59 protein-coding genes and 3 riboswitches (2 of these 62 only partly in view) are annotated in these 55,891 nt (G+C 48.5%); of the genes, 40 read left to right on the forward strand and 19 right to left on the reverse strand.

The features are described 5' to 3' along the window. Nucleotides 1–1,086 carry the 5' portion of an MFS transporter gene (locus tag E8L90_RS28175; RefSeq protein WP_137032702.1) on the reverse strand. It extends 216 nt beyond the left edge of the window, so the window shows 1,086 of its 1,302 coding nt (coding positions 1–1,086); it begins with the start codon at nucleotides 1,084–1,086; its stop codon lies off the left edge, out of view. 225 nt (nucleotides 1,087–1,311) lie between these two features. On the opposite strand from E8L90_RS28175, the gene E8L90_RS28180 reads away from it, so the two are divergent. From E8L90_RS28180 to E8L90_RS30395, 9 genes are all read left to right on the forward strand, one after another. Beyond that, a complete protein-coding gene (locus tag E8L90_RS28180) occupies nucleotides 1,312–1,881 on the forward strand; it encodes a helix-turn-helix domain-containing protein (protein ID WP_137032704.1) in 570 nt (189 codons plus the stop codon). An 81-nt stretch (nucleotides 1,882–1,962) separates the two neighbouring features. Then, the gene (locus E8L90_RS28185; protein ID WP_137032706.1) at nucleotides 1,963–3,201 is read left to right on the forward strand and encodes a PucR family transcriptional regulator; all 1,239 of its coding nucleotides are present in this window, start codon (nucleotides 1,963–1,965) and stop codon (nucleotides 3,199–3,201) included. Nucleotides 3,202–3,332: 131 nt separating this feature from the next. Beyond that, nucleotides 3,333–4,457, forward strand: coding sequence for an alanine dehydrogenase (gene ald, locus E8L90_RS28190; RefSeq protein ID WP_137032707.1), 1,125 nt, complete (start codon nucleotides 3,333–3,335; stop codon nucleotides 4,455–4,457). Nucleotides 4,458–4,766: 309 nt separating this feature from the next. Next, nucleotides 4,767–5,858, forward strand: coding sequence for a quinone-dependent dihydroorotate dehydrogenase (locus tag E8L90_RS28195; protein WP_137032709.1), 1,092 nt, complete (start codon nucleotides 4,767–4,769; stop codon nucleotides 5,856–5,858). 133 nt (nucleotides 5,859–5,991) lie between these two features. Continuing rightward, nucleotides 5,992–6,185: riboswitch (cobalamin riboswitch) on the forward strand. Between the two features lie 140 nt (nucleotides 6,186–6,325). Next, nucleotides 6,326–7,090: an energy-coupling factor ABC transporter permease gene (locus E8L90_RS28200; RefSeq protein WP_137032711.1), complete on the forward strand. Its 765-nt coding sequence runs from the start codon at nucleotides 6,326–6,328 to the stop codon at nucleotides 7,088–7,090. Next, the gene (locus E8L90_RS28205) at nucleotides 7,087–7,371 is read left to right on the forward strand and encodes an energy-coupling factor ABC transporter substrate-binding protein (protein WP_007718520.1); all 285 of its coding nucleotides are present in this window, start codon (nucleotides 7,087–7,089) and stop codon (nucleotides 7,369–7,371) included. Before E8L90_RS28200 ends, E8L90_RS28205 begins: the two co-directional genes overlap by 4 nt. Continuing rightward, nucleotides 7,368–8,165, forward strand: a complete 798-nt coding sequence (gene cbiQ, locus E8L90_RS28210) for a cobalt ECF transporter T component CbiQ (RefSeq protein WP_137032713.1) — start codon at nucleotides 7,368–7,370, stop codon at nucleotides 8,163–8,165. The genes E8L90_RS28205 and cbiQ overlap by 4 nt, the downstream gene beginning before the upstream one ends. Next, nucleotides 8,162–9,010, forward strand: a complete 849-nt coding sequence (locus E8L90_RS28215) for an energy-coupling factor ABC transporter ATP-binding protein (protein WP_137032715.1) — start codon at nucleotides 8,162–8,164, stop codon at nucleotides 9,008–9,010. The genes cbiQ and E8L90_RS28215 overlap by 4 nt, the downstream gene beginning before the upstream one ends. Nucleotides 9,011–9,066: 56 nt before the next feature. Then, on the forward strand, nucleotides 9,067–9,231 hold the full coding sequence (locus E8L90_RS30395; protein WP_167497627.1) for a hypothetical protein: 165 nt from the start codon (nucleotides 9,067–9,069) through the stop codon (nucleotides 9,229–9,231). A gap of 283 nt (nucleotides 9,232–9,514) precedes the next feature. Here E8L90_RS30395 and E8L90_RS31030 read toward each other — a convergent pair whose 3' ends face one another. Beyond that, nucleotides 9,515–9,691 carry a DIP1984 family protein gene (locus E8L90_RS31030; RefSeq protein ID WP_341870829.1) on the reverse strand — a complete coding sequence of 59 codons (177 nt, stop codon included), beginning with the start codon at nucleotides 9,689–9,691 and terminating at the stop codon, nucleotides 9,515–9,517. 293 nt (nucleotides 9,692–9,984) lie between these two features. On the opposite strand from E8L90_RS31030, the gene E8L90_RS28225 reads away from it, so the two are divergent. The 7 genes from E8L90_RS28225 (at nucleotide 9,985) to E8L90_RS28250 (ending at nucleotide 12,954) form a co-directional block, all read left to right on the forward strand. Further along, nucleotides 9,985–10,479, forward strand: a complete 495-nt coding sequence (locus tag E8L90_RS28225; RefSeq protein WP_137032717.1) for a hypothetical protein — start codon at nucleotides 9,985–9,987, stop codon at nucleotides 10,477–10,479. 29 nt (nucleotides 10,480–10,508) lie between these two features. Further along, complete coding sequence (locus E8L90_RS28230) at nucleotides 10,509–11,054, forward strand: hypothetical protein (RefSeq protein ID WP_137032719.1); 546 nt, start codon at nucleotides 10,509–10,511, stop codon at nucleotides 11,052–11,054. A gap of 213 nt (nucleotides 11,055–11,267) precedes the next feature. Next, on the forward strand, nucleotides 11,268–11,822 hold the full coding sequence (locus tag E8L90_RS28235; protein WP_137032721.1) for a delta-aminolevulinic acid dehydratase: 555 nt from the start codon (nucleotides 11,268–11,270) through the stop codon (nucleotides 11,820–11,822). A 95-nt stretch (nucleotides 11,823–11,917) separates the two neighbouring features. Continuing rightward, the gene (locus E8L90_RS31160; RefSeq protein ID WP_279633698.1) at nucleotides 11,918–12,202 is read left to right on the forward strand and encodes an ABC transporter substrate-binding protein; all 285 of its coding nucleotides are present in this window, start codon (nucleotides 11,918–11,920) and stop codon (nucleotides 12,200–12,202) included. Continuing rightward, nucleotides 12,199–12,387, forward strand: a complete 189-nt coding sequence (locus E8L90_RS31165; protein ID WP_279633699.1) for an ABC transporter substrate-binding protein — start codon at nucleotides 12,199–12,201, stop codon at nucleotides 12,385–12,387. Before E8L90_RS31160 ends, E8L90_RS31165 begins: the two co-directional genes overlap by 4 nt. Before the next feature lie 123 nt (nucleotides 12,388–12,510). Then, complete coding sequence (locus tag E8L90_RS28245; RefSeq protein ID WP_016742908.1) at nucleotides 12,511–12,597, forward strand: YjcZ family sporulation protein; 87 nt, start codon at nucleotides 12,511–12,513, stop codon at nucleotides 12,595–12,597. Between the two features lie 72 nt (nucleotides 12,598–12,669). Next, nucleotides 12,670–12,954 (forward strand): hypothetical protein, encoded by a 285-nt coding sequence (locus E8L90_RS28250; protein WP_244297433.1) that lies wholly within the window; start codon nucleotides 12,670–12,672, stop codon nucleotides 12,952–12,954. A 24-nt stretch (nucleotides 12,955–12,978) separates the two neighbouring features. On the opposite strand, the gene E8L90_RS28255 is transcribed toward E8L90_RS28250, so the two are convergent. Together E8L90_RS28255 and glnA are read right to left on the reverse strand one after the other, a co-directional pair. After that, a complete protein-coding gene (locus E8L90_RS28255) occupies nucleotides 12,979–13,692 on the reverse strand; it encodes a L,D-transpeptidase family protein (protein WP_137032723.1) in 714 nt (237 codons plus the stop codon). A 121-nt stretch (nucleotides 13,693–13,813) separates the two neighbouring features. Next, entirely contained in the window at nucleotides 13,814–15,232 is a 1,419-nt protein-coding gene (gene glnA, locus E8L90_RS28260; protein ID WP_137033651.1) for a type I glutamate--ammonia ligase, read from the reverse strand. Nucleotides 15,233–15,404: 172 nt separating this feature from the next. Here glnA and E8L90_RS28265 point away from each other — a divergent pair, with 172 nt between their 5' ends. The 3 genes from E8L90_RS28265 (at nucleotide 15,405) to E8L90_RS28275 (ending at nucleotide 18,618) form a co-directional block, all read left to right on the forward strand. Beyond that, the gene (locus E8L90_RS28265; protein ID WP_137032725.1) at nucleotides 15,405–16,334 is read left to right on the forward strand and encodes a ketopantoate reductase family protein; all 930 of its coding nucleotides are present in this window, start codon (nucleotides 15,405–15,407) and stop codon (nucleotides 16,332–16,334) included. 60 nt (nucleotides 16,335–16,394) lie between these two features. After that, complete coding sequence (locus E8L90_RS28270) at nucleotides 16,395–17,330, forward strand: 4-hydroxy-3-methylbut-2-enyl diphosphate reductase (RefSeq protein ID WP_137032726.1); 936 nt, start codon at nucleotides 16,395–16,397, stop codon at nucleotides 17,328–17,330. A gap of 67 nt (nucleotides 17,331–17,397) precedes the next feature. Then, nucleotides 17,398–18,618, forward strand: coding sequence for an MFS transporter (locus E8L90_RS28275; RefSeq protein WP_137032728.1), 1,221 nt, complete (start codon nucleotides 17,398–17,400; stop codon nucleotides 18,616–18,618). Here E8L90_RS28275 and E8L90_RS28280 read toward each other — a convergent pair. Continuing rightward, complete coding sequence (locus E8L90_RS28280; RefSeq protein ID WP_137032730.1) at nucleotides 18,608–18,997, reverse strand: cupredoxin domain-containing protein; 390 nt, start codon at nucleotides 18,995–18,997, stop codon at nucleotides 18,608–18,610. The genes E8L90_RS28275 and E8L90_RS28280 overlap by 11 nt on opposite strands. A 303-nt stretch (nucleotides 18,998–19,300) precedes the next feature. Here E8L90_RS28280 and E8L90_RS28285 point away from each other — a divergent pair, with 303 nt between their 5' ends. The 6 genes from E8L90_RS28285 to E8L90_RS28310 all read left to right on the forward strand — a co-directional run bounded on the left by E8L90_RS28285 (nucleotide 19,301) and on the right by E8L90_RS28310 (nucleotide 24,631). Continuing rightward, nucleotides 19,301–20,926 carry a YcdB/YcdC domain-containing protein gene (locus E8L90_RS28285; protein ID WP_244297436.1) on the forward strand — a complete coding sequence of 542 codons (1,626 nt, stop codon included), beginning with the start codon at nucleotides 19,301–19,303 and terminating at the stop codon, nucleotides 20,924–20,926. Between the two features lie 16 nt (nucleotides 20,927–20,942). Further along, nucleotides 20,943–21,485, forward strand: coding sequence for an RNA polymerase sigma factor (locus E8L90_RS28290; protein WP_137032734.1), 543 nt, complete (start codon nucleotides 20,943–20,945; stop codon nucleotides 21,483–21,485). Further along, nucleotides 21,466–22,914 (forward strand): hypothetical protein, encoded by a 1,449-nt coding sequence (locus E8L90_RS28295; RefSeq protein WP_137032736.1) that lies wholly within the window; start codon nucleotides 21,466–21,468, stop codon nucleotides 22,912–22,914. Before E8L90_RS28290 ends, E8L90_RS28295 begins: the two co-directional genes overlap by 20 nt. Nucleotides 22,915–23,056: 142 nt before the next feature. Continuing rightward, nucleotides 23,057–23,404: a PadR family transcriptional regulator gene (locus E8L90_RS28300; protein WP_137032738.1), complete on the forward strand. Its 348-nt coding sequence runs from the start codon at nucleotides 23,057–23,059 to the stop codon at nucleotides 23,402–23,404. Then, nucleotides 23,404–24,093 carry a permease prefix domain 1-containing protein gene (locus tag E8L90_RS28305; protein ID WP_137032740.1) on the forward strand — a complete coding sequence of 230 codons (690 nt, stop codon included), beginning with the start codon at nucleotides 23,404–23,406 and terminating at the stop codon, nucleotides 24,091–24,093. The genes E8L90_RS28300 and E8L90_RS28305 overlap by 1 nt, the downstream gene beginning before the upstream one ends. Further along, a complete protein-coding gene (locus E8L90_RS28310) occupies nucleotides 24,077–24,631 on the forward strand; it encodes a DUF4825 domain-containing protein (RefSeq protein ID WP_244297438.1) in 555 nt (184 codons plus the stop codon). Before E8L90_RS28305 ends, E8L90_RS28310 begins: the two co-directional genes overlap by 17 nt. Before the next feature lie 159 nt (nucleotides 24,632–24,790). Here E8L90_RS28310 and E8L90_RS28315 read toward each other — a convergent pair whose 3' ends face one another. The 3 genes from E8L90_RS28315 to E8L90_RS28325 form a co-directional block, all read right to left on the reverse strand. Next, nucleotides 24,791–25,798, reverse strand: a complete 1,008-nt coding sequence (locus E8L90_RS28315) for an inorganic phosphate transporter (protein WP_137032744.1) — start codon at nucleotides 25,796–25,798, stop codon at nucleotides 24,791–24,793. An 18-nt stretch (nucleotides 25,799–25,816) separates the two neighbouring features. Continuing rightward, nucleotides 25,817–26,434: a DUF47 domain-containing protein gene (locus E8L90_RS28320; RefSeq protein WP_137032746.1), complete on the reverse strand. Its 618-nt coding sequence runs from the start codon at nucleotides 26,432–26,434 to the stop codon at nucleotides 25,817–25,819. 82 nt (nucleotides 26,435–26,516) lie between these two features. Then, the gene (locus E8L90_RS28325; RefSeq protein ID WP_137032748.1) at nucleotides 26,517–27,131 is read right to left on the reverse strand and encodes a LysE/ArgO family amino acid transporter; all 615 of its coding nucleotides are present in this window, start codon (nucleotides 27,129–27,131) and stop codon (nucleotides 26,517–26,519) included. Nucleotides 27,132–27,278: 147 nt separating this feature from the next. Between E8L90_RS28325 and E8L90_RS28330 the strand changes: the two genes are divergently transcribed. After that, nucleotides 27,279–28,727 (forward strand): aminotransferase-like domain-containing protein, encoded by a 1,449-nt coding sequence (locus tag E8L90_RS28330; RefSeq protein ID WP_137032750.1) that lies wholly within the window; start codon nucleotides 27,279–27,281, stop codon nucleotides 28,725–28,727. 41 nt (nucleotides 28,728–28,768) lie between these two features. On the opposite strand, the gene E8L90_RS28335 is transcribed toward E8L90_RS28330, so the two are convergent. From E8L90_RS28335 to E8L90_RS28365, 7 genes are all read right to left on the reverse strand, one after another. Next, nucleotides 28,769–29,101: a spore coat protein gene (locus tag E8L90_RS28335; RefSeq protein ID WP_137032752.1), complete on the reverse strand. Its 333-nt coding sequence runs from the start codon at nucleotides 29,099–29,101 to the stop codon at nucleotides 28,769–28,771. Between the two features lie 13 nt (nucleotides 29,102–29,114). Next, a complete protein-coding gene (locus E8L90_RS28340) occupies nucleotides 29,115–29,435 on the reverse strand; it encodes a ferritin-like domain-containing protein (protein WP_137032753.1) in 321 nt (106 codons plus the stop codon). Between the two features lie 103 nt (nucleotides 29,436–29,538). After that, a complete protein-coding gene (locus E8L90_RS28345) occupies nucleotides 29,539–30,345 on the reverse strand; it encodes a hypothetical protein (RefSeq protein WP_137032755.1) in 807 nt (268 codons plus the stop codon). 78 nt (nucleotides 30,346–30,423) lie between these two features. Beyond that, the gene (gene proC, locus E8L90_RS28350) at nucleotides 30,424–31,266 is read right to left on the reverse strand and encodes a pyrroline-5-carboxylate reductase (protein ID WP_137032757.1); all 843 of its coding nucleotides are present in this window, start codon (nucleotides 31,264–31,266) and stop codon (nucleotides 30,424–30,426) included. A 20-nt stretch (nucleotides 31,267–31,286) separates the two neighbouring features. Then, the gene (locus tag E8L90_RS28355; protein ID WP_137032758.1) at nucleotides 31,287–32,555 is read right to left on the reverse strand and encodes a glutamate-5-semialdehyde dehydrogenase; all 1,269 of its coding nucleotides are present in this window, start codon (nucleotides 32,553–32,555) and stop codon (nucleotides 31,287–31,289) included. A gap of 39 nt (nucleotides 32,556–32,594) precedes the next feature. Then, complete coding sequence (proB, locus tag E8L90_RS28360; protein ID WP_137032760.1) at nucleotides 32,595–33,695, reverse strand: glutamate 5-kinase; 1,101 nt, start codon at nucleotides 33,693–33,695, stop codon at nucleotides 32,595–32,597. A gap of 427 nt (nucleotides 33,696–34,122) precedes the next feature. Continuing rightward, nucleotides 34,123–34,740 (reverse strand): hypothetical protein, encoded by a 618-nt coding sequence (locus E8L90_RS28365; RefSeq protein ID WP_137032762.1) that lies wholly within the window; start codon nucleotides 34,738–34,740, stop codon nucleotides 34,123–34,125. 157 nt (nucleotides 34,741–34,897) lie between these two features. On the opposite strand from E8L90_RS28365, the gene E8L90_RS28370 reads away from it, so the two are divergent. From E8L90_RS28370 to E8L90_RS28415, 10 genes are all read left to right on the forward strand, one after another. After that, nucleotides 34,898–35,314, forward strand: a complete 417-nt coding sequence (locus E8L90_RS28370; protein ID WP_137032764.1) for a hypothetical protein — start codon at nucleotides 34,898–34,900, stop codon at nucleotides 35,312–35,314. Nucleotides 35,315–35,447: 133 nt separating this feature from the next. After that, entirely contained in the window at nucleotides 35,448–36,173 is a 726-nt protein-coding gene (locus tag E8L90_RS28375; protein WP_137032766.1) for an ABC transporter ATP-binding protein, read from the forward strand. Beyond that, nucleotides 36,166–37,833 carry a putative ABC transporter permease subunit gene (locus tag E8L90_RS28380; RefSeq protein WP_137032768.1) on the forward strand — a complete coding sequence of 556 codons (1,668 nt, stop codon included), beginning with the start codon at nucleotides 36,166–36,168 and terminating at the stop codon, nucleotides 37,831–37,833. Before E8L90_RS28375 ends, E8L90_RS28380 begins: the two co-directional genes overlap by 8 nt. Before the next feature lie 229 nt (nucleotides 37,834–38,062). Further along, on the forward strand, nucleotides 38,063–39,181 hold the full coding sequence (locus E8L90_RS28385) for an S-layer homology domain-containing protein (protein WP_137032770.1): 1,119 nt from the start codon (nucleotides 38,063–38,065) through the stop codon (nucleotides 39,179–39,181). 371 nt (nucleotides 39,182–39,552) lie between these two features. Further along, a complete protein-coding gene (locus tag E8L90_RS28390) occupies nucleotides 39,553–41,961 on the forward strand; it encodes a 3-hydroxyacyl-CoA dehydrogenase/enoyl-CoA hydratase family protein (RefSeq protein ID WP_137032772.1) in 2,409 nt (802 codons plus the stop codon). An 18-nt stretch (nucleotides 41,962–41,979) separates the two neighbouring features. Beyond that, nucleotides 41,980–43,158: an acetyl-CoA C-acetyltransferase gene (locus tag E8L90_RS28395; RefSeq protein ID WP_137032774.1), complete on the forward strand. Its 1,179-nt coding sequence runs from the start codon at nucleotides 41,980–41,982 to the stop codon at nucleotides 43,156–43,158. Nucleotides 43,159–43,183: 25 nt separating this feature from the next. Further along, complete coding sequence (locus tag E8L90_RS28400) at nucleotides 43,184–44,962, forward strand: acyl-CoA dehydrogenase family protein (protein ID WP_137032776.1); 1,779 nt, start codon at nucleotides 43,184–43,186, stop codon at nucleotides 44,960–44,962. 213 nt (nucleotides 44,963–45,175) lie between these two features. After that, a complete protein-coding gene (locus tag E8L90_RS28405; protein ID WP_137032778.1) occupies nucleotides 45,176–46,720 on the forward strand; it encodes a spore germination protein in 1,545 nt (514 codons plus the stop codon). Continuing rightward, nucleotides 46,720–47,820, forward strand: a complete 1,101-nt coding sequence (locus E8L90_RS28410) for a GerAB/ArcD/ProY family transporter (protein WP_137032780.1) — start codon at nucleotides 46,720–46,722, stop codon at nucleotides 47,818–47,820. The genes E8L90_RS28405 and E8L90_RS28410 overlap by 1 nt, the downstream gene beginning before the upstream one ends. After that, nucleotides 47,817–48,935 carry a Ger(x)C family spore germination protein gene (locus tag E8L90_RS28415; RefSeq protein ID WP_137032782.1) on the forward strand — a complete coding sequence of 373 codons (1,119 nt, stop codon included), beginning with the start codon at nucleotides 47,817–47,819 and terminating at the stop codon, nucleotides 48,933–48,935. Before E8L90_RS28410 ends, E8L90_RS28415 begins: the two co-directional genes overlap by 4 nt. 52 nt (nucleotides 48,936–48,987) lie before the next feature. Here E8L90_RS28415 and E8L90_RS28420 read toward each other — a convergent pair whose 3' ends face one another. From E8L90_RS28420 to E8L90_RS28435, 4 genes are read right to left on the reverse strand one after another with little or no spacing between them, the layout of a single operon-like run. Continuing rightward, nucleotides 48,988–49,500 (reverse strand): cupin domain-containing protein, encoded by a 513-nt coding sequence (locus tag E8L90_RS28420; protein ID WP_137032784.1) that lies wholly within the window; start codon nucleotides 49,498–49,500, stop codon nucleotides 48,988–48,990. Nucleotides 49,501–49,513: 13 nt separating this feature from the next. Next, complete coding sequence (locus E8L90_RS28425) at nucleotides 49,514–50,170, reverse strand: methylthioribulose 1-phosphate dehydratase (RefSeq protein WP_137032786.1); 657 nt, start codon at nucleotides 50,168–50,170, stop codon at nucleotides 49,514–49,516. Between the two features lie 3 nt (nucleotides 50,171–50,173). Beyond that, nucleotides 50,174–50,842 carry a 2-hydroxy-3-keto-5-methylthiopentenyl-1-phosphate phosphatase gene (locus E8L90_RS28430; RefSeq protein ID WP_137032787.1) on the reverse strand — a complete coding sequence of 223 codons (669 nt, stop codon included), beginning with the start codon at nucleotides 50,840–50,842 and terminating at the stop codon, nucleotides 50,174–50,176. Continuing rightward, a complete protein-coding gene (locus E8L90_RS28435) occupies nucleotides 50,839–52,053 on the reverse strand; it encodes a 2,3-diketo-5-methylthiopentyl-1-phosphate enolase (protein ID WP_137032789.1) in 1,215 nt (404 codons plus the stop codon). Before E8L90_RS28435 ends, E8L90_RS28430 begins: the two co-directional genes overlap by 4 nt. Before the next feature lie 85 nt (nucleotides 52,054–52,138). Beyond that, nucleotides 52,139–52,315, reverse strand: a riboswitch (SAM riboswitch). A 130-nt stretch (nucleotides 52,316–52,445) separates the two neighbouring features. Here E8L90_RS28435 and E8L90_RS28440 point away from each other — a divergent pair. From E8L90_RS28440 to mtnA, 4 genes are all read left to right on the forward strand, one after another. Further along, nucleotides 52,446–52,961: a sigma-70 family RNA polymerase sigma factor gene (locus E8L90_RS28440; RefSeq protein WP_244297439.1), complete on the forward strand. Its 516-nt coding sequence runs from the start codon at nucleotides 52,446–52,448 to the stop codon at nucleotides 52,959–52,961. Then, a complete protein-coding gene (locus E8L90_RS28445; protein ID WP_137032791.1) occupies nucleotides 52,961–54,151 on the forward strand; it encodes an anti-sigma factor in 1,191 nt (396 codons plus the stop codon). Before E8L90_RS28440 ends, E8L90_RS28445 begins: the two co-directional genes overlap by 1 nt. A 96-nt stretch (nucleotides 54,152–54,247) precedes the next feature. Beyond that, nucleotides 54,248–54,393: riboswitch (SAM riboswitch) on the forward strand. A 134-nt stretch (nucleotides 54,394–54,527) separates the two neighbouring features. Continuing rightward, complete coding sequence (mtnK, locus tag E8L90_RS28450) at nucleotides 54,528–55,757, forward strand: S-methyl-5-thioribose kinase (RefSeq protein WP_137032793.1); 1,230 nt, start codon at nucleotides 54,528–54,530, stop codon at nucleotides 55,755–55,757. After that, a protein-coding gene (gene mtnA / locus E8L90_RS28455) for an S-methyl-5-thioribose-1-phosphate isomerase (protein WP_137032795.1) crosses the window boundary here: on the forward strand, nucleotides 55,754–55,891 show its 5' end (the start). Its footprint extends 903 nt past the window's final position; the window shows 138 of its 1,041 coding nt (coding positions 1–138); the start codon lies at nucleotides 55,754–55,756; its stop codon lies off the right edge, out of view. The genes mtnK and mtnA overlap by 4 nt, the downstream gene beginning before the upstream one ends.

Consider the following 55,891-nt stretch of genomic DNA (forward strand, 5'->3'; position numbering starts at 1 on the left):
AATCTCCGAGAACATCGTACCTAATACAGCTGTGACCGGAGCCCAGAGAATCCCGAGTCCGATGACAGTCGCGACGGTAAGCCAGAGGGCTGATTTCAATGACAGCATATAAAAGTAAGGGAATGCAAACAGCATCATTGCTATCGTTCCCCCGATATACAATGGCTTTCTGCCTACTTTATCTGACAGCATGCCCATGTACGGAATCGCGATGGTTGTCACTAATGTGGCGATCGTCACGGCATTGAGTACCGTTATTCGGTCGTAGCCCAAGTAATTCGTCGCGTAGGCAATAATAAACGTTGAGAAAATATAGAACGGCGCCGTCTCTACCACTTTGGCTCCGACGGCAATCAGAACAGCTTTCCAGTGATAGCGGAATGTATCGACGATGGGAACTTTCGCAATGTTCCCTGTCTTTTTTGCTTCTTGAAAAGCTGGTGTTTCATCGATACCATTGCGAATCCAGAGTCCTAAAAAGACAAGTGCTGCACTCAACAGAAACGGAACTCGCCAGCCCCAAGACATGAATTGATCATCGGGAAGCGCACTCATCATCGAAATAGCCAACGTACCGAGCAGCATGCCGATCGTTACACCCATCTGTGGGATACTTCCAAAAAAGCCGCGTCTGCCTTTGCCGGAGTACTCTACGGCGAGAAGCAATGCACCTCCCCATTCACCACCGATCCCCAAGCCTTGAATCAAACGCATCAGCACGAGAAGAATGGGAGCCCAGATGCCAATGGCATTGTAATCAGGTAGCAAACCGATCAAGACGGTAGCGCCTCCCATCAGCGACAACGTCAAGACCAGCGTTTTTTTACGACCGATTTTGTCTCCGATATGACTGAAGATCACGCCACCCAATGGCCGGATGAAAAAGGGAAGACCAAATGAGAGATAAGAGAGCAGTAAGCCTACAGTTGGATCAGAAGAAGGAAAAAATAGCTTGTTGAATACGAGCGAAGCCATCGTTCCATACAGAAAAAAGTCAAACCACTCAATGGAGCTGCCGATCAGGCTCGCGACCAACGCTTTGTTTTGAACCTTTTTGGAAACGCCCGCTTGTGTTTGTAATGCCATCGGGTAATCCTCCTTTGTCGGTAAGTATTGAAGTGTCACTTCAATTTGTGGGTGAAGTAGCACTTCAATTTCCAAAAATAAAGCGATTACAATTCTGATAATGATAAATATTATAAAATGCCATACAATTTGTAGCAATAGTAAAAATTGATACTTATGCTAACTTTACAACTTTTTTCAGGAAAGAGTATGATAGACCTATCCTTTTTACGGCGAGGTATGCAAATGGAACCTACCATTGGTGTATTAATCAAATCGCTTCGAGTCGGCAAAAAGAAGACACTCAAACAAATTGCGGAAAAAACACAGCTGTCGATCAGCTTTTTGTCCCAAGTAGAGCGTGGGAAGTCTTCTATTACACTGGAGTCATTGAAAAAAATTTCGGAAGCCTTGGGAGTGAGCCCAGGCTATTTCTTTTCGGGTGAGTCGAGTGGAGGGAATGGGCAGGTACGCAGGGCGAGCAAAGAGCGATCCCAGCTTCTGTATGCGCCTTTTGTGTATGAGGACCTGTCCGGTGATTTGGAGAATCCGTCACTGGTACCGATTCTCGTCACGCTTTCCCCGCATGGAGAAAAAGGCACGCCTTTTGTACATAAGGGGCAAGAGTTTATTTACGTCCTCGCGGGTGTGCTGACACTTTTGCTGGGGGAAGAGGAGCATGATTTGTTCCCTGGCGACAGTATTCACATGGATTCATCCGTACCGCACAACTGGGTGAACCGTACAGGCGAGGTCACCCGATTCCTTTGTGTCAATTCACATGACAGCGACAGGTTACCGAACGCTCCTTATTAATTGAGCGAGACCGTTTAGCGAAGCCATGTTTTCTACTATAATAGAGGAACGCGTAGAAAAGAGCGGTAAAGAGGTGAAAGTGTGCCCGTAGAGCCTAATTATTTTCAACAGTATCAGCATGCTGATATCGACGAATTAGCTGATGCCATTGGAGAACTTTTGCAAAATCCGATAACGGTTGAAGATGCCGATCATAAACTGATTGCTTACAGCTCACACGGAGAAAGCACAGATGAAGCGCGCTGGTCTACCATCATGGGGCGACGGGTACCGGAAAGAGTGCTGACGCGCCTCTGGAAGGACGGCGTATTCCAGGAGCTGTTAACGAAAGACGACCCCGTACACATCCCAGCAAAGGACGAAATCGGCTTGGGGAAACGTGTGGCGATTGCCATTCGCAGAGGGAGTGACGTGCTCGGTTACATTTGGGCACAAGAGGTAAATCGACCGATTACCCGGGAAGATGATGAGATTCTTCGTCAGGCCGCACGCGTAGCTGTCTCGCGTCTCATCCAGCGGCAGGGAAAACGCAAGGCGGAGGAACAGCGACGCAAGGAATTTCTGTGGGAGCTGTTGCTGGGGAATCACAGCAGTGAGGCTGCTATTCGCCAAAAAGCGGACACCTTGCAGATGCAGCTTCCGACCTCTTATTTAATCTGTATTATTGAAGCGGCAGGAGCCCGTCTGGACCAGTACTTGTATCCGTTATTAATGCGTGACAAGCTGCTCTGGGTTGTCGACGGTTCCCAAATCATCTTATTGATCGGTCTGTCCGATGCGAAAAAAGAGAAGAGCGAAGTGCTCATTCGCAAGGTGGAACAGTTCCTCGCAGACTCGCTCGGCAAGCTCGAAGCACATGTCACGGAAGGACGCCAGGTGATTGCTGGCTACGGAAGAGATTACAAGTCTTATACAGATATTGTGAAGAGCTACAGGGAAGCACTGCATGCGCTCAAGATCAAGAAGCTGTTCCCGCAGGAAAATGAAGGGATTCACGGGTACCACGAGCTTGGGATATATCGCTATCTACTACAACTGAAGCAGTGGGAAGAGGAGCAAGGCTATCAAAATGAACGGCTGGAAAAGCTCAGACAGTACGATCGCGACAACCAGACCACGCTCTTGACGACATTGGAAACTTTTTTGGATGCCGCAGGCAAGGTCAACAAGACAGCAGAGCGCCTGCATATTCACATTAATACATTGAGCTACCGACTGAGACGAATTGAGGAGATCATGCGTGTCGACCTCGACAACATGAACCAGCGGGCTGCCTTATATGTAGAGTTGAAAATAGCCAAATTAGATGGGGAACAGTAGTTTGTTTGTGAATTTTCACAAATAAAAAGACGCTAAAATTAAAGGAATCTCCAAGGAGTATGCCCGAAGATACGCTGTACAATAATAGAAACCGCAAAGAAATTGGCGTTTCCAAGGAGGACATACTTATCATGATCGTTGGAATTCCAAAAGAAATTAAAAATAATGAGAACCGCGTTGCCATTACTCCGGCAGGTGTAGCTGCTCTGGTACAAAACGGACATTCGGTTCGTGTCGAAACAAGTGCAGGGCAAGGCAGTGGTTTTACGAATGAAGATTACAAGGCAGTAGGTGCTGAGATCGTAGAAACCGCTTCAGAGGCATGGGCATCTGACATGGTGATGAAGGTAAAAGAACCACTCCCTGCTGAATACGGATATTTCCGCGAGGGTCTGATTCTGTTCACGTATTTGCATCTCGCACCAGAGCCTGAATTGACTCGTGAATTGCTCGATAAAAAAGTGATTGCAATCGCTTACGAAACGATTCAGCTCGACAATGGCGCTCTGCCTCTGCTGATGCCGATGTCTGAAGTAGCAGGCCGCATGTCCGTTCAAATCGGCGCGCAATTCTTGGAAAAGCAATACGGTGGAAAAGGTGTTCTCCTCGGTGGCGTACCAGGTGTACCAAAAGGCGAGGTAGTTGTAATCGGCGGTGGGATCGTAGGGACAAACGCAGCGAAAATGGCGCTTGGACTGGGTGCAAATGTGACGATCATCGATGTAAACGCAGACCGTCTGCGCCAACTGGATGACTTGTTCCAAGGCCGCGTTCAGACGCTGATGTCCAATTCCTTCAACATCGCAAGCGCTGTGAAAAAAGCAGATTTGCTGGTAGGCGCTGTACTCATTCCAGGTGCTCGTGCTCCACGTCTGGTAACAGAAGACATGGTAAAAGAGATGTCACCTGGTTCTGTGATCGTAGACGTTGCGATTGACCAAGGTGGATCGATTGAAACCATTGACCGTATCACGACTCATGACAAGCCAACCTATGAGAAGCACGGTGTGATTCACTACGCTGTAGCCAACATGCCTGGTGCAGTCGCTCGTACATCTACATTGGCCCTGACCAACGTAACCGTTCCATACGCGGTACAATTGGCGAACAAAGGCTACGCACAAGCGATTCGCGACAACAAAGCATTGGCAAAAGGCGTAAACGTCATCGACGGCAAAGTAGCTTATAAGGCTGTTGCAGATGCGCATAACCTGCCGTATGCTTCTATCGAAGAAGTTTTGCTGGTGAAAAACTAGCTTCAACGGTAAATAGAAAAGAAGAAACTGCTTGTCCGAGCTTACGGCAAGCAGTTTTTTTATTTATTCAGTTGGAGGAAGTGGGTCAGACCGAATCCATCTTCATTTTTCCAGCACCATAATGGCTTGACCAATCCCGATTTTCTGTCCACTTTCATGAAAGACTGATCCCCCTGTACGTGGTGGTGCTGTTAGGATTTGCCTGCATACTTGGAAATATGTATCACGTATAAAGGTTACATCCTCCCGAAAAAGTATGGTATTCTACTATGAGGTAAAAAGGTAGAAACGGAGTAAGGAGTGCAGCCGATGTATCAGCTCATAAGAAAATATCTGTTCCAGCAAGATGCGGAAGAGATTCATGAAAAGACAATTGGTGCCTTAAGGCTGGTGGAGGATTCTGCTCCAGGCAAAAGCATCCTGAAGTTGATCTATCAGGTAAAAGACCAGCGGTTGGAGAATAAGCTGTGGGGAATGACGTTTCCGAATCCAGTCGGACTTGCAGCCGGTTTTGATAAAAATGCGGAAGTCTATCATGCGCTAGGTGCCCTTGGTTTTGGGTTTGTGGAAATCGGGACATTGACGCCACAGGGGCAGCCAGGCAATCCGAAGCCCCGATTGTTCCGATTGCCGGAACATCAAGCTGTCATTAACCGGATGGGCTTCAACAATCACGGTGCGTATTTGGCTTCCCAGCATTTGGTCGATTACGCATACTCAGATGTTCCGATTGGGATTAACATTGGGAAAAACAAAGTAACGCCGAATGAAGAGGCGGCCATCGACTACAGCAAATGTATGGACATGCTCTATTCATACGGTCACTATTTCGTTATTAACATCAGCTCTCCGAATACCCCGAATCTGCGTGACTTGCAGGAAACAGAGAGCTTGCGTCATTTGGTGCGTGCAGTAAGGGAAAAGGCGACCGAAATGGAAGCACGCTCCATCAAGAAAAAGCCGATTTTGCTGAAAGTAGCACCAGACATGTCAGATGAGCACATGCGCGATGTTGTTCATGCTGCTGTTGAAGAGGGCATTTCCGGAATTATCGCTACCAATACGACACTATCTCGCGAGGCGGTTTCCGGACATCGATTTGCCGAGGAAGCGGGTGGCTTGAGCGGAAGACCTCTTACGGAGCGTTCCACAGCTTGGGTGAAGGAGATTTATCAAGAAGTAGGAGACAAGGTACCAATCATTGGTGTCGGCGGTATTTATAATGGTGAAGACGCCTACGCGAAAATCCGAGCAGGAGCCAGTCTCGTTCAGGTGTATACGGGGATGATTTATCAGGGCCCAGGTATCGCCAAGCAAATCAACAAAAAACTGCTCAAGCTCATGCAGCGAGATGGTTTTAAACATATTAGTGAAGTCATTGGCGTAGACGCAAAAGAATAGACAGAACAAGTACGCATAGGTCGATGGCTCTGTTTGTAGTGGGTCATAGGCTTATGCGTTTTTACTTATATTCTTCCGATTTATGTAGTGATCCGGTATAATAATGTGGGACAAACAAGAATTGTCTGTCAATTTTATATTGTCGGCGTTAGGTGCCTTTATGTGACGCATAAAGGGTAACAGGGAATCGGGTGAAAGTCCCGAGCGGTCCCGCCACTGTAACCAGGGAGCTCTCTTTGAGAAGGAAACCACTCATCTTCGTATGGGGAAGGACAAGGAGCGCATGGATCTGGAAGCCAGGAGACCTACCTAGTAGCCACACCCACAGAACCTTCGCGGAAAGGAGCGGTGAATACGAGGCAATGAGGCTGTCTAATCAGTCTGTTGTTTTGTGCGCACGTCTCGTCCATTGTTGGAGGAGATTTTTTTGTGTAGGAAAGAACGAAAGTCAGTGAAGGAGGATAAACATGAATCGATCTCGTCTCGTATCTACTTGTCTGTTGATAGCGGGCTTTGTCCTGTATTTTCTGCTCAATGAACCAGAGACAGGACACGCGATGCACATCATGGAAGGGTATTTGCCATTATCCTGGGCCTTATTTTGGTGGGCTGTCTTCTTGCCATTTTTTATTCTTGGGCTTCGCTCGATTAACAAGATTGTAAAAGAACATCCCGAAATGAAGCTCCTTATTGGTGTTGCAGGAGCATTTGCATTTGTTTTATCTGCACTGAAAATCCCTTCGGTTACAGGCAGCAGCTCTCACCCGACTGGAACGGGCCTTGGCGCCATTATGTTTGGGCCTTTTGCGATGTCTGTGTTAGGGAGCATGGTGCTCTTGTTTCAAGCCTTGCTTTTAGCACATGGAGGTCTGACTACGCTAGGGGCAAATGCTGTATCCATGGCAGTAGTAGGTCCAATGGTGGCATACGGTATCTATCGGATAATTATGAAAGCTAGCGGAAGCCAGCGTCTGGCTGTTTTTGCGGCGGCTGCCTTGGCTGACCTCGCTACCTATGTGGTGACTTCGATTCAACTGGCTCTCGCATTTCCAGCTGAATCTGGTGGAGTGTTGGCCTCGTTTGCCAAATTCGCAGGAATTTTTGCGTTCACGCAAGTACCGCTCGCCATCAGTGAAGGTCTGTTGACCGTTCTTGTTTGGAACTGGTTGTTATCTTACAACGCAAAAGAGCTTACACAGCTTCGTTTGCTCAAACAGGAGGAATCGCTGTGAAAAAAGGATGGAACTGGCTGTTACTCTTGGGGGTAATCGTACTGGCGATTGTCCCGCTGTTGCTGGTACAGGATTCGGAATTTGGCGGCGCAGACGGCGTGGCAGAGGAAGCGATCAAGGAAATCGCTCCGAACTACGAACCATGGTTTCAACCGCTGATAGAACCGCCAGGGGGAGAGACGGAGAGTCTATTGTTTGCGGTGCAGGCGGCGTTGGGTGCGGGAGTGGTTGGCTATGCCGTGGGCTTGTACAAAGGTCGGTTGGATAAGCGGAAAAAATGAACGGGCTACAGCTTGATTCTCTCTCTTATCAAAACAATCTGAAACGTCTACCGCCAGCTCATAAGTTATTGCTGGCGAGCGCATTGTTACTGCTCGTCTTGCTGGGGCATGTATGGATGCAGATGGCTGTCGTTGTCTGGATGACGGTATGGGTAGTGGTGTATGCCCGTATTCCTGTCCGTATCTACTGTGCCTTTATGATCGTGTCGCTCTCGTTTTTCGTGGCGGGGCTCCCTGCGCTATTGGTAGAAGGGGCGAGAGCAGGCGAAGTACAGGTCCAGGTCGCGGCAGCATGGGAGTTGGGTTCGTACGTGCTCTACGTGCCGACGTCATCATTCAGTAAAGTTTGGATCTTATTTTGGCGTACCATGGCGAGCTTATCCTGCTTTGCCTTCATTTTGTTTACCGTGCCGTTTGCCGAAATCTTGCAGGTGCTCCGGCGACTTCGTATGCCTGTCCTTGTGACTGACTTATTAATGATCATGTATCGGTTTATTTTTGTGTTAGTAACGATTTCTCACCAGCTATGGATTGCGCAACGTTCTCGCGGAGGTCATCGCGACTTCCTGGCGACGCTTCGGGATGCAGGGGTTCTCGTTGCGCAATTGTTTGTCAGAGCGATGCGCAAATACGAAGCCTTGCACAAAGGTATGGCGGCTAGAGGCTTCGGGGAGAGCATGCAGGTGCTCTCGTTTCATACTCACGCTCGCTCGCGTCGCTATGAGTGGGAGTCAATCGCAGGCTGTATGCTGCTGGTACTGCTTGAGTGGTGGACAGGAGGTTGGCGGTTATGACATCACGATTGTTGGAGTTCATCGATTTGCAGTACACGTATCCGGGAGGGCGGGGCCCCGTCTTGTCAGGGCTGTCCTTATGGATTCCAGAGGGGAAAAAATGTGTCCTTTTGGGACGGAATGGCTGTGGGAAGTCGACCTTGTTCTTGCATAGTAACGGGATCATCGAGCCACAGCAGGGACAGGTGCTGTGGAAAGGAAAACCGCTTGTCTACAAACGAGCCGCACTGCAAGAGATGACGCAAAGGGTAGGCTTGGTCTTTCAAGATCCCGAGCATCAGTTGATCGCAAGCACGGTCGCGGAGGATATATCCTACGGTTTATGCAATCAAAAGCTGCCTGTGGACGTAATCCGGGCAAAGGTAGAAAAGGTGCTGGATGCATTCGGGTTGAGGGAGCTGGCAGAAGCTCCGATTCATCATTTGAGCCTGGGACAAAAACGGCGGCTGGCACTCGCGGGAGTCATGGTCATGGAGCCAGAGCTGTTGCTTTTGGACGAGCCTACTGCGTATCTGGATCGCTATCAGACCAAAAATTTGCTGCGGGAGCTCGATGCGATTCACCAGCAAGGAACGACTGTTTTGATGGCAACACACGATATGGATATTGCGTTTGAATGGGCAGAGTGGATTTGCATCATGGATGAAGGCAGGCTTGTTTTCGCGGGAGATCCGCAGGAGGCATTAGAAAATCGAACCATGCTGGAGAGTCTTCATCTGGGTATGCCGTTGCTCGTTGATGTGTGGGAGGTACTGCCTGAGCAGTGGAAGCGCGAGCTGGGCGGAAATATTCCACGTTCGGTCGACGAGCTGCGAAAAATGCTCAGTGTTCAGCGGGTGTGGTGAATGGGGTGAGCGCTTTCGGGCAAACTAACCCCAAAAAGCCATGGAGGTACGCTGGTATGGAACAAGACTCTGTCATGAGTACATCAGTCCCGAATCACCAGGAAAAAGGAATTTCACGCAAGCTGAAGGATGAATTGATGTATCAAGTATTAGAAAAAGATATGACCACCGTCGAGCAGGAAAAGAAGCTAAAAGATGATTATTTAAAAGGAAAAGCGTAAATTTGCGCCAAAAAGCCCTTCTCGGCCACATCAAGGCGTGAAGGGCTTTTTTACATGGAATAATCCCCGTACCCACCCTCGTCTGTCAGACAAAATCAACACACGGTAGTTACAATACAACGTACGCAGTACTCATGTCACAATGCTGGGCATCTTATGTAAGAGAGGGATTTGAACCCTCGGGGTGGCCCCTCGACTCTGCTGGAATTTTCAACATATACCCTGTTGAAGGGGGGCGTGTTCGCCTTTTGCAGACAGACTACCGACTTCCATGCGTCTTACGTTAAGCTTCTTGCAGTTCTGTTAACCAGTTGAATTGTTGAATGCTTGCATCCAATTCCCGGTACTGTTTAGACAGCTCATCGACTTGCTTTTGCAACTGGCCAATACTTACGGTCGAGCAAATCTTGACCTCTGAGCGGCTATAGCGATCATGCTTGACTGTGGCTGCCTGGATCAGGTCGGCAGCTCATGCCGCTTTGCACCAAGAATATCACGTTTGGTTAACGCATCTGAGAGCGTCATGGTGTCCTGAAAACGGCAGGACGCATTGGTTCGATTCGCTTTTGATAATCGGCACGAATGATTAACGCTTCCGCGAGTTTCACAACCGTAACCCCCTGATAAAATATGGTAAAATTTGATTTTCGCTGAAAAGGTAAGAAGATTTGCACGGATTTTGTAGGGATATGTCCATTCATCACGAATAACGTAAAGAAGGCACTTACTTACAATGGGAGAAGTGATGAGGTTGTGATTTCAACTTTGAATAAGACGCTATGCGTTCAGCAACTTGTAGAAAAATTAAGAGACAAGCAGCTTCTTCATGTACCAATCGCTGATCTTCGAGAATCCAATAACGCGTTGTATGAATACGTCAATCAGCTCAATGACTCGATTGCGATCATTCCGACTACGATTAATTCCGTCATTACAGGCGTCATCCGCTTCCAGGAAGGGTACTTTATTACCCTGGGCATGCTTATTTGGAAAGACGCTAACAAAAAAGGGGCGTTCAAAGAAGGGACATTTCTTTTTTACAAGCATGACGCTCATGATTCAATTGAAGATTGCGTCCACATTACCAATTCCATCGAAAATCACAATCTGATGGAAAGCCTGTTCTTTGCCTGCTGCGAGAGTAAGGATGGCAATTCCGTGCTTTCCTATTCGCATATCGAGCATGCGATTACATACGGGGAGCTGTATCGTGACATGAAGACCAAAATCAAAAAAGGGTTTGCGTAATCGCTGCAAAACAGGAGGTGGAATAAACTTTGACATGGCTTCTTTGCTTGCTGCTTGTGACTAGTTCTTCTGGTACTTGGGGAGAGCCTTTGGCGGTCATTCAGAATGAGCTGATCGAGCGCGAGGCACATACATTCGTGGAGCGATTCATGGTGGAAGATCTCGAAAAGCATCCCGATGTCCAAGTGTATATCGTAGCAAAAGGGTACGAGCATGTTTTGAAAAAGGATGGCCAGACAGACGCAGCATTAGTTTCACAGTATGGACTGCAGGATCCCGAGAGAAAAATCGAAGGCATAGATAAGGAAACAATCGAGAGACTTGAAAAGAAATACAACTTGAAGCCACCAGAGCCCGAAATTATCTCATACGATCAGCATATTCTCGTAGAGCGTTTGGAAAAAGACAACAGAATTCGCAATGTGATGATCATCACGGTCATTAGCACACACAATCGGGTAAGAATAGACTTTTTGGATGTTAGAACAGGTAAGTTCCAGTCCGAGAAGAGCAATGGACCGATGTCCTATGATTTTGGTGGTCCAGGGTGGCCGGAAGAGCCAATCAAGAAGTAGGTTTTTGGTAGATGGAAAACCTTTACATTATAGGTTCTGAGTGATATACTGCTTTAAATTTTAAAAATTTCCAATTGAAGAGGAGTTTACCTATATTATGATGACCAAGAAGTAACGTCTTGCCATCCACCAGTTGGCCCGACCCCCTCCATGTAAATGGTTTTGTCTAACCACAAATAAAAACCACTTACAACAAAATGGAGGAATATCACGATGAGTAAACCTGAAATGAATGTTGCCTTAGTAATCGGTCCGGATACGGATCTGGATAGCCAAGCAATCCGGAATACACTTGAGTATTTTGGAGCTCGTGTCTTTACGTACTGGATTGGTCGACCAAGCGATTTGATTGATGTATTGAATGGCAACGATCTCTACCCAAATACCGACATGATTGTTCTGAATTTCCATGGTGATGAGGGAAGCCTGATCATGCCAGAGCTGGGCGAGGAGGTTTACGAGGAAGGGGAACCAAAGGGTGATTTTGGTCCTGACGAGGTTAGACGTTTTGCCAAGCTGGATGGAAAAATCGTGTTAGGTAACGGATGCTCGCTGGGTGATCCCGAATTAGCGAAGGCCTTTCTGGACAGTGGTTGCCATACGTATATTGGGCCAGATGATTACCCGGACGGAAGTTCTGCGCTGATGTTCACACTGCGCTTTTTCTACGAGGTAATTCAAAACAAGAAAAGCGTGGAAGAAGCTTTTCGAATCGCAAAAGCAACGGATGAAGAAACAAAGATGTATCAGTGTTATGTAAAAGAATAATTTGCAACGCAGAGGGAGCCTTTTTAAGGCTCTTTTTGCGTTTTTTTGAGTGATTTGTTACCAGATGAATAAATGGTTAGAAGAACAGAACTTTCTTGAACGAAAAATACGCTGGAGCTGATTTGGTGAAGTACGAAAAAATCGCGCCAGTCCAAGTCTTTAACCTCGATGAGGGAACATGGCGTGATCATTTGAAAAAGACGGGGGAACTGGTAAATCGCCAGCAGCAGGCAGAAGACTTTATGAAGGAGTATGACGCGCAGGCAGAACGCGTAAAAGCGATGATTCAGAAGAAGATCGGAAAAGATGCATCAGTGATGGCTGTTCGTGTCACAGCGAAAGAAGTTCGAGTGATGGGGATGAAACAGCTATCTTCTTGATTGTCAACAAAGACGGTGATGCCCAAAAAATCGGGAAGCAGCTTCAGGAAAATCCGATTTGGCAAGGCTTGAAAGCAGTGAAAAACAATCATGTGTATGTGCTGAATGGACAGCCGTGGCTGGACTACTCATCACTGGGACACAAAATTGCATTGGATGATGCAGAAAAACTGTTTGCTGAATAATCTAGTCAGTCGTTGAAAAAGGGCGTAGGCAAATGCTTGCGTCCTTTTTCTTTTAGGTGAGTGTACAGGCAAATCATGAGAAATGTGCATACAGTAGGGTGTCTAAGGAAAGGGGGAGACAGAATGGGTTTCTTTGATGGCTTTGACGACTTTGCTCTGATCCTGGTCCTTTTCATTTTGTTGGTAATTGTCGGTTGTGATTGTAATTAGGTAAAGAAGTAATGCAAAGGGACAAACGATCCCTTTGCATTATTCATTTATGAAATGAGGTGAGAGTGAAAAGTGGCTAGACAAATGAATGGCTTTAGCCCTGAATTTGCAGATTGGCTGAAATCAAATAAGGTCTCGGTCAGAAAGCTGCAGAAGAATCCAGAATCCCTTGGGCAGTATTATCAAGAGTGGGCAAAAACGAGCCGTCGGACGAGAAAAGAGTCCCGACCACCACGGCTTTCTAATCTAAATCTTGATATAGGCACAATCCTCAATGGTGTAAAAGTAGCGAACGAGGTATTCAAAACTTTCCAAGGAGCAAATGGGATTGGAAGTATGTTTAGAAGGTTTATGTAGGGAAAACACGAATCTTACCAGGATTTATTCCACTAACCCCAACTCTTCATAAACCTTGCTGGACACAACACCGTTTGATATTAATTTTCGATCCCTTTGAAATTTCTTTAGAGCTGCAGTTGTCGAGGATCGAAACTTGCCATCGCATATTCCGTGATAATAACCACCGCTCTTCAATCGAGATTGAATGAGCTGTACATCTCCACCAACGTCGCCCTCGGCTAAATCTCTAGGATTGTGGCTCGGGTCCCCCAATACATGACCATAAATCGTTACTTTTGTTCCGAGTGGAATCATCTTGAACAGTTCGATGACGTCGTTGTTTCGCATGCGGATACAACCATGGCTCAAATGCTGTCCGATGGAGTGTGGCTTATTTGTGCCGTGGATGCCATAAATTCCCCAAGGGACGTTTAAACCTAACCAACGTGGACCGAATGAGGCTCCCCAATCTTTTCCTTTGGATATGATTTTGTATTCTCCAACCGGCGTAGGTGTAGAAGGATTACCAACTGCAACGGAATAAGTTTTTACTGTTTTTCCGTGCTTTTTGACAAGTAACTTGTGTTTTCTGGGATAAACCTCAATCGTAATAATCCCTTGGTCGCTAATGATTGGTAACGAATGCTCGGCGTAAACGATTTTCTGACCGATTTCGATTTCTACAGGAAAGCCTACGGCTAGGAGAAGAATGGTAGCAAAATAAATGAGCAAGTGAGTTATCGTTCGATACACCATTGTCAATGTTCATCCGATCATCTGTTTTTTTCGCAGTACAACTTTAGTTTGTGAATGAAAACAGCATTTTATTCGGGTGCAAGTGAAAGCCCTCCTCATTTGAGAAGGGCTGTTTCTTTGCTTATAGGTCGTAATACAGTTCATACTCTTTCGGATTCACAGTTCGCTCAACTTGCTCAATCTCACCGCGTTTTTGTGCAATCCAGCCCTCGATTACTTCTTTTGTGAAGACATTCCCTTTGAGCAAGAAAGCATGGTCTTGTTCAAGTCCAGCAAGTGCTTCTGCAAGAGAGGCGGGAGCGCTCTTGATCTCGTGTTTTTCCGCATTGGACAAGTCGTAGATGTTTTTATCCAATGGCCCAAAGCCCAGTTCACGCGGGTCGAGCTTGCGCTTGATGCCATCGAGGCCTGCCATCAGCATGGCGGCAAATGCCAGGTATGGGTTGGCAGTAGAGTCCGGGGTGCGGAACTCAATGCGGGACGCTTTTGGCGTAACGGCAGCAATCGGAATCCGAACGGCAGCAGAGCGATTTCCTTTGGAGAAGACCAGATTTACTGGTGCTTCGTAGCCCGGAACCAGTCGCTTGAACGAGTTGGTGCTCGGGTTAGTCAAGGCGATTAACGCAGGGGCGTGGTGCAAAATACCACCAATGTAGTGCAGCGCAGTCTCACTCAGGTTTGCGTAACCGCCTTGCTCATAGAATAACGGGGTATTGCCGTGAAACAAGCTTTGGTGAACGTGCATCCCAGATCCGTTGTCACCAACGATTGGTTTTGGCATGAAAGTAGCTGTTTTGCCATGCTTCGCAGCTACGTTGCGCACGATGTATTTGAACAGCAATAGATTGTCTGCTGTACGAGTCAGAGTATCGAAGCGGAAATTAATCTCACCTTGACCGGCTGTTGCCACCTCATGGTGATGGCGCTCTACATGCAAGCCGCATTTCGTCATCAACGTGCACATTTCATTGCGGATATCCATTTGCGAGTCAGTTGGTTGAACAGGGAAGTATCCGCCCTTGTTGCGTACTTTGTAGCCGAGGTTTTGTCCTTCTTTACCTGTGTTCCAGAAGGCTTCTTCTGAATCGATATGGAAGAAGGAGCCGGACGGACCAGAGGCATAGCGTACGTTGTCAAAGAGGAAGAATTCGGATTCTGGGCCAAAGTAAGCAGCGGTAGCGAGGCCGGATTGTTGCAGATAGGCTTCGGCCTTGAGGGCAATGCTGCGAGGATCGCGTGTGTAGACGGTGTTGTCTGGATTGACGATGTTGCAGACCATATTCATGGTTTTGGATTCTACAAAAGGATCGATGAAGGCTGTTGCCGGATCGGGCATGGCTACCATGTCGCTTTCTTCAATAGACTTGTAGCCGGTTAGACTGGAGCCGTCAAAGGCGACGCCATTGCGGAATGTTCCTTCATCGACCGCGTAGGCAGGAACGGTGACATGGTGCTGGCGGCCAAGCAGGTCAACGATGCGAAAATCTACATATTCCACTTTTTCTGCGTCAATTGTGGACAAGACTGTTTTCATATCCAACATGACTCACTCCATTCACGAATGAAAGTTATGAATTCATTATAATGTTTGCCAAGAGGTTTCCTGACGTTTAATGTTATATTTTCTAACATTGTATTGTGGGGTTTAGAAAATGGTTACTTTCTAATAAAATGTAGACAAACCATGACTTATAAACGCGGAGGCGATATAGATGAAGGTTCTCGTACTGGGAGCGGGAGGCATTGGCGGTTATTTTGGTGGCAGGCTAGTTGAATCGGGGGTAGATGTAACGTTTCTTGTGCGCGAGCGTAGATACAAACAGCTGCAAGAGAGAGGCTTGCGCATTCAGAGCACTCATGGGGATTTGTTTTTGGAGCAGCCACAACTGATTCAAGCAGGGGAGGAAGCAGGACCATTTGATGTTGTGCTTTTATCCAACAAAGCTTACACGCTGGAAGCTAGTGTGGATGCCATCGCTCCGTACGTAGGTGAGGATACGGTCGTCATTCCGCTGCTGAACGGAATTGCGCATATGGAATTGCTATGGGATCGTTTTGGCCGGGAGCGCGTCCTCGGTGGTCTTTGTTTCATTGAGACGACGCTGAATGCTGACGGAGATGTCGTGCAGACAAGTCCTATTCATGATACGGTTTTCGGTGAGTGGGAAGGCGGCAAAAGTGAGCGTGTAGAGCGTATTGAGCAAGCCTTTTCCAAGATCAACGGAACGATGCGTGCAAGCGCCAATATTCAACGGGAAGCCTGGCACAAATACTTGTTTATTGCGACGTTTTCCGGTATTACCACACTGATGAATTCCGCTGTTGGACCTATCCGAGAGTCGGCTTGGGGCGTAGAGCTGACACGTCAGCTCGCTGAGGAAATCGCTTCTGTCATGAATGCCTTGGAGGCACCAATCAAGCCGGATATCGTCGACAAACAAATGGAGACTTTCCAAAATCAGCGTCCTCAAACGAAATCGTCCATGCTACGTGATATGGAAAAAGATCTTCCGGTGGAAGCGGATCATCTGCAAGGCTATCTCTTGGAGCGAGCGCGACAAAAAGGCTTGTCCACGCCGCTCTTAAAAGTTGTCTATAATAATCTGAAGGTTTACGAACAGAAGCGTGCAGGAGACAAATAAGGTATAATACGGGGTGAAATGTCTTTCGCTCACGCATTATAAAAAGTAGGAGGGGTAAAGATGGAAGTCATCAAGATTTCCCCCCGTGGATATTGTTACGGTGTGGTAGATGCCATGGTATTGGCACTGCGAACAGCGCAAAACTTTGACTTGCCCCGCCCGATTCATATCTTGGGCATGATCGTACACAATGCTCACGTCGTCGAGGCGTTTGAAAAACAAGGGATAAAAACATTGGATGGTGAGGATCGGCTGGCTCTCCTGGATCAGGTTCATGAGGGAACGATCATCTTCACGGCCCATGGTGTGTCTCCTGAGGTGCGCAAGAAAGCGCGCGATAAAGGCTTGACCGTTGTCGACGCGACTTGTCCAGATGTAACGAAGACACATGATTTGATCCGTGAAAAAGTAGCAGAAGGCTATCATGTGCTCTACATTGGGAAAAAAGGACATCCAGAGCCAGAGGGAGCTATGGGGATCGCACCGAATCATGTACATCTGGTTCAAAAGCTGGAAGAACTGGAGGCGCTCGAGCTGCCAACAGACAAGCTGATCGTTACGAACCAGACGACCATGAGTCAATGGGACGTCAAACATCTGATGGACGCCATTCTTAAGCGTTTTCCAGGCGTGGAAGTGCATAATGAAATTTGTCTCGCTACGCAGGTTCGTCAGGAAGCTGTAGCGGAGCAAGTAGGAGAGGCAGATGTGTGCATTGTCGTAGGTGATCCGCGCAGCAACAACTCCAATCGTTTGGCACAGGTCTCAGAAGAAATCGCGAATGTTCCGTCGTATCGAATCGCTGATTTGTCTGAGCTAGACATCGAATGGCTGCGTGGAAAGAAAAATGTGGCGGTTACTTCCGGCGCTTCGACGCCGACTCCATTGACGAAGGAAGTCATCTCCTTTCTGGAGCAGTTCGATGAATTCAATCCCGCTACCTGGGAGAAAAAACGCACCGTCAACATGGCGAAAATATTGCCAACGGTAAAATAAATCATGTAGGCATGCTCTGTGTTACGTTTTCTTACACGGTTAATTAACCTCAAAATAGGAGAGTTATATGCCAGAATCACTTTCCGGTTTCGGGCTGGGGGGCGCAAAAGGCAGATACGTAAGTCTTTGCGCCCTTTATCTTTTTATTTACTACGGGTTTGGCGCTTTTGCTCCGCTCATTACGCAATACTACGAATCCATCCATCTAACGGGGACCCAAATCGGTCTCATCAGTGCAGTCGCGCCGATCGTTTCCATTGTGGCACAGCCGATGTGGGGTATGATCTGTGATCGCTATCAAATTCGCAAAACTGTGCTGATTCTGACATTGATCATCACCGGTTTGGTGGGACTTCTCTTTACGGGTGTCTCCACCTTTGTCTACGTCTTTTTGCTCTACATACTCCTGTCATTTTTTCAAAGTGCCGTCGTTCCCATCTCAGATAGCTTGGCTCTTGGTTATGCGAAGGGACATGGCATGCAGTTCGGCGACATTCGCTTGTGGGGAGCAATCGGCTTTGCCCTAGCGGCATTCATCACAGGTCTTCTCGTCGAGCAATGGGGGCCACATTTTCTTTTTTACTCGTTTTGCTTGGCGTTTCTAATTGCCATTCTGTTTCTTCAGAAGGTTCCGGAAGAAGTGACAGAGGCTTCGCGGTTTCGTGTCAGTATGCTTGCGGGGATCAGAGACTTGGCGCGAATTCCGCGATTTGCGTTGTTTTTGATTTCATCGTTTTGCATGATGGGATCGGTAAACGCCAATAATATTTGGTTTTCCCTGTTTTATCAGGATATCGGAGGGACCATTGCCGGTATCGGTCTTGCCTTCTTGTTGTTTGCAGGCAGTGAGGCTCCTTTTATGAAGCTGGCGGGTTATATTGTCCGCAGATGGGGACTGGAGCTGACGCTACTGTTGTCTGCGATTTTTTGCGCGATGCGCTGGTTCTGGTATAGCTCTGCTCCGAGTACGACTGCTGTAATTGCCATGTTTTTTGTGCAAGGCATTTCGGTTGGCTTTTATTTGGCGACAGCAGCCCAATTTGTGCGCGAAAATACACCCGCATCCCTTCAGGTGACGGCGTTGGCCATCTTCTTTTCAGTAGGAGGCGGGTTGGGTGCGATGTTTTGCAATTTGGTAGCAGGATGGATCAAAGATTCCTTCTCGATCCTTGCCATTTATTTGTTTTTGGGAATCATCACCGCGATCGGGATCATTCCTCTGCTCATGATAAAATTCGGACGGTGGAAGCAAATCTCACCAGACGAAGAAGTGCAAGCTAGTCAATGACGAGTATGCCTTGGAAGCCTGTTTCCGGATAGCCAGGTGCGTCTGATACGAAATGATACCGACCGCGTTTGGCGGCTGAAAACTGTAAGAGAGTCGATTGGGTCGGCTTCAATTCTGTGGATGTAAGGTTCAGATCACGAATGGCTAGATTGTGAGGGCGGGTATCGGTGTTGACGATCATCAACGAGACCCGCTCTCCTTCGTGTGCAGTCAATTGATTGGGCAAAAAGCCAGCGCTAGAAATCGTAACGGTATGTGTCCGCGTCGCGACAGCGTACGAGGCTGGAAGGCGATGGTAATGATGCGTCCAAAGTAGCGTTAATGTCACAGCCAGAGCGATGATTGGATAACGAAGCAGCCGATACCAGTGACGAGACATTGTGCTTTCAACTCCTTTGAGGACCATAGCATGGGAAGTTACTATTATCCTGTCCCCGGAGTGAGAGGGATAAACACTTTTTCCCTATTCGATTGAAGAAGGGGTGGAAAAACGTATGAAAAAAATCGTTTCGGGTATGATCAGCTTCTGGATGGCCGCACTTCTTGTACTTTCCCTGTAATGCAAAATAAAAAAGACTGTTGATGATTGATTCAACAGCCTTTTTTTATTTTGTATTTTTTGTAACCTTTTTCTATTTCTTACGATTAATTAATGTTGAAAAAATACGGGAGGATGTAAATGATGAAAAAGCTGAATAAAGTGATTTTTTTGGTAACAACTGCAACTCTACTTGCTACTACGCCAATCTATCTGACGAATAATGGTCAAGTGCTGGCGGAGGAGAGCAAGGCAAAGGAGCTTGCACCTGAATGGAAAGGGAAGGTAGAGCTTGCAATCCAAAAGGTAAAGGAAAGGCTGCCGTATTTAGCCGATTTTTCTTACAGTACGCTAAATATTCGTGAAAAAAAGGATGGAACGAATCGCATCAGCGTCATCTTGCAAACGTCCAAGGAGAAGAAGAAACCGTCTTTTGAATTCAGTTTGGATAAACAAGGGAATCCCGATGGGTTTAGCTACTACGAGGAATTTCCCGAAGAAGGAAGGCCGGAGATTGAGCATGACAAAGTAAAGAGTAAGGCAACAGATTTTATGAAACAATGGTATGGTCCAGATATGGGCGGCTTTGCCTATAACCCTAACTATTCACACGGCAACGAGGCCCATTTTACAAAACTGGTAAACGGACTTCCGTATCTGAATATCAATGTTCTTCTAACCGTAAACAGCAAGGGGGAAGTCATATCGAAAGGGTCAGGCTTATATAATCTCGGGGGCGATGATGCACCAGCCCTCGAAGATTTGAAGTTTGCTGATCCTAAGGAAGCCATATCCAAGGATCAGGCTGAAAAAGCCTTCGCCAAACACCTGAAGCTCTTTTATTTGAAACAGCCACTAGAGGGATGGAACGAGAAAACGAAGGAATACTTGTATGGCTCTCCTACCTTACGCTACAAATCGGAATTCTCGGAATTTATCGATGCCAAAACAGGCATGGAAGTTCCTCCTTATGTCGGTTCGACGAAAGAGGAGAGTACATATAATCCCATTGTCAGAGTGAATCCTGTCGGTAAGGAAGTAACCGTAAAGACGCCAGAGGAAGCGGTAGCTATGTTCGCTGCTTTTGGGATCGAGAGCAAAGCTGAAAAAATAAAAGAAGGCATTTCTGAAGATACGAAAGGTAAGGAATATACACATGAAATCAATAAAGACTTGGAGGCTATCATTGTAACGGAGGAAGAAACAGGACGATTCATGAGCTACGGTGTGGTTGACAAGAAAAAGAAAGAAAGAGAATACCCTGAAGAGGATCCAAACGGAAAGAAATGGATAACGCCAGAAGAATCGATGAAACTAGCTATTACTGCGCTGGAAAAGTACGGACCAAAGCATTTAAAAGAAGTGATGCCGATTGGGACAGCAGAGTTTCGACAGAGAGGCGCTGAGCAGGGTTTCAAGTTTGTAAGTGTACACGAAGGGATTCCTGTTCTGGATGATGAGATTTCTATCAGAATAGACCGTATCACGGGAGAGGTGATAGGTCTGCATATGGAGGATGTATCTTGGGAACCGCTCATTCTGCCTGACCTCAAAAAGGCTGTATCACATGAGCAGGCGCTAAAGGAATACTTGAAAGTGCGTCCACTGGAGCTACAATATTTCACACCGGGTGCCGATATTGTGTCGGATAACCCAAGTTATCAACCCATTCTGGTGTACAGAACAGCCATATCTCTCGACCACGAAGAAATTGATGCCCTAACCGGCAAATTTACCACCACAGGTGAAATGCATTACAGTCCGTACTAAGACAGGAGGCTAACCCGTGCAGGAGGATATCGAGCAGCGGATTAGCGCGATCTATCATGCTCACTATCAGGACGTTTACTACTTTCTGCTCCATTTTACCGGAAATCAGAATGATGCCGAGGATTTGACGCAGGAGGTTTTTACGAGAGTGTTAAAAGGGCTCGCCGGATTTGATGGCAGAGTCACTCTGAAAACATGGCTCTTCTCTATTGCCAAGCATGCGGCGATCGACCAGTATCGTAAGCAGAAGGTCAAGTCCTTTTTCTCGGAAAACTGGCTGATGAAGCTGGCGACCAAGGAAGGGAGTCCGGAAAACGTCCTGACCAAGAGGGAAAACGTTCGTGAGCTGAAGCAAGCGATCCAAAAGCTAGCGCCCCATTATCGTCTGGTTCTGATTTTGCGCTGCATCGAGGAATACAGCGTCAAGGAGACGGCAGAAATTCTGGGTGTATCGGAATCCAAGGTGAAAGTAAACACCCATCGGGCATTAAAGCTGGTCAAAGAAATGATGGATCATACGGAGGAAGGGGGTTTTCTAAATGAGTGGGCTAGAGGATGAGAAGCTGACGGTCCAACTGCGAGGGTTAAGAAGGCAGGATCCGCCCCCACGTCAGGAATTTGTCACCTATTTGGATCAGACACTGGTGAAAAAAGCAAGACAGATGAAGAATAGGCAAAAAGTGTACCACGTGCTTTCGGTGCCAGGAGGTGTAGCAGCCGCAGTAGCGTTGGCTCTTTTCGTGGCTATGCCTGTTGGAAAAGAATCGCAAGAGGGAACGAGCGGTATCCGTTCCGAGGAGCGTCCAGTGACTGTATCTCTATCGGAAAAAATGGGAGTAACACCGCAAGAACCTGTTAGCAAACAACAGCCAGTGAAGCGGGAGGAAGGACAGACCAAACAAAGCAGAGAACAAGCTGTTGAACCGAAGACGCAGTCGTTCGCGAATAAACAAGCACAGCAAAAAGAAGCAACATCCAACAGCAATGGGCCTGCGCTGTCTATAGAGAAATATATGCAACAAAAACTGGGTGATAAAAGCAAGCAGTATCGAATGGTTTCGAGCCAACAGGAAACGAATACAGCCGTCTTTCAACGCGAGATCAACGGTGTTCCTTTCGTAGATAGCGTCGTGAAGGTTCGACTGGAGGAGGATGGAAGGCCAAAGGGCATGGTTATGGAAGAGAGTATCCATGCAGAGGCAGAGCTTTCGTTATTTCCCAGTCCAGCAAAGGCGATTTCCAAAGAAGAGGCCCTTCAAAGGCTGACGGTCAATTTGAAACCAGAAGAAGCGGCGACCTTCTCTGGCTATATCAATGCATTGAATGGAGAAGTGCTGGACAAGCATTTTCAAAGCCTGACAGCAGGTAGCGGCTACAACCTCATCCCGATTCAGGCACAAGCGAAGCCATTAAAGGCCAGCTCAAAAGAAGAGATAGCCTCCCTTATTCAGCATGAGTTCGGTGTTCATATAGGAGGGGAAAATCGTCCTGTGGCAACGCTTAAGGGCGAAACGTTCATGGAATACAGATGGAAAGTCGCAGATGCTACCTATCTCACTGCACGATTTGCAAGCCCGTCTGGTCAATTGCTGACATATCGAATGAAAAAACGGACGGATTCAGAAACTCTCCCGGAACTGTCCCAAGCAGAAGCTGCCCAAATGGGGGCTAAAAAGCTGGAGTCCTATCTGCCAACATCGATCACGCAGCTTGCAATGGATGGTGCGGCGGTAGAGGGGTCTGCCATCAGACTTGATTTTACTGCCATTGCACAGGGAGTACGATTAGACAGTCACCCGTATAAAGTCTGGGTGGATGGCACGAGCAAGCAAGTAATAGGGATGGAGGGGGATTTTACTGAGGGCGGGAAGGTATTAACTGAGCCTATTAAAGGTAACGGTCCCCGATTGGAACTGATTTATGTTTGGCCGGAAAGAAACGGAAAAAGGACGTCAGCACCCTATCTTGTGTATCAGGTAAAACAGTAAGAAACGATAGAGTAATGATCCGCTTAAGACCACTCAAGATTTTTTTGGGGGGTCTTTTTTATGAAGGGAAAAAGGAATTCAACACATATTACTTTGTCACACATAGTAATATGTGCTATGTTATAGCTACGAGGTGAACGAGATGAGTGACAGCAGTATCAGCAGTGACGTTATCCGCGGTCATATCGATACGATTATTCTTCGTGTCCTGTGTGACGGCGATAACTATGGATACGAAATCATCAAAGCCATTTTCAAAAACAGCGGCGGGCGTTACGAGCTGAAAGAGCCTTCCTTGTATACCAGCCTGAAAAGATTAGAGTCACAAAAGCTGATCGCTTCGTACTGGGGAGATGAGAGCCAGGGGGGCAGACGCAAATATTATCAGGTGACAGAAGCGGGGAGAGAGTCGTACGAAAGAGCCTTGGCATCTTGGAAGGTCGCCAAAGAATTGATTGACCAGCTCATCGAAAGGCGGGAGGAAGTGTGATGGAGAGTTTACGGCACCATGTCGATCAATTGTTTCAAAAATACAGAGGAAGTAAACAAATCGAAGAGCTCAAATGGGAAGTATTGAGCAATCTGGAGGCAAAGGTCGCCGACTTAGTCGCAGATGGGCTATCACTGGATGAAGCCGTGCAAAAAGCAAAGGCCAATCTCCCTTCGATTGATTCGATTGTCGGAGAACGCCGCAAGGTATACATACTTCCACTCCTGCAAGAATGGTTGCAGCTCGGATTGCTGTACGGACTCATTGCTTGGATTGTGACAATGCCCTTGCGAATCTGGGGAATGGGTATCTTTTTGAACTATGGTCTGTTTGCGACTTGTATCCTCATGGGTATCGTCTATTTGATCTTGCTAGGGATCAACCGACCTGCTTCTTCTCATCATTTGACCCGCATGAATGTGCGATCTGCCTTTTTATTGCGAAAAACGGGTTGGATGCTGTGGGTGCTTTATATTGTCGGGAAACTCGTGTTTACGACTGCACTCTATTTTGGTAGCAATCTATGGTTTTCAAAGCCAGTGAATCTTTCTGGACCGTATCAATTCGCTACCATTGCCGTAGCGTATGTGCTGCCTTTTTTCTCCATCCTCATACCACTGTGGCTCCACGCCATTCCGCGGCTTATTTTGAAATACGATGCAGGGGAAGGTGATGTCATTGCGAAATAAAATCATACTTACGTTGGTTCTCGTCGGGGTTGTCCTGTTCATGGTCATTCAGATTGTCATTCTCCCGGAGAACGAAGCGCAATCGGAGCAGTATCAATTGGCTCAGCAAAGCCAGCTGACTCACGATTTGGAATCCATTTTGCCATACAAGAACAAGTACATGGGCGCTACTTCGAATCTGGTTATGTTCAATCATTTGCCGTTGAGTGATCGCAAGCGTACCTTTCAGCTCCGTCCGGAGAAGTTTACGATTGAGATCCATTACGAGGACAAAGCGACCGACATCGAGGCGAAACTGTTCAAGCAAGCAATGCTGTATAATTCTGTGGCAGCCTTTGCGCTGGTAGACAATTTGCAAACTGTCGAATATCGTTTTGCAGATACTACGACTATTGCCACACGAGTAGCCATGCAAGACCTCTTCGGGGAGGATTTAGCATCGCTTTTGACAAAAGAAAAGTGGCGGACAAGTGTGCAGGACAAGTTGCGGGATGATCAATTTGTTGAAGAGGGGATGGCGAAAATACAGAGTATATAGTGAAAGTGGTAAAACGGAAGGCTATTCACGTGGTAATCCCTCTACGGTGTTTCTCTCCCAGAGCGAATTCTTCATAGATTACCGCCATCTCTTTTCCTATGTTTATCACAGTAAGATCATAGAAAAAAGGGGCGAGCCTGTTACTCGTCCCTTTTGCTTTTAGATAAATACATGTAGCAACAAATAGATAGCTGCAGCGAGCAATGCAGAGATCGGCAGCGTGATAAACCAGGTGATCACGATACGTTTGGCGACGCCCCAATTGACGCTCTTCAGCCGTTTGGCCGCACCGACCCCCATGATCCCGGAAGAGATGACATGAGTAGAGCTGACAGGCAATCCTAGCTGCGTAAAGGTAAAAATGATGGAAGACGAGGTGAGATCGGCAGTAGCCCCATTAATCGGTTCAATCTTAGTGATTTTGCCCCCGACCGTCTTGATGATTTTCCAGCCTCCGACAGAGGTTCCCAAACCCATCGCGAGCGCACAAATGAACTGCACCCAGAAAGGAATCGTGCTCGTGTCTGCATGCAGGTCTGCGGCGACGAGAGCGAAGACGATAATGCCCATCGCTTTCTGTGCGTCATTCGTTCCATGAGTAAAGGATTGCAGGGCCGCCGTGAAAATCTGAAAGAAGCGAAAGCCCCGGTTGACCTTGGTAGGAGGAACCATGATCCGACTGAAAATGAAGTAAACCAAATTCATCATGAGGTAAGCGGCAGCCAGCGCAATTACGGGCGACACAATAAGCGCCTGGAAGATTTTCAAAAAACCAGCCCAGTTGATTTGCGCGCTCCCGGCGGAAGCGAGGACTGCCCCTACGAGTGAACCGATGAGAGCGTGAGACGAACTGCTGGGGATTCCGTACCACCACGTAATCAAATTCCAAAGGATCGCAGACAGGAGAGCAGCCATGACTACAAGCACACCGAATTCCAGCTTGGTAGGATCGGCGATATCTCCACCTATCGTTTTGGCGACCCCGGTAAATGTCAGGGCACCGATAAAGTTCATGATAGCTGCCAGTCCAATGGCAATTTTAGGTGGGAGAGCCTTGGTGGATACAGTGGTTGCGATGGCATTGGCTGTATCATGAAAGCCGTTGATAAAGTCAAAGAAAACAGCCAGGATGATAACGGCAATAACAAGGGGAAGGCTCGTATACATGAAAGTAGGTCTCCTTGTTTAAGAGTTGCCCATGATCACGGATTCCATCGCATCTGCGACATCCTCGCAATGATCCATGACATCTTCGAGCACTTCGTAAACCTCTTTGAGCTGCATGATGTGAATCGGATCGCTTGAGGTTTTGAACAATTGCCGGATGCTCCCCCGCACCAATTCATCCCCTTCGCTTTCCAAATCATTAATGCGGATGATGTACTCCTTCATAGCGGACAACTTTTGCTTTTGGAGCAGTTCGATGGCGAGAAGAATTTGCTTGGTAGCTTCTTCGATGAGTTGACCGAAACGCACCATCGTTTGATCTGGTTCCATGATGTCGTACATATACAGCCGCGAAGCGCAAAACTCCAATCCGTCCAGCACATCATCCAGCTTGACGGCAAGGTCCAGCACATCCTCACGCTCGATGGCGGTAATAAAGGTCTTGTTGATTTGCACGATGATTTCATGGATGAGCTTGTCGCCTTTTGTTTCGTACTCTTTCATTGCTGTAGAAAAGGTTTTGACAGTCTCTAATGAAGTGATTTTGTATTCATTAAAATAGATCGCCGTCTGATGCACATTTTTCGCAATCTCATACAAGTCATCCAAGAGTGCATCCGATTTGGTAAAAAGCATTAAACAAACCTCCACTTCGAAAACCCGAATAGGAGTATTTTGAGTGGAGGGGATGGGGATTATTCACTTTTTCATGAACTCTTTACGAGAAGAGTAATTGGGCTGCCATATAGAAGGCCACTCCCCACATAATCACAGCCGAAACCATATTCAGACCACGCTGCAATTTTCCGGACCGGTCCAATCGTCCTGCTGTACGACCAGCTACAGAAAGGCCGAAAAACCAGAAACAGGATACGAGGATGCAAGCAACAGTAAAGCCCCACTTTTCTGTTCCCGAATAGCTGAGTGAGCTGGTGCCGATCACCCCGATTGTGTCGAGAATCGCATGCGGATTCAACAAAGAGACAGAGGCAGCAAACATGATTTGCTTTTTGGCCGAAAAGCGCTCTTTCTCTCCAGTCTCAGTATTTGGACGGCTAAGCCACGTTAAATATCCCATATACACCAAAAAGAAGAAGCCGACGACATATAACACCGTTTTCAGCCATGTAACTGTCAATACGACCAAAGAGACTCCCAATACCGCCAGCAAAATGAGCAGGGTATCACAGAGTGCCGCAGTCAGTACGACGGGCATGGCGCGAAGTAATGTAGGTTGTAAAGCCCCCTGATTAAAAACGAAAACATTTTGTGCGCCGAGCGGTAAAATAAGTCCAAAAGCAAGCACAAAACCGTGTAAAATCGCTTCCAGCATGATCATTTCCTCCCCGTTTCTCTCTCGATGCAAAGGCTATTTGCATTACTGTCATTATTCACGGTTGTGAATCTGTTGTCTCCAGCCAATTGGTTTACATCCAAACCAACCAATTTGTACAATGATAAGACGAGGAGGAATGTGCCTGTGCTGACGATAGACTGGAAGCCTGACAAATTATCAGATATACCGATCTACGCGCAGATCGTGGCTTATATCAAGGGGAAGATTGCAGGCGGAGAGTGGCCGATTAATAGTAAATTGCCAACACAAAGAGCGTTGGCGCAAGCCTTTGATGTAAACCGCAGCACAGTGGTGACGGCGTTGGAAGAGCTAAAGGCGGATGGCTTCATTGAAGCAACAGTAGGCAGTGGCTCCGTCGTAAGCAATAATACGTGGTCCTTATTGACGACCGCGCCGCCACCCAATTGGCTGGGCTACGTTCAGGCAGGAGCGCATCTCCCCAATTCGCAGACGATTCAGGATATCAATCGTTATGAGCCAGACCCGAGGTACATTCGTTTGGGCACAGGTGAGCTGTCGCCCGCCTTGATTCCTGTTGCGGAGATGGAAGCGGTCATGGCTAGCTTGCAGGGCAAAATGACTCATCTCGGATATTCGGAGCCAAAAGGGCTGTTGCCTTTACGCCAAGCGATCAGCAATCATTTGCGGAGCAGGGGGATCGAAGCTTCACCGGCGTCTATTTTGGTCGTTTCGGGGGCCCTTCAGGCCTTACAGTTGATATCGATTGGCATCCTTCACCGTGGATCTGCCATCTTGCTCGAACAGCCTTCGTATTTATTCTCTCTGCCTTTGTTTCCATCATCGGGAATGCGTCTGGTTGGTGTACCGATGGATGCGGAAGGAATCTCTCCTCAAGTGCTTACGAGACAAAAACAGGCGCATAATGCGGCGCTGCTCTATACGATTTCGGCTTACCACAATCCGACTGGGATTAGCCTGTCAGAGAATCGAAGGGAGCAAGTGCTGGCCGCATGCGAGCGGGAGAGGCTGCCTGTGCTAGAAGACGATGTCTATGGGGAATTGTGGTTAGACGAACCGGGGCCATTGCCGTTGAAGGCGAGGGATCAGAGCGGGTTGGTGTTGTATTTGGGCAGCTTGTCAAAAACACTCAGTCCGGGGCTGCGGATCGGCTGGATTGTAGGACCTGAGCCTGTCATTGAACGCCTCGCGGATGTGAAAATGCAGACGGACTACGGAGCGAGTGCGATTTCCCAATGGGTGGCGACAGAGTGGCTCACCAGCGAGAGATATTCCCGGCATCTGGATCGGCTAAGAGCGGCACTGCGACACAGAAGGGACAGGATGTGCGAATGGCTTACTCGCTGGTTTGACGATCTGGCAGATTGGCGTATTCCACATGGCGGTTTTTATATTTGGCTGCGCCTGCATCAGGCTGTTTCGATGCGCAAGCTTTTTACGGGAGCATTGGCAAAAGGTGTCCTTCTAAATCCCGGTTTTGTTTATGATCAGACGGATAGTCATCACCTTCGCTTGTCCTATGTATACGCAGAGGAAGCCGACATGGAAAAGGCGTTATTTGTCTTATCGCAGCTCTTGCGTGGCAAGAGTTAATGGAAAGAAGACACCTGCTTGGGTCAGGTGTCTTCTGCCTATCAATGATAAGGGAACTGTGTGGAGTACCCGCTAAACTGCTGATACGCTTGCTGAAGTTGTTGCTGTTCGGCAGCTTCTAGCTTGTACCATCCTTTTTGGAACATGAGATTAAAAGCATCGCGTGCTGACTGATGGGTTTCGTTCAAAATTTGTACCATGTCATCATAAAGCTGCTGGTGGCTGGCTTCCCGAACGGCGACGTTAAAGTTATCCGTCAAATACTTGCACGTAGCCAGACAATCGTTGAGGTAGTCACGATCGTTCATTTGCGGCCCTTTTACTTGCGGCAGTTGACCGGATTGCGGATTGGCGATCTTGTTTTGGTTTGGCATCCCGATTCCTCCCTTATTGCATTTGGTGTTGTGGTTGGGATTGCTGTTGCTGGGACTGTGTCTGCGGAATGGTCGCCATCACTGCGGTGTTGTTGTTTTGCAGGTGACTCAGCAGCTTTTGATAGTGTCGCTGGTGCATTTGTCCTTGTTGTTCTAAACATTGCTTGACCTGGGGATCAGTAGCTTGCTGTGCGAAAGCATGCAACTTTTTGAAAGTGATCAGTTCCCATGACAAAGCATCCTTGAGATAGCTCAAGTCCTTTGTCGTAATGACCTTAGGCGGTTCAGGAATGGGAGCTTGTGTAAAGGGCTTGGAGGACAGGATGGATGGCATTGGGTTGCTCCTTTCAGATGGAATCATATATAGGATGAGCAACAAGTCAGGATGTAACCCCTGAGGATTGCAGCCAAAAAAAATCCGGTCGCAAAGGACCGGATCAGGATAGCTCCAGCGAAGAAACGACGATGTCGATGCTGGCGGGAGCGATATTGAGACAATATTGAGCTTCTTTGTACAACGTAGATTGAATGGCATGGATAAGTGCTGGAATATTTGTCATGTAAGGCAGTTGAAGAGCAATCGAAACCTGAAACCGTGGCAAATCCTCAAAGCTGGAGACGATCTTGACCACATGATGGACCTCATCAAACTGGTTGCAGGTCGCTTCCACGATTTTTCGCAACACGTGGGGATGAATCATGATACGTCCGCCTGAAAACGGAGGATGAACCACGGTTGTTTCCCCAATGACTTCCTTTTTCGAGCTGAAAATCTGTTGGGCAGAGGAGATGAGACGCTGGAGGAAATCTTTTTCTACCTCCACACGCGGAATCGGTATCGTATGCTTGCCCATTGTTTCCCTCACGTAGCGGGCAGCCTCAATTTCCTGCGGCGGCTTGATGGATTCAATCGGGATGAAGTCCACCTGAAAAGGCAAATGCAGCGCTTCGACGATACGATCGATCATCCGCTGCGAAGTTCCTAACACGAGTAGTCGGCTTGGTTGAATCTCGCCAAGACTTCGCCGTACTTCTTCAGCGTGCTCCTTGTAATGAAAAATAGCTCGTTTTACCGCCTGAATTTTTGTCTTCTCATATTTGGCAGAGGTTCCGGCCACCTTGCGTCCCTGGTAAATCAGGATGCCATCATCAATAATGGCGTCGATGTTCATTCGATGAGCAAGTTCTAATGCACTGGTGCTTTTTCCTGTTCCACTGGTGCCGTACAAGGCGTAAATTTCCATGGGACCTCCTTCATCATTTTTCACGACTATGCTTGATCTTTTTTATTATACATGACTAGGAGAAGGGACAAAACGACTTTACTGATATTGTGCCCCCATCTCCCGCGATCTTTCGGCAGCACGCAGGATGGCCGCAGTGACGGCCTCCTGGAACTGATAGGCTTCCAATACTTCCAGCCCTGCCTGAGTCGTTCCACCCGGGCTCGTTACTTTTTGGCGGAGAATCGAAGGTTCTTCTCGTGTATCGAGCAGCATATGTGCCGCGCCAATCACGGTTTGCAGCGTTAATTGGCGTGCCATTTCCCGATCCAGTCCCGCTGTGGCACCTGCCCCCATCATGGCCTCTACCAAATAGTAAATATAAGCAGGACCGCTTCCAGACAATCCAGTAATGATGTCCAGCTCTTCCTCGGCGACTTCATATACGGTGCCAATTGCTTCGAAAAGTTTGGTAGCCAGCTCGCGGTGCTCTTCCTGGACAAAAGGATTCGCGCACAGTCCTGTAGCAGACAGACCAACCGCGGATGATGTATTGGGCATCGTGCGGATGATCGGGCACTCTGCACCGAGCCACTCTCCGATCAAGCTGGTGGAGACGCCAGCGACCACCGAAATGATCAGTTGGTCGGAACGAACGACCCCGCGTAGATCCTGCAAAGCCTCTGCTGCATCCTTCGGCTTGATGGCCAAAATCAAAATATCGGAAGAACGGACTACCTCAAGTTTGTCTTGGGTAGCAGTTACCCCGTAGTCATTTGCCAACTGCTCCAAACGCCCCATGTTGTTGCGGTTGGAGACGGTAATACGCTCAGAAGGGAGTAAGCCTTTCTTTACGATACCGGAAAGCATAGCTTCCACGATCGAGCCTGCACCGAGAAAACCGATCCGCCCTTCTGTAATCGCTGTTGCTTGGTTACTCATGATGATTCCCTCCCATTGGACTAGCGGATTTGGCCGTTTCCGCGTACGACATACTTGTAAGAAGTGAGCGCTGGCAAGCCCATTGGTCCACGAGCATGGAGCTTTTGCGTGCTGATGCCGATCTCGGCACCAAAGCCGAATTCTCCACCATCTGTAAAGCGGGTAGAGGCGTTGTGATAAACCGCTGTGGCATCGATTGCAGTCAAAAACTGACGGGCTGCGATTTCATCCTCCGTTACGATTGCCTCGGAATGGCCGGAAGTATGCGCTGTAATATGTTCAATGGCCTCGCTCAAGCTATCGACAGTGCGAACCGCCAGAATCAGCGCTGAGTATTCCGTATCCCAATCTTCTTCCGTTGCATGGTGCAGTTGAGTAGCGAGATCGGAATGCAGATCTATCGTACGCTCACAAGCGCGGAGCTCGACGCCCTTCGCCAGGAGCTTTTGGAGCAAGGCACGTTGATTTTCCTGTGGCCAACTGCGGTGCACGAGCAGTGTTTCGGCAGCATTGCATACAGCAGGTCGACTTGCTTTGGCATTGATCACGATGCTTTCAGCCATGTCATATTGAGCCGCTTCATCCACATAAATGTGGCAGTTGCCGACGCCTGTTTCGAGTACAGGAACGCTTGCGATTTGCAGAACCCGCTGGATCAGTCCTGCGCCACCCCGCGGGATGATGACATCGACGAGACCATTGGCGGTGCACAAGTAATCGACAGAGGCATGCTCGGCAAAAGGCAAGTACTGCACCGCTTCTGCGTCAAGTCCGGTCGCAGTGAGCGCTTGACGAATGCTAGCCACCAACGCGAGATTGCTGTGAACAGCGCTGTGGCTGCCGCGCAAGACGATTGCATTGCCTGTTTTGATGGCGATAGCAGCTGCGTCAACGGTGACGTTCGGTCTGGCTTCGTACACCATTCCAATGACGCCGAGAGGGACGCGGATTTGTTCGATGAAAAGTCCGTTTGGACGTGTCCACGAGTCGATTCGTTCCCCGACCGGATCATCGAGGGATACGAGTTGCGCCAGGCTATCCACGAGCTGTGTCATTCGCTCCGGCGTCAGTAGAAGACGATCCAGGTAGGAGGCAGGCTGACCGTCTGCTTCCGCGAGTGCGAGATCCTTGGCGTTTTCTGCGAGAATGACGGCTTCATCAGCCAGCAACTGGTTGCCGATTGCGACGAGCACCTGGTCTTTTTCTTTGCGAGAGAGTAGAGCTATTTTTCGTGAAGCCTGTTTGGCCAGGCTCAAATGTGTATGCACTTTTTGCTTCAAGCTTTCCATGGTTTCTCCAACTCCTTCTTTCTATCTACATGGATTCGTTTAGCTGACAGGCGTCCATTCATCTCGATGTATAACAGTACCGCTGTGTCGCGTTACGTTATCAGGGGAAAGAAAATCGCTTACCTGTGATGCAGTGAATCTGCTGATACCGCGGCCAATCAACGTCCCCTCACAGTAAACCTCGATAACCTCACCTTGCTCGAACATGCCGGATACATCGCGGACACCTGCCAAGAGCAAGCTCTTTCTGTTTTCCAAAATCGCTTCCGCTGCACCGCTATCAACCGTGATTTTTCCACGGGTAGGGGAGTGAAGCGCAATCCATTGCTTGCGGGTAGGAACACCGTTCGTTGCAGGCGCTTCTGGATGGTAGTTGACGTAGGTGCCATTCCCGTCGCCAGTAAGGACATCCTGCAAATCAATGGGATTCGCCAATTTTCCGATAAAACTCGGAATTCCTAATGATTGGGCGGTTTTTGCTGCGATCAGCTTGGAGCGCATACCGCCTGTTCCCAGTTGGGAAGCTCCGCCTGCAAGTGCCTCGATTTCGTCCGTCACACTTTCGAGCCAGCCTATGTGTTTGGCATCAGCATGATAACGCGGGTCTTTGTCGTACAGGCCATTCGTATCAGTCAGGATCATATACAAATCAGCATGGATGAGACCAGCGACGAGTGCACCCAGCATATCATTGTCTCCGAAGGTCAATTCCGCTACGGATACCGTGTCGTTCTCATTGATGATTGGCAAAATGTTTTTATCTAAAAGCAGTGACAACGTGGAAAACGCGTGCTGATACCGTTCCTTGTGAGAAAAGTCACTGCGTGTGAGCAAGATTTGCGCCACGCTGAAGTTGTGGGCGCCGAACATTTGCGTATAGGTTTGCATCAACAGGCTTTGCCCGATGGCTGCCGCTGCTTGCTTGGCTGCCAAGGCCCGCGGTCGCTGCTGATAGCCGAGACTTTGATAGCCGCTGGCGACAGCTCCCGAGGAGACTAAGACAACCTGATGACCCGCTTCGCGCAATTGGCTGATAGCGGAGACGAGCAGCGACATTTTCGCCGGATCAACACCGCCTGTAGCTGCTGCAATCGAACTGCTCCCCACCTTTACTACCAAACGCAATTTCCCCTTTTTCATGCACAAAACCCCCTTCTTGCATACAAAACGGTCATGACCGTTTTGTTGACCGCAAGCGGTCGCATCCACCTTTATGAAAAACGTCGAGACGTTTTTCACAGAAAAAAGCCCTCTCGTCTCTTTGATAAGGACGAAAGGGCTTGAAAACCTCACGCGGTACCACCTTATTTGACGTTTTGGACTGAAGGCATACTTCAGCCAAGAAACGCCCGGCTCTCTTTCTTTGATAACAGGTGAAAGAAACCTGTCCAGGTCTTCCCTGGATGCTCTGGGGTGGGTTCAAACCGATTCAAGGGCGAAACCTCTCAGCCGGTGGATTTCGCTCTCTGGACCTGAAGGGCGGTTTTACTATTCCCCGTCATTGCCGCTCACTATGTGCTTATTAATTCACTATTATTCGCTGGGTCCGCAAGAAATGTCAAGAGGCTTATTGAAATTGTTCATTCCCATAAGCACCCATCCGTGATTTGATTTCGAACCGTTTGGTCTTTTGATCGCGTACGAGTCGGTAGCGCAGCGTGCGGTCAGAAGCAAAGGAGGAATTGGTTACGTCTTCCACGGTCACACTGAGTTCTCCATTGCTTTTTTGAACAGTCGTGTTTCGTACCGAGATCAAAGTCGGATAGTCGACGCGGGGGATTGCTACGTATACTTTTTCCTTCACCAGCTTAGTCGTCATGTGGTCGTACATGGCTTCTGCCAGTGGACGGCTCCAAAAACGACCGAAGTACCCCGTTATCTTGTCTTTACTGTCGAAGCGCTTAGGCAATTCCCGAAAGACGAGGCCATCCTCACTCACAGATTTGCCCTTCGCATTGTCCGCAGCAGCATAATATACATTTTCCAGCTGATGCTCGGCTTGCTGCAAAAAGAGGACGACATCCATTTTGTTATCGCCAAGCTTTTGAATGGCAGACTGCTTGGCAGGCTTACTCTGTGTTTTGGGCTTGTTTTTTGCCTGCTCCTGCTTTACTTGCGTCATGCATCCTGTGACGAGCAAAGAGAGAGCGAGAATAAACATCCAATTTTTCCAGTTAACTTTCATGGCGCACCTCACTTGGGATGGGAGCAGTCGTTTAACGTTAGCGTGTGTGTCAAAAAAGACAAATAGCCCAGTAAAAATATGGATAGGGGTTGTCTGTCTCTCGGATTATGTCTATCATGGAGAGAGTTAGACAGATCGAACGATAGAGGTGGAATATATGTTTGGGTTTGGCAAAAAAGCGAAAAAACCGGACGGTATTGATGTGTTGATTATCAAAACCGAGGAAGCGAAAAATCGCAACTTTTATCAGGTTGCTTTTCCGAGCGTGGTAGCGAATGATATTTTGTCCATGTTGCAAAAGTTGGAGAAATCAAAAATGAACAAGCCAGAGTTCCTGGGAGAAATCGGTGCTTTCCGAATCGTGACCCACTTGGAAGCCTTGACTGGTTTTGAAATTTTGGATGACGCGGATGCGGAGGCACAGCCTGTACAGATTCAAGATTTTGCCAACATTCTTTTGCGTCGTTTGGAAGCGTTGGAAGAAAGTGGCAAATTCGACGGAAACGAAGATTTAGCATTCATCATGGGCGAATTGACTATGCTGCGTGATGGAAGCTTTGTACCACAAAACTAATCTTGAGAGCCGTTGGGATAACCGATGGCTTTTTTTCTTTTCCCGGAACTTTTCGTTGAATCACTCGTAGTAATTGGAGTGGAAGTGGATTGGAAAAAATGTTGGAAACGGCGGGGAGAGGGGAGAAGCAGCGGTGATAGAACTGGTCAATGTGATGAAAAGCTACAACGGCACCATAAAAGCAGTTGATCAAATGAATCTCACAGTGCCCAAAGGCGAAATTTTTGGCTTCCTGGGCCCAAATGGAGCTGGCAAGACAACCACGATCAAAATGGTCACAGGTATCATACGTCCGGATCAAGGTGAGATCACGATCAATGGGAAAAATATTCGATCCGAAGCACTCGAAGCAAAACGTCAATTCGGTTATGTACCGGATAGCCCTGATCTTTTTTTGCGCCTGAAAGGTTTGGAGTATGTCAGCTTCATGGCAGATATTTACGAGGTGCCCCAAGAGGTACGAGGAAAAAGAATTTTACAGTTGGCGGATCGCTTTGACATGAAGAACGCGTTGGGGGATCCGATTCAGAGCTATTCGCATGGCATGCGTCAAAAAATCATGATCATGGGTGCGCTCATCCATCAGCCTGAGGTGTGGATTCTCGATGAGCCTTTGACAGGACTCGATCCCAAGTCATCCTTTACGTTAAAAGAAATGATGCGTGAACATGCGGATAGCGGTCGAAGCGTATTCTTTTCGACACATGTACTGGAGGTTGCGGAGAAGCTGTGTGATCGAGTCGGGATCATCAACAAAGGGAAAATCTTGTTCTGTGGAACCTTTATTGAGCTGCGCGAGCGTTATCAGTCAGACGTATCGCTGGAAAGCTTGTTCCTGGAGTTGACCAAGCATGAATAAAGTGCTGATTTTGACGAAGATGATGATGAAAAACGCGGAGCCAGCCTGGAGAGTGGAAAAAGGGAGTGGCTGGAAGACCGCTCTGTTGCTTATTGTCATTGCACTAGGCGTTCTTCCCATGATTGCTTCGGCTGTCATGTTGACTTCTGAGTTGTATGACGGATTGGCGCTGATCGGACAGCAAGGGGCATTACTCGGACTTGGCGTAGCGCTGTCTTCTCTCGCCATCTTTTTGTTCGGGATTTTGTATGTCTCGAATGTTTTCTATTATTCAAAGGATGTCGAGCATTTGTTGCCGATGCCGCTTGCTCCAGGGCATATTCTCGGAGCCAAATTTACTCTTGCACTCGTGTATGAATATTATACAGCGCTAGTTTTCCTGGGGCCGCTGTTCATTACGTACGGCGTGAAAAGTGGCGCAGGGATGATGTATTATCTGCTCGCGATCCTTGTTTTTCTGGTTGTTCCTGTTTTGCCGCTTGTACTGGCTGCTCTTGTCGTAATGCTGTTCATGCGTTTTACGAACGTCAAAAAATACAAGGAGCGCTTCCGTATCATCGGAGGACTGATCGGGATTGGAATTGTCGTTGGTTTTCAAGCACTGTTCCAACGTCAGTCTAGCGGAAGTGAATTTGGCATGGAGCAGTTTCAGCAAATGCTGGCGGCTGAAAATAATGGGCTGTTGGGTCTTGTCACCCAGCTGTTCCCTTCAAGCAATCTGGCTGCCCTTGCTTTGGTAGACAGCGGTACATGGGCGTCCCTCGGTTATCTGGTTGCTTTCATTCTCGTAGGGATTACAGGTATAGCTGCTTTTCTCTACGCCGGAACGTATCTCTACTTTTCGGGCGTGATGGGTATGAGTGAGTCAGTCGCCACAAGAAAAGAAGTCGTCGATACTGCCTTTGCCAAGCTTGTTCAAAAACGTCCGGCAATGCTGGCCTACGCACTCAAGGAATGGAGAATGCTGTGGAGGACGCCTGCGTTTTTGATGAACTGTATGTTGTCCAGTATTTTGCTTCCGATACTCGGTTTGATCCCTTTGCTTAGCCGTCAAGACAGCGGGGAAATAATTGCGTCTATTCAAATTCTCATGCAACCGGGATCGGTAGTAGGTGGTAGCTTGGCGATTGCCTTCGCTGCGTTTCTACTCATGAGTGCCATGAATAGCACCTCCGTAACCGCCATATCCAGAGAGGGACAGGGATTCTTTACGAACAAGTTATATCCCATGCCTTATCGCCACATTCTGTTGGCAAAACTATTCCCAGGGCTGGTACTGAGTGCGGTGAGCATGCTGCTCCTTCTTGCTGAGGCCGTATGGTTTTTACAGCTTTCCCCAGCCTTTATCATACTTGCCATCGGGAGTGGAATTCCGGGGCTGATTTTTATCAACCTGGTCGGAATCCTGGTGGATTTGCAGTTGCCTAAGCTGCGCTGGAGTTCGGAACAGGAGGCTCTCAAGCAAAATCTCAATCCCCTCTTCCCGCTGGTTATAGGTCTTATGGCAGGAGGTCTAGTCGTTCTCGCCAGTTTTTCACTGGGGACATCCTTGCTAGGGACCGCTCTTGGGATTATGGTCCTGTTCACTCTCATCAACATTTTCTTATATCGGCTGCTTGTGACCAAGGGACCAGACTGGTTAGAGCAGATTGAAGGATAGTCAGTGCATAGAGAAAAGGGATATAATTGGGCCGCGAATACAAAGTGCGGCTCTTTTTCATTTGTTTTGAAAAAGTATAACAAAGTTCCGTTTTCATCCCGATACAAGAAAGGGAGAGATCAGACCCAGGAAAATAGACCAATATGGCAGGAATGGATGCTACTGGGGGAGAATTCCAAAAAGAGGGAGTAAGGTTGCGATCATGGAAAGAAAGGAGTTATTGTAAGTCATGGTAAAGCATGTTGTTGCTATCGTTTTTCTCTTGGCACTGCTAGTGGTGCAAAGCGTTTTTTCAGGGAGTGCGGCTGCGGCTGGCATGTATACGGACATAGAGGGACATTGGGCACGTGAGCAAATCGACGAAATGGCCGATCTGGGCATCGTAAAGAGGATAGGATATCAGCCTTTTTACCCAAACAAGCCAGTTACTCGAGGCGAAGCTTTGGCTATGCTGAATCGCGTATTTGAGACCATATATGGACCGATAGAAAAGCCAGTACGCAAGCCAAACCTGGATCAACGCTATCTACTCCGGGGGGAAGTAGATCAACTGCTGAGCAATCTAAAGACCATGATGAGAATCGAAACGGACGATCTGGGCGGGTTTGATCCAGGAGACCGGATGTTGTACTATCTATATTTGGCTGAAACCGGGCACCTGATGAAAAAGCAAGAGAAGGAAAATCCGGACTGGTGGATGTCCAGTGCCGGGATGCAGTGGCCATTGACGAGAGAAGAGGCCAGCTTGATCTTGTTTCATGTGCTAGCACCACAAAAATTCCGTACAGCCAATATTGAACCACAAGATACAGTCTCTTTCTTTAACGGCTATTATAGATGGAAGCGCGACCGATTCTATCGGGATACATATTCACCGTACCCACTGGCGATCCGGGAATTCAATCTGTTTCTCACGGACAAGACCTTTTCTCCGAACAAGATCCTGACGCGTGCAGAATACGTTGTTGTAATGGATCGACTGATTGATTATTATCGGATGGATGCAGCTTCGCAGTTCCGTGGTTCACTTGCGAATCAGCAGCACATCGCACAGGTGTACTTACGAGCAGCGAATTTGGCGTACGAAACAAAAAATCAGAAGCAGCTGTCGGCGCTCTTTACAGACGATGCGCTCAAAAGCATGGCAAAGCTGGAGCAAGTGCCCGCCTACAACGGATCGGTAAAAGTATCGGTCAAGGCAGACGAAAGCAATCCGAAAATCCGCTGGGTGATTGCTCATTATCTAGACCCGAAAAACGGAGACTTCCAGATTGAATATCGATTGGAAGAAGACGCGTCCAACGCTTACGGACGCAAGATCACCTCGCTGATTTACTCACAAAAATAGCACAGGAAAAGGGGCACTAGACAATCGAGTGTCTCTTTTCTTTCCTTTCCTACAAAGAAGCGATAAGTGACGATTGCAACTGACAGAATTTTCGATTACAATAAAAACTGAACGGTGATTCAGTTGGTGGGAGCGTAACATCTCCGGGCATGTAAGACAGCCAAAACGTGGGATGTCATTTTTTAACCCACATACTGAATGAGCATTCATTCAATACAAGACATGTGCTGGTGTACACAGGAATATCTATAGAGAAAGTAGAAGTTTTAAAAATGTACTTCTAGTCTGAATATTAGGTATTCACTGTTGCGAGGCCATTCTTTTTGACCATGAAAAAGCCATGATTAGGTTTTTAAAAGGAGGATTTGGAGATGGAACGCAAAATTCGAAAGGCGGCAGTTCTCGGTTCGGGCGTCATGGGCGCCGGTATCGCAGCACATTTAGCCAACGTCGGTATTCCCACTTATTTACTGGACATCGTGCCGCGTGAATTGACAGCAGATGAGAGTAAAAAAGGACTTACTTTGTCTGATAGCGTGGTGAAAAACCGGATTGCACAAGCAGGCCGTGACCGACTTTTGAAGGAGAAGCCGGCGCCGCTCTACGATAAAAAGAACATCGACCTGATTACAGTTGGTAACTTCGAAGACCATCTTTCTTGCTTGAGCGAGGTCGATTGGATTATTGAGGTAGTTGTCGAGAACATCGAGGTGAAGAAAAGCGTCTTCGCTATGGTAGAAGCGCATCGCAAGCCAGGAACCATCGTGTCTTCCAATACGTCCGGTGTTTCTATCAACGAAATGGCAGAGGGACGCTCTGATGACTTCCGCAGGCATTTCCTCGGCACGCACTTTTTTAACCCACCGCGCTACTTGAAACTGTTGGAGCTGATCCCAGGTCTTGATACAGACCCGCAAGTCATCTCTTTTATGAAGCATTTTGGTGAGCATGTGCTCGGAAAAGGAATGGTCGTTTGTAAGGATACGCCTAACTTCATTGCCAATCGCATCGGTACATATGGATTGCAGGTGTCGATCCACGAAATGGTGCGACTGGGGCTTGGGGTAGATGAGGTAGATGCGTTGACAGGACCGGTCATCGGCCGTCCGAAGAGCGCTACGTTCCGCACACTCGATGTCGTCGGACTGGACACGTACGTGCATGTGGCGGGTAACGTCAGGAACAAAAGCACGGATGAGCAGGAGCGCTCGGTGTTTGAAGTGCCGGAGTTCGTTCTGCAAATGGTGGAGAAAAGATGGATCGGGCAAAAAGCTGGTCAAGGCTTTTTCAAGCAGGTGAAGACGGAGAAAGGCAAAGAGATTATGGCCTTGTCGGTTGACACGCTGGAATACCGTCCAAGTGTGAGGCCAAAGTTCCCTTCCCTCGAAACAGCCAAAACAGCCAAGACTTTACCTGAGAAGTTGAGAGCGCTCGCTTACGGCAAGGACAAGGGCAGTGAGTTTGTCTGGAGTGTCTTCAAAAAGGTATTGCTGTACTCTGCGGAAAAGGCTCATGAGATCGCAGACGATATCGTCTCTGTAGATCAGGCTATGAAGTGGGGCTTCGGCTGGGAGATGGGACCATTCGAAACATGGGATGCCATCGGTCTCGAAAAGTCAGTGGCAAGAATGCGTGAGGAAAAGGAGAAGATTCCGGCACTCGTTGAGGAGCTGCTCGCAAGCGGGAAAACCTCCTTCTATCAACAAGAGCAAGGAAAGCGCAGCGTGTTTTCCATCGGAGGCACCTACAAGGACGTCGAAGAGAGCAAAGAAAACATCAACTTGGCAGCACTTAAGGAACAAGGCAAGCTGATCAAGAAAAATGCGGGTGCCGCCTTGATCGATTTGGGCGATGGAGTAGCATGTCTGGAATTCACCTCTCCGCACAATGCACTTGGGATGGATGTCTTGCATATGGCAAGTCAGGCCGCAGAGGAAGTGCAGAAGAACTTCGCTGGCTTGGTTATCGGTAATCAAGGCAAAAATTTCTGCGTCGGGATGAATCTCGCAATGGCGTTGATGGAAGCACAGGATGAGAACTGGCTGGAGCTCGACATGCTCGTCTCGAATTTCCACAAAACAGCACGAGCACTGCGCTACATGCATCGTCCAGTCGTCGCAGCACCGTTTGGGATGACGCTGGGCGGCGGCGTCGAGGTAGCCTATCTGGCGGATCGTGTACAGGTATCGGCAGAGACATACCTTGGACTGGTAGAGGTAGGAGTAGGACTTCTGCCTGGTGGCGGAGGAACGAAGGAGATGCTGTTTAGAGCAATGGAAAACGTTCCAGAGGGAGGCAGCGTCCCAGTTGATCCGTTCCCGTTCGTGGCGAAGGCGTTTGAAGCTATTGCCATGGCAAAGGTATCTACAAGTGGGCAGGAAGCCATCAATCTGGGGTACCTGCGACCGACTGATCGCATCAGCGTGAATGCCGATCATTTGTTATACGATGCGAAGCAGCTGGTGCTCACGATGGATAAAGAGGGCTACACGCCGCCAGCGCCACGCAAAATTCGCGTCATCGGCGAAACGGGTTATGCGAACCTACGCCAAAATATTTATGCGATGAAGAAGAGTGGATATATTTCCGAGCATGATGAGCTGATCGCAAGCAAAGTTGCCTATGTCATGTCCGGTGGTAACGTGCCAGCGGGTACAGAAGTGACAGAGAGCTACATTCTGGAGCTGGAAAAGCAAGCGTTCCTCGAACTGATCAAGACGCCGAAAAGCCAGCAACGGATGCAGCACATGCTGACCAAAAACAAGCCTTTGCGTAACTAGGGAGAGGGAGGGATAACGATGAGAGAAGCAGTTATTGTCGCGGGCGCCCGCACCGCTATTGGTAAATCGAAAAAAGGAAGTCTCAAGGATTTTCACCCAGTCGATATGGGAGCTGCAGTTGTAAGCGACCTGTTGCGTCGCGTGCCACAGCTCGATCCGGCTGATATCGAGGATATCATCATAGGGACGGCTGTACCGGAAGCAGAGCAAGGCATGAATATGGCTCGCTTGATCGGACTGCGTGCCGGATTGCCGACAAATGTATCGGGAATCACGATCAATCGCTTTTGTTCCTCCGGTTTGCAGACGATTGCTTACGCTGCTCAGCAGATCATGGTCGGCAGCTCCGATGTAGTTGTCGCTGGCGGGGTGGAGAGCATGAGTCTGGTGCCGATGCTCGGTCACAAAATCGCACTCAATCCGACTTTGGTAGAAACGAAGCCGGAAGCGTACATGAGCATGGGCCATACGGCTGAAGAAGTGGCGAAGAGGTACAACATTTCTCGTGAGGATCAGGATGCTTTTGCTCTGCAAAGCCATCAGCGTGCGACCGCTGCGATTGCTTCAGGGAAATTCCAGGATGAAATCGTACCTTTGACAGTCAAGCAGCATTTTGTAGATGAAGCTGGCAAAGTTCTCGTCCAGGAACGTGTTTTCGACAAGGATGAAGGAGCGCGCTCGGACACGACGATGGAGGCACTCGCCAAGCTCAGACCGGTCTTTCATGTGCAAGGCAGCGTAACGGCAGGAAACTCCTCGCAAACGAGCGACGGCGCGGCGGCAGTTCTCGTGATGTCTGCCGAAAAAGCAGCCGAGTTGGGTGTCGAGCCGATTGCCAAGTTCCGTTCCTTTACGGTTGGCGGCGTAGACCCTGATGTCATGGGGATTGGTCCGGTTGTCGCGATTCCAAAAGCGTTGAAGCTGGCGGGAATCAGCTTGGCGGATGTCGATCTGTTTGAGTTAAACGAAGCGTTCGCTTCTCAAGCGATTGCCGTCATTCGCGAGCTGGGACTCGATCCTGAAAAGGTCAATGTAAATGGTGGGGCAATCGCATTAGGGCATCCACTCGGTTGCAGTGGTGCCAAGCTGACCGTCCAGCTTTTGAATGAAATGAAGCGTAGAGGCGGCAAATACGGAGTCGTTACGATGTGTATCGGTGGTGGAATGGGAGCCGCTGGCGTTTTTGAGATGATCTAATTTTAAAATAAGGAGAGGGATAGTTATGGCAGAAACAAAAGATTTGATCCGTGGTGGAAGCTTTTTGATCGATGCAGGTTCAGCTGATGATGTATTTGTGCCAGAAGAATACACCGACGAGCAAAAGATGATTGCCAAGACGACAGAGGATTTCGTCAACAAGGAAGTTCGTCCTCATCTGGAAGAGCTTGAAAACCACCAATTTGATATTTCGGTTCGTCTGTTGAAGGAAGCAGGGGAGCTCGGTCTGTTGGCTGGTGACGTTCCGGAGAAATACGAGGGACTGGGGCTGGATAAAGTCAGCACCGCACTCGTCACAGAGAAGTTCGCGCTGGCTCGCGGCTTTGCGCTCAGCTACGGTGCCCATGTCGGTATCGGGTCACTGCCGATCGTGTACTTTGGAAACGAGGAGCAAAAACAGCGCTACCTGCCTGATCTGGCGTCTGGAAAACGAATCGCTGCCTATTGCCTGACCGAGCCAGGCTCTGGCTCAGATGCGCTGGGTGCGAAAACGACAGCGACTCTCTCCGCAGATGGCACACACTATATTCTCAACGGAGAGAAGCAATGGATCACAAACGCTGGCTTTGCTGATGTATTTGTCGTCTACGCGAAAATTGATGGCGAGAAATTTACTGCCTTTATCGTCGAGCGGACATTCCCAGGAGTTTCGTTTGGACCGGAAGAGAAGAAGATGGGGATCAAATGCTCCTCGACACGCACGGTCATTTTGCAAGATGTACCTGTGCCGGTAGCCAATCTGCTCGGTGAGCCTGGAAGAGGTCATGTGATCGCGTTCAACATCTTGAACGTTGGTCGTTACAAGCTCGCAGTGGGCGCAGTCGGCTCCGCGAAAAAAGCGGTGGAACTCGCGACGAACTACGCAAAAGAGCGCAAGCAGTTCAAAACGCCAATTGCCAACTTTACTTTAATCAAAAATAAACTGGCGAACATGGCAGTGAAAACGTATGCGGCTGAAAGCTCCGTCTATCGGACAGTGGGTCTGTTCGATACAGCACTGACTCGCTTGGGTGAAAAAGCAGATGATGGCGCGGAGGTTGCGAAGGCGATTGCGGATTATGCGATCGAATGCTCGATCAATAAGGTATTTGCCACTGAGGTTTTGGATTACTGCGTGGACGAAGGCGTGCAAATCCACGGTGGATACGGCTTTATGTCCGAGTATGAGATCGAGAACATGTACCGTGACTCGCGGATTAACCGTATTTTCGAAGGAACGAACGAAATCAATCGCATGCTCATCCCGGATACGCTCGTGAAAAAGGCGATGAAAGGCGAACTGCCGCTCATGCAAGCAGCAAGCAGCCTGCAAGCAGATCTGATGAGCTATTATCCAGAAGAGATTGAAGATGCACCTTTGGCTATGGAGAAGCATCTGATCAACATCACGCGCAAAATCATTTTGATGGTGGCTGGTTCTGCGTTGATGAAATACCAACAGGAAATGTCCAAAGAACAGGAACTCTTGGCATTCGCGGCTGACATGCTGATCGAGCTATATGCAATGGACAGCATCGTGAAGCGGACAGAGAAAGCAATGGCGGCAAATGGCCTCGAAGCTGAGCAGCAAAAGCTGGAAATGACCGCTGTCTATGTGCATGAGGCATTCGACCGTATCGAAGGCTGGGCGAAGGAAGCATTGGCGGCGATGGAAGAGGGCGACGAGCTTCGTCTGCGCCTCTCAATCCTGAAAAAGCTGACCCGCCGCACGCCGATCAACACGGTGGCACTAAAACGGTCGATTGCGGACCGCGTGATCGAAGCGGGAGCATATGTGGTGTAGTTCCAAATAGTAGATGGGAAAAGGAGCAAAGCATTGAGCTTTGCTCCTTTTGCATGTAACGCACGTTTCCATTCTTGCGGATATTTGCGATTTGCGGAGGCTTTGGGATTTATTCAATTCAGCGGCAGAATGTGCCAAGTCCCATGCATATTTTGGGAAGCTCTCACGAACGCTAATGGAACATACTTCGGAAAAGGGCGGGAGCTGTAGAAGATGGCGATGAGAGGGTGGCTGAGAAGAAAAAAGACATCTGTCAAAGACAGGATGAGCCACTCGAGTGAGCCTATCCGTGTCCGTGAGATCAGTGAGCAATTAAGTGATAACCTTGCGGAGCTGAATGCAATATTTACGCTGACACCCGATCTGGTCATTCGGACGTTTGCGTGCCGGCATATAGAGGGCATGGTTACACTCGTCTACTTAAATGGCTTGGTTGACAAAAACTCGATTAACAACAATGTGCTTCGTCCGCTATTGTCACACCCAGAGGGTGAAAAATCGAGTATTTTTGATTTGTTATCTGTCGGAAAGGTATCCGTTGCCTACGACTTTCAGAAAGTAGAAACCGAGATTTTGCTTGGGAGCAGTCTTTTGTTTATCGAGGGTCGAAAAGAAGTGCTTGTGATCGAAACGAATGGATGGCCGCAGCGGGCGATAGAAGATCCGCAGTTGGAGGCTGCGCTGAAGGGCGGGCACCAAGGGTTTGTCGAAACGGACGCGCAGAACATTGCCCTCATTCGCCGCTATATTCCCAACCGTGAATTGAAAATAAAAGAAATGTGGTTGGGAGAACGAGGCCTTTCAAAGCTCTCGATCATGTACTTGGCTGATGTGGCGAATCCGGAGATATTACAGGAGCTGGAAGATCGGCTCAAGATGATCAAGGTTGATTCGATTCTCAATGCGTCTGAACTGGAGGAGTATATCGAGGATAATCCTTACTCAATGTTTCCGCAGTTTTTGACCTCAGAGAGGCCGGATACAGTCGCCTCTCACATTCTGCAAGGGAAGATTGCTGTCGTCGTCGATCGCTCTCCAAGCGTATTAATCGGACCGGCTACTTTCGTTTCCTTTTTTCAAAACGTTGACGATTACGGTACGCGTTGGCCTGTTGCCACGTTTATTCGCTTGCTTCGCTATTTAGCTTTTTTGATTGCTACTTTTTTACCCGCGATTTATATTGCGTTAATTTCATTCAATTATGAGGTGATCCCACTCGATCTGATTTTGTCAGTCGGAGAGTCCCGCGAAAAGGTTCCATTCCCACCCTTGTTAGAGGCATTTATTATGGAGCTCACTCTGGAAATGCTCCGGGAATCGGGAATTCGCCTGCCAGCGCCTATTGGGCAAACAGTCGGCATCGTAGGGGGTATCGTGATTGGTCAAGCGGTCGTACAAGCAGGGATTGTGAGCAATATTATGGTGATCGTCGTTGCATTTACAGCGATCTCATCCTTTATTATCCCGAACTACGATATGGCCTCGGCAGTTAGGCTTATTCGATTTCTCATGATGATCCTCGCTGCGATGTTTGGTTTTGTTGGCATTATTGTCGGGTTGATGGCATTGATCGGTCATTTGATTACGCTGGAATCATTAGGTGTTCCTTATGGAGGCCCTCTTGCCCCTGTGCGCTTTGGGGACTGGAAAGATATGTTTATCCGCCTGCCACTGTGGAAAATGAAAGATCGACCCCTGTCAGCCCACACGATTGAGGACCAAAGACAAGGAGATAATCGGCCAAGGGAGGACGGGTGATGAAAAAGTATACGTACAACCAATTGAGCATCCTCCAGTATATTCTCCTCATTCATGGGGCACAAGTAGGGATCGGCGTATTGACGATACCCAGAGAATTGGCGGAGAAGGCGAGCACCGACGGTTGGATATCGCTTTTGATTGGATGGCTTGCCGCAACGCTAGTCAGTCTCGTCATCACGAACATGATGAAGCAGTACCCGGAGAAGACGATCATCGATATATTTCCATTGATTCTGGGCAAGTGGCTCGGTCGTGTCGCTATTGCTTTCATGTTCATTTATTGCGCGGTTGCAGCGTTCGTTTTGCTGATAAATGCCACGGGAATCATTAATGTGTGGCTTTTGTCTCAGACACCGGCATATGTCGTCGTATTCCTTTTTGCGCTGCCGACTTATTTTGTTCTCCAGGGAGGAGTTCGCGCCATTGGCAGGTACGCCGAGCTTGTATTCTACCTTACACTCTGGATACCTTTTGTTCTCACGACGGCTTATCGAGAGGTTCATTGGTTAAACTTGCTGCCCGTAATCAAGGAGGGCTGGCACCCGATATGGGAAGCGAGTAAAACCACGGTACTCTCCTTTCTTGGATTTGAGTTTGGTTATTTCGCTTACCCTTTTCTTCAAAAAAAGCAGTATGCGTCTATCGGCATTGTTATTGCGAATACATTGACGTTGCTCGTGTATATGTCTGTCATCATCGTTTGCTTTGCTTACTTTAGCCCCGATGAAATCACGCAGTATACATGGCCTACGCTCAATTTATGGAAGGCCATTGAGTTCCGGTTTTTGGAACGTGTCGATATTCTTTTTCTCTCTACGTATATGTTTATATTGACAACGACTGCGGTGCCGTACATCTATTTCTGTGTTTTTTCATCCAGTCAGTTATTCGGCATGAAGGATCACCGTAAGCATTTGCGTCTGTTCCTTCTTCTGGTTCCAGTGGTGCTATGGTTTTATACGCCGTCCTTTATCGATCTGAAGAAATCGACAGAAATTTGGAGCTATGCAGGCTTGGGCTTTGCTTATGCGCTTCCTTTACTGGCTTGGGGGCCGATCAGGCTATCGAAACGAGCAGAAGGGGGGAAAAAAGCATGAGGACATTTGCTCGGATTCTGGTATTGAGCTTGCTCGTAACCATGTTGGCAGGCTGCAGGGATCAAATCAATTTGGAGGATGCTACTTTATCGCTAATGGTCGGAATTGATTTGAGCGAAAAAAACGAGCTTCTCTTTTATATCTCAAGCCCGGTGTTCAGTCGGGAGGCAAAGGAAAAATCTGAGGAATACGGTATCCGGTCATCTACCATTAGAGAGTCGAGAATGGGCTTTGATGAGCGAGTGACAGGCTTGACCCAAGCAGGAAAAATTCAAGTGCTTGTGTTCGGGAAAAAGCTGCTGGCTCACCCGGACTGGTTTCGGTTGCTGGATGTCGTTTTTCGGGACGCAAAGTTCAGTGTCAACGCCCGCATGGCTGTGCTTGATGGTCCATTGCATGAGTTGTTTGATTTTAAACCAAAGGATAAGCCTCGTCTGTCTATTCATGTAACAACGTTGATCGACACAGCCAATAACAGAAATCTGACGGTAAAGACGAGGGCGCAGGAGCTTCATCGGCAAATGTTTGAAAAAGGGATGACACCTAGCTTGACTGAGTTAAAGAAAGAAAAGCGGGCGGTCAAGGTAACGGGGACGGCTTTGTTAAAAGAAAATGGAACGTACGCAAGCACGATAGAGCCGCGGGAGACGATTCTTTTGCAAACGCTGCTCTATGAAAAACAAGGGGAATTGTCCGTCACCATCCCGATTAAAGAGCCGGACGATCAAAATCAAATTACGAAAGACAGGATCAGTTTTTTTATCAAGGGCGTCCAAAAAAAAGTGAAAACATCCTATCAGAACGGTCGGTTTCATTTTGACGTTCATTTCAGGCTGCGAGTGTCCATATCAGAGCGAATGTTTCCATACGACATGCAAAAGGACTACAAAAAGATGGAGCGAATGATCGGTGACGAGTTAAAGAAGGAATACATGAGGTTAATCAAGAAATGCCAGGAAATCGGTGTAGACCCGTTTGGGTTTGGTCTCTATGCGCGGGCCTATGAATATAAGGAGTACAAAAAGGTTGAGGATGATTGGGTGAAGGCTTTTTCCAATGCCAAAGTTGAAATCAAGCCAGACGTATCGATCAAGGGAAATGGCGTCGTAAAGTGAAAGGTGAAAGACAGAACCCCCTGGCAATCAGTAAATGCCAAGGGGTTCGTTATTAATAGATCGCTTCCCAGCCAGCAGGAGTAACGAACAGGCGAATCGCCTTGATTTTGCGGTCGTCCATCAGGGTGAAGTAGTGGCGGTAGTTCGGTGGTACGGAGATCAGATCGCCTGGCGCAAGCTCAACGTCGAAGTAACGACCATCTTTCCCTTTGATGGCGAAAATACCGTGACCATCGACGCAGAAGCGGCATTCATCGTCTGTGTGGTGATGCTCGCCCTTGAATTTCACCAGCAGCTCGTCAAGGTTGGGTGTTTTGTCAGAGAGGACGATAATATCCGCTGTCAAGTAACCGCGACGCTTGCTGATCGCATCGATTTCCGGCTTGAAGGTGTCGAGAATCTCTTGTTTTTCCTCGTCTGTCGGGCTGTAGTTATCACGGTGCTTTGGATCAAGGCGATCCACGCCCCATTTTTCGTAAATGATCTCTTGGGTATCCAGGAAGGAGACAACTTCCTCGGGTGCGGAGATGTACTCATTGTTGTCGTGAAAACGAATTTGTGCCATCGTTTATTCCTCCTTAATTGGTGGTTGTAGTGGACACGACTGCTTGGCGCAATTGCAGCCAGCGGGCGTGATACTCGAATAAGAATTCAAAAGCTTCCAGGTGGCGCTTGGCCTCGAAGTCATTGCCGCCCCACGTGTAGATACCGTGGTTACGGATGAGTACACCGGGAACTTCCGATGTAATTACCTTTTCAATTTCAGTAGCCAAGGTCGGAATATCGGCAAAGTTCTCAACAATTGGAACAGTAATGCGCGCGTTTTCTTCCCAGATTCCGAGTCCCTTGATCAGCTCTTGTCCTTGGATGGAGAAAGCGCGTTGTCCAAAGTACAGCTCGGAAATGAGATTATTCCATACGGTATGGACGTGGAAGCAAGCCCCTGCCTTCGGGAACGTTTTGTAGACGACGGCGTGGATGAGCGTTTCCGCGGAAGGCTTGAGAGCAGTTTCATCCACCGGACGCGAGTCTTGATCCACGACCAGATAGTCTTCGGGGGACAGCTTTGTTTTGTCTTTGCCGCTTGCCGTTACGGCAAATTGCAAGGGATCGTTTTGTATTTTAATAGAGAGATTGCCACTGGTGCCGGGAAACCAGTCCCGGCGGGCAAATGTCAGCTTGGCGTCATCCAGACGGCGAAAGGCATCCAGACGTTGTTCGAGTGTTGCAGTCATGAATTAGACGACCTCCTGTTGGACTTGCTGTAAAATGCGAATCACATCGTGGAATGTGGCAAACTTGCTATGCGGCAATTGCAGCTCTTCCGCCTTGTCAGCAAGGAAGTGACGGGCAATCACATAGTCAGCGATTTTAGCTCCAGCCAAATCAGTGATGGAGTCGCCGATGACGATGCGGAAATGGGTTGCTGGATCGTAACGGCGGATGATGGTCGTCTTGCACATGCCGCAGCCGTTTGTGCAATGTTCATCGCAAGCGTTTGGCCACGTAATGGTGATGCGCTCTCCGCTGAAATCACTGCCATTACAGTAGATCGGTACATCGGTAAGATCGAATGGTGCCAGGATAGGCTCCAAGAAAAAGTCGATGCCGCCACTCGTAATCAACAGCTCGATGCCTTCTTCGCGGCAATAGCTCACGAAGTCAGCAAATCCCGGGCGAATGGTCGCTTCCTGGACTATAAAATCAATAATGTCCTGGCGCAAGGAGGAGGGCAAGAGTTGAAACAGCTTGCCGACCCCTTCCTGAACGCTTATTTTTTGCGAAAGGATTTGCTCCGTCAAGGCTTCCCACTCAGGAGGAGCAAACTTGCGGACAATCGCTACAATGTTGTCTTTTTCGGTAATCGTTCCGTCGAAATCGCAGAACAGGACGAGTTTCTTGCTCATCGTACGCCACCCCACTTTTCCAGGGCGATCGCCAGCTCTTGTGATTCCGCGGCAGCTTCTTCCAATGTTCGGCCTGCGGTCACAGCCTCAATCGCGGCAACGAATGCTTTTGCTCCTGCGGTTGCTCCACCGGGATGACCGTGGATTCCGCCTCCTGCATTGACGATTTGATCGAAACCAAAGTCTTGATAAAGCTGTGGAACCAGCCCCGGATGAATACCGGCAGACGGAACCGGGAAGGAACGGCGTACACCATTCAGTGGGGCGGTTAAATGCTTGGCGAGCTGCAACGCTTCTGTCTTGTCCAGAGCGACATTGCCATATGGAGATGGGAAGAGCACCAAATCTGCCCCAGCTACACGCATCAACGTACCGAGCAGAAGTGGGGTGGCGATGCCGTAGTCAGGTGATGGATAGTAAGCGCCTGCCAATGCTGGATGCGCCATGATCGGTACGTGTACATCAGGATCAGCAGCCAAGCGGTGCAGGGCATCGAAGCCAAAGGCCAGCACGTTGAACAAGAGGCAGTCAGCACCTGCATCTACCGCACGTTTCGCTTTTTCGTTCAGCTCATGCACAGGTCCAGTCAGGTTGGCAGCATAAAGGACGGGCTTGCCTGTTTCGACTTCGGTCTCCTGAGCGATTTGCTTGAACGCTTTGATCCGTTCGATAAAAGGAGCGCGGTCATCTGCAAAGAAGATTTCGTCATCTTTCACGAGATCGACTCCACCCAAGGCTTGTGCCAGGAATTGCGTCTTTAGATCTTCGAAAGGAAGACCCAGGCACGATTTGAAAATGCTCATCAAGAGCGGACGGTCATGTGCCCCTAAACGTTCGCGTAGACCATCAATACCGAACTTCGGTCCAGGAAAAGCCTGGAGGAATGAGTCAGGGAAAACGATGTCGACGAGCTTGATCTTGCCGTCCATCGACAGTTTGCCGAATATTCCGGTTAACAAGGATGGAATGTCTGCTGTAAAATTGCGAGTCGGATAGCTGACGGTTATCAAACCGCGTGTTTCTCCGTTTTCCAGTGTTGCAAGCGGTGTCGCACTCACGGCTTCACCGAGATACGGCGCTAGCTCAGCTTGTTTGGCAAGCGGCAGGTCCGTCCAGGAACCGACTGTCATGCCGACAGCAATGGCTTGTGCTTTCTTGTTCAAGTCTGTTGCTTGTGTGAGATAGGTGACGAGGATACGTTGTTCACTCATGGTACGTCTCATCCTCCTTGAATGATTAAAAAAGCCTCCCCATTGAGCGGGGAGGCGGTTGTCGACTATGAAAGCGTCTCGTCTCCTCTCATCTCTCGGGTCAGTAGCCGAGACAAGCCAAAAAGGCTCTATCTCGACTCTTATCCGTTGGAATTAGCACCGTTTCGCTATCCAAGGTACGCATGATGAGCGTACGATTCATGGTATAGCGCCGGTTGCCGGGCATCATAGGGCCAGTCCCTCAGCCAGCTCGCGATAAGAGTTATTCATTTCCCCCATGATATGACGTTCATTGGCAGGAGTCAATCCTTGTTTTTGCAGAGAATGTGCAGCAGGTTATCAGAAAAATGAGACGAAGGTGAAACTTTTTTGCACTTTCTGCGTGGTAAGGGATGAAGGGGTGTGAACGGCTTGGGAAAGTAGGTCTGGAGGATGTGTACCAGCTGCATGTAAACGATATTTACCGCTATCTTTTCCGGCTGACACGAGATGAGAGGCTGGCAGAGGATCTGACACAGGAAACCTTTTGTCGCGCCTACTCTTCCTTGGATGACTACCGTGGGGAAAAAGTACGACCTTGGCTGTTCAAGGTGGCCTATCACGCTTTCGTAGACGGTTATCGCAGGAAGACGAAACACCGGTTTGCGTTTGTGGAAGTCCTGCCAGAGCGACGTGATCATGCAGCGGTTGATCCGGCAGAGCATGTCGTAAACAAGGAGCTGTGGGAAGTGGCCCATGACTATTTGGAGAGACTTCCAGAAAAGCAGAGACAGGTCATTTTGTTGTCTGCCATGCAGTTTTCCTACGCGGAAATGGCAGAGGTACTCGGGATCGAGCTGGCAGACGTCAAGCGTTCCTTGTTTCGGGGGAGACAAAAGATGCGGCAGTTGTGGAGGGAGGAAAGCTGATGATGAACAAGGATGAGAATCATCGCGAGCAAAGGCTGCTTGCTTATTTGCGTGGGGAAATGGCGGAAGAAGATTCGAAACAATTCGAGGAGGAAATAGCCGCTGACGAGGAATACGCACAGCGGTTGGAGAGGCTTTTGCTGGGGGAAGAAACGGGAGAGGACAACGCGAAGATAAAACAGCCTGAAACGCTGTCGGCTGAAAAACAGCGCGCGATTGTTCGCCGGGGGAAATGGAAAAATCGGTTGAGCAACGCTGGATTCACCATAGTGCTTCCCTTTTTGACCGGAGTTGTGTTGCTGATTCTGAATGGCTGGGTAGGGTCGCTGATGCATGAGGATCTGTTCCGCGTTGCGAAGTCGATGGTCAATTTTACTCAACCCGGTGTTAGTGTAGGCGGGAGTGGCTCGCAGGTGGGATTGCTATACGGCAATATCAGCATGGAGCTTCGCGAGAGAGTCGGGTCGGAAGAAAAGAACGCTGGCCGCTTTGAAAGTACAAATGTGTTGTGGAACGTAAATGCCGGGCCGAAATGGACGAATGGAGTCAGGGAGCAAAAGCTGTATTTCCGTTATCCGACTGAGGGAGAAAAGGAGGGTACGATGTTTCTCACTTCACCTGCCTGGACAACGATGGAAAAGCTACCTGAGGGGACCGTTTCTCAGCTCGCGATTTCCTTCGATCACTTCCTGACGTATGAGGAGTACTATGAACTGGTTTCCCGCCATGTTACCTCTTCGGGACAAGATACGGTTTGGTTTGCGGTAGACACAGGGGTGGAGCGCAAGCAAGCAGAAGGTGAGGGGGGCAAACGGTTTCTCGGTCCCGGGTACGTATGGGGGTTTGCTCAGCATGAACTGGATTACGGAAGTGCACCCATTCAGGTAAATGGGGAAGAAGACAGAAGAATGGCTGCCTATTTGGAGGAGATGAAGTACTTATCTGAGCAGGAAGATCTGGCTAGCGATATCGGCAGATCCTTGCTATTTCGTAGGGATCTACAGATAGCGGAGCGATATAGCTATATGCAGGAAAAGGGAGTACGCATCTACGGCGCCGTCCTCACCGGACCTACGAAAGAACTGCTGAAGCTCAAGGCCGAAAAGTCGATAACAGCGGCGTTATTAGGCAAGGTAGACTGGTGGAATTGGGAGAGACCTGCGGCATCGGGAACACATTATACCTACTAGTAGCACGGTGCGAATTTTTGCACAAAAGAGTGTTGACATCGTGGAATCGTTGGTTGTATGATTCAAACTAAATCAAAAACCGAATACGTTTTGGATACCTTATCCAGAGAAGGTGGAGGGACTGGCCCGATGATACCCGGCAACCGACATGACGCCATTCAGACGCGGGAAAGCGACTGATTGACAGGCGACATGCACGGTGCTAATTCCTGCAGAAACAAAAGTGGTCTGGAAGATAAGGGGGACATCAACACGGTTCTTACACGTGACGACAGCGACCTCTTTTCTTCGGGAAAAGAGGTCTTTTTATTGCTCCAGGACACAAACAAAACAGGTAGAGATAGAGAAAAAATACGTAGAGGGGAGTTTTGGAATCATGGCATATCGTGCATTGACTGAACAGGAAGCAGTGGAGTACGTAAAAGGAATACCGGGTCTTTTTAGCGAAGGAGCAGAGTTGACCAGTCGCGAAATCGGGGATGGGAACCTCAATCTGGTTTTTGACATTCAGGAGCCAGCAACCGGTAAGAGCGTCATTGTCAAGCAAGCACTGCCTTTTGCCCGCGTCGTGGGAGAATCTTGGCCGCTTACGATTGATCGTGCACGTATCGAGAGCGAGGCACTCCGCATTCAGCACAAATACGTTCCAGACCTGGTGCCACAGGTGTATCATTTCGATGGGGAACTTGCGTTGACCGTTATGGAAAACGTCGGGGACCACATCATCATGCGCAAAGGTCTGATCGAAGGAAAACGATACCCGCTATTCGCGAAGCAAATTGGCCGTTTTCTCGCGCAAACCTTGTTTTTTACATCCGATCTGGGCGCGCATCCGTACGATAAAAAATCGCTAGTCGGAACATTCATAAATCCAGAATTGTGCAAAATAACAGAAGACCTCGTCTTTACCGATCCGTATGAAAATGCGCCTACCAACGACTTCAACCCGTTGATCCGCCGTGAAGTCGAGGCGATCTGGAACAACAGGCCGCTGAAGCTGGAAATCGCCAAGCTGAAATACGATTTCCTTACACGCTCGGAAGCGCTCCTTCATGGTGACTTGCATACTGGAAGTATTTTCATCACGGAAACCAGCCTGAAAGCAATCGATCCGGAGTTCGCTTACTACGGTCCGATCGGTTTTGACATTGGGGCGGTCATTGCCAATCTGCTGCTCAACTACGCAGGACAGCACGGTTTGCAAAAAGATCAAGGAGAACGGGAAACGTACCGCGAATACTTACTGGAAACGGTCGAGGATGTCTGGAATGAATTCGTTTCGCAATTCGTTCAGCTCTGGCATAAGCAAGCCAAAGAGCGTAGCGCCCATGTCGAAGGACTATGGCAAGGCTACGTGAAGCGCTTGATTCAGGATACAGCAGGCTATGCCGGATGCAAAATCCTGCGTCGTGTCATCGGCTTGGCAGGTGTAGCGGACCTGAATGCCATTGAAGACGACCAGACTCGCGCAGAAGCAGAGCGTCTGGCTCTCTCGATTGGAGAGGCGCTGATTCTTGGTCGCGGCGGCATCGACGAATCGACAGATATTACGGACATCGTACGCACTGTGACCGAACGTTACTATCAGGAGGCTACGACAGTATGACAACCAGCACCCAATTGGCACCCGTTACATGGGAGAATGACGCATTGGTCTTGCTTGACCAGACGCGTCTGCCAGTAGAAACGATCTATTTGAACTTGACCACCTCCGAGCAAGTATGGGGTTCCATCCGACGC

This window comes from Brevibacillus antibioticus (assembly GCF_005217615.1).
Lineage (GTDB): Bacteria > Bacillota > Bacilli > Brevibacillales > Brevibacillaceae > Brevibacillus > Brevibacillus antibioticus.

What these genes read in the sequence shown, in the direction of transcription:
- E8L90_RS28180 (WP_137032704.1), top strand. Translation starts at nt 1,312, where the DNA reads ATGGAACCTACCATTGGTGTATTAATCAAATCGCTTCGAGTCGGCAAA.
- ald (WP_137032707.1), top strand. Translation starts at nt 3,333, where the DNA reads ATGATCGTTGGAATTCCAAAAGAAATTAAAAATAATGAGAACCGCGTT.
- E8L90_RS28195 (WP_137032709.1), top strand. Translation starts at nt 4,767, where the DNA reads ATGTATCAGCTCATAAGAAAATATCTGTTCCAGCAAGATGCGGAAGAG.
- E8L90_RS28200 (WP_137032711.1), top strand. Translation starts at nt 6,326, where the DNA reads ATGAATCGATCTCGTCTCGTATCTACTTGTCTGTTGATAGCGGGCTTT.
- cbiQ (WP_137032713.1), top strand. Translation starts at nt 7,368, where the DNA reads ATGAACGGGCTACAGCTTGATTCTCTCTCTTATCAAAACAATCTGAAA.
- E8L90_RS28215 (WP_137032715.1), top strand. Translation starts at nt 8,162, where the DNA reads ATGACATCACGATTGTTGGAGTTCATCGATTTGCAGTACACGTATCCG.
- E8L90_RS30395 (WP_167497627.1), top strand. Translation starts at nt 9,067, where the DNA reads ATGGAACAAGACTCTGTCATGAGTACATCAGTCCCGAATCACCAGGAA.
- E8L90_RS28235 (WP_137032721.1), top strand. Translation starts at nt 11,268, where the DNA reads ATGAGTAAACCTGAAATGAATGTTGCCTTAGTAATCGGTCCGGATACG.
- E8L90_RS28245 (WP_016742908.1), top strand. Translation starts at nt 12,511, where the DNA reads ATGGGTTTCTTTGATGGCTTTGACGACTTTGCTCTGATCCTGGTCCTT.
- E8L90_RS28255 (WP_137032723.1), bottom strand. Translation starts at nt 13,692, where the DNA reads ATGGTGTATCGAACGATAACTCACTTGCTCATTTATTTTGCTACCATT.
- E8L90_RS28265 (WP_137032725.1), top strand. Translation starts at nt 15,405, where the DNA reads ATGAAGGTTCTCGTACTGGGAGCGGGAGGCATTGGCGGTTATTTTGGT.
- E8L90_RS28270 (WP_137032726.1), top strand. Translation starts at nt 16,395, where the DNA reads ATGGAAGTCATCAAGATTTCCCCCCGTGGATATTGTTACGGTGTGGTA.
- E8L90_RS28275 (WP_137032728.1), top strand. Translation starts at nt 17,398, where the DNA reads ATGCCAGAATCACTTTCCGGTTTCGGGCTGGGGGGCGCAAAAGGCAGA.
- E8L90_RS28280 (WP_137032730.1), bottom strand. Translation starts at nt 18,997, where the DNA reads ATGTCTCGTCACTGGTATCGGCTGCTTCGTTATCCAATCATCGCTCTG.
- E8L90_RS28285 (WP_244297436.1), top strand. Translation starts at nt 19,301, where the DNA reads ATGAAAAAGCTGAATAAAGTGATTTTTTTGGTAACAACTGCAACTCTA.
- E8L90_RS28295 (WP_137032736.1), top strand. Translation starts at nt 21,466, where the DNA reads ATGAGTGGGCTAGAGGATGAGAAGCTGACGGTCCAACTGCGAGGGTTA.
- E8L90_RS28300 (WP_137032738.1), top strand. Translation starts at nt 23,057, where the DNA reads ATGAGTGACAGCAGTATCAGCAGTGACGTTATCCGCGGTCATATCGAT.
- E8L90_RS28305 (WP_137032740.1), top strand. Translation starts at nt 23,404, where the DNA reads ATGGAGAGTTTACGGCACCATGTCGATCAATTGTTTCAAAAATACAGA.
- E8L90_RS28310 (WP_244297438.1), top strand. Translation starts at nt 24,077, where the DNA reads ATGTCATTGCGAAATAAAATCATACTTACGTTGGTTCTCGTCGGGGTT.
- E8L90_RS28315 (WP_137032744.1), bottom strand. Translation starts at nt 25,798, where the DNA reads ATGTATACGAGCCTTCCCCTTGTTATTGCCGTTATCATCCTGGCTGTT.
- E8L90_RS28320 (WP_137032746.1), bottom strand. Translation starts at nt 26,434, where the DNA reads ATGCTTTTTACCAAATCGGATGCACTCTTGGATGACTTGTATGAGATT.
- E8L90_RS28325 (WP_137032748.1), bottom strand. Translation starts at nt 27,131, where the DNA reads ATGCTGGAAGCGATTTTACACGGTTTTGTGCTTGCTTTTGGACTTATT.
- E8L90_RS28335 (WP_137032752.1), bottom strand. Translation starts at nt 29,101, where the DNA reads ATGCCAAACCAAAACAAGATCGCCAATCCGCAATCCGGTCAACTGCCG.
- E8L90_RS28340 (WP_137032753.1), bottom strand. Translation starts at nt 29,435, where the DNA reads ATGCCATCCATCCTGTCCTCCAAGCCCTTTACACAAGCTCCCATTCCT.
- E8L90_RS28345 (WP_137032755.1), bottom strand. Translation starts at nt 30,345, where the DNA reads ATGGAAATTTACGCCTTGTACGGCACCAGTGGAACAGGAAAAAGCACC.
- proC (WP_137032757.1), bottom strand. Translation starts at nt 31,266, where the DNA reads ATGAGTAACCAAGCAACAGCGATTACAGAAGGGCGGATCGGTTTTCTC.
- E8L90_RS28355 (WP_137032758.1), bottom strand. Translation starts at nt 32,555, where the DNA reads ATGGAAAGCTTGAAGCAAAAAGTGCATACACATTTGAGCCTGGCCAAA.
- proB (WP_137032760.1), bottom strand. Translation starts at nt 33,695, where the DNA reads ATGAAAAAGGGGAAATTGCGTTTGGTAGTAAAGGTGGGGAGCAGTTCG.
- E8L90_RS28365 (WP_137032762.1), bottom strand. Translation starts at nt 34,740, where the DNA reads ATGAAAGTTAACTGGAAAAATTGGATGTTTATTCTCGCTCTCTCTTTG.
- E8L90_RS28370 (WP_137032764.1), top strand. Translation starts at nt 34,898, where the DNA reads ATGTTTGGGTTTGGCAAAAAAGCGAAAAAACCGGACGGTATTGATGTG.
- E8L90_RS28380 (WP_137032768.1), top strand. Translation starts at nt 36,166, where the DNA reads ATGAATAAAGTGCTGATTTTGACGAAGATGATGATGAAAAACGCGGAG.
- E8L90_RS28385 (WP_137032770.1), top strand. Translation starts at nt 38,063, where the DNA reads ATGGTAAAGCATGTTGTTGCTATCGTTTTTCTCTTGGCACTGCTAGTG.
- E8L90_RS28390 (WP_137032772.1), top strand. Translation starts at nt 39,553, where the DNA reads ATGGAACGCAAAATTCGAAAGGCGGCAGTTCTCGGTTCGGGCGTCATG.
- E8L90_RS28395 (WP_137032774.1), top strand. Translation starts at nt 41,980, where the DNA reads ATGAGAGAAGCAGTTATTGTCGCGGGCGCCCGCACCGCTATTGGTAAA.
- E8L90_RS28400 (WP_137032776.1), top strand. Translation starts at nt 43,184, where the DNA reads ATGGCAGAAACAAAAGATTTGATCCGTGGTGGAAGCTTTTTGATCGAT.
- E8L90_RS28405 (WP_137032778.1), top strand. Translation starts at nt 45,176, where the DNA reads ATGGCGATGAGAGGGTGGCTGAGAAGAAAAAAGACATCTGTCAAAGAC.
- E8L90_RS28410 (WP_137032780.1), top strand. Translation starts at nt 46,720, where the DNA reads ATGAAAAAGTATACGTACAACCAATTGAGCATCCTCCAGTATATTCTC.
- E8L90_RS28415 (WP_137032782.1), top strand. Translation starts at nt 47,817, where the DNA reads ATGAGGACATTTGCTCGGATTCTGGTATTGAGCTTGCTCGTAACCATG.
- E8L90_RS28420 (WP_137032784.1), bottom strand. Translation starts at nt 49,500, where the DNA reads ATGGCACAAATTCGTTTTCACGACAACAATGAGTACATCTCCGCACCC.
- E8L90_RS28425 (WP_137032786.1), bottom strand. Translation starts at nt 50,170, where the DNA reads ATGACTGCAACACTCGAACAACGTCTGGATGCCTTTCGCCGTCTGGAT.
- E8L90_RS28430 (WP_137032787.1), bottom strand. Translation starts at nt 50,842, where the DNA reads ATGAGCAAGAAACTCGTCCTGTTCTGCGATTTCGACGGAACGATTACC.
- E8L90_RS28435 (WP_137032789.1), bottom strand. Translation starts at nt 52,053, where the DNA reads ATGAGTGAACAACGTATCCTCGTCACCTATCTCACACAAGCAACAGAC.
- E8L90_RS28440 (WP_244297439.1), top strand. Translation starts at nt 52,446, where the DNA reads ATGAAGGGGTGTGAACGGCTTGGGAAAGTAGGTCTGGAGGATGTGTAC.
- E8L90_RS28445 (WP_137032791.1), top strand. Translation starts at nt 52,961, where the DNA reads ATGATGAACAAGGATGAGAATCATCGCGAGCAAAGGCTGCTTGCTTAT.
- mtnK (WP_137032793.1), top strand. Translation starts at nt 54,528, where the DNA reads ATGGCATATCGTGCATTGACTGAACAGGAAGCAGTGGAGTACGTAAAA.